The sequence below is a fragment of the Myxococcus sp. AM009 genome, from assembly GCF_013372605.1.
Taxonomy (GTDB): domain Bacteria; phylum Myxococcota; class Myxococcia; order Myxococcales; family Myxococcaceae; genus Myxococcus; species Myxococcus vastator.
Genome location: NZ_JABXEP010000071.1, coordinates 1 through 41,152 on the forward strand (window position 1 = coordinate 1; position 41,152 = coordinate 41,152).

A 41,152-nucleotide genomic window follows, 5' to 3' on the forward strand; every position below is an offset into this window, starting at 1 on the left:
GCGCAGGCCCGCGTCCGCCCCCTGCGCCTCCAACGAGGCCTGGAGCGCGAGCAGCTCCGGGTAGGCACGGCGGACCTCCAGCAGCCGCACCAGGGCCCTTCCCCGCGCCAGCCGCGCGTCCAGGGTCAGCGCGTCGCCGGGGAGCGCATCCAGCCACGCCAGCAGCTCCCCCGCCGCCCCATGGCGCACCAGCAGCTCCGCGCTGGCCACGATGAAGGCCACGCGCTCCGCGGGCCTCCCCAGGGCCTGGAGGTGACGGCTCATCGCGCGGACCCGGACCACCACGGGCACCTCCTCGCGCGGCAGCAGCTCCAGCAGGGCCACGTGCGCGGCGCGCACCTCCTCCGTGTCGAGCAGCGACACCAGGGCGTCCCGCACCAGGTCGTGCATGCCGTGGCGTCCGCGGGCGTCCAGCTCCACCAGCAGCCTGGCCCCCAGCCGCCGCAGCAGCTCGCCGTGGTGCCCTCCCGGGAAGAGGCCCGACAGGACCTCCGCCGACAGGGGCGCCTCGCTCAGCGCCAGCACGGAGGCGAGCCGCCGCTCATCCGCGCTCAACTGAAGCAGCGCCTTGAGCACCGGCTCCTCTCCCTCCACGTCACCCGCGTGGGCCCGCCGCAGGTGGAACGGCAGCCCCCGGGAGCGGCGCCAGGCGTGCTCGAACCCCTCATGCGCGCCATACAGCGCGTCGAGCTGACGCCAGAGCGTGCGCGCCGCCGCCTCTGTCAGGCCATCCAGCCGCAGCTCGAAGCGGTCCGGGCTGGTGGCGCGCCGGGGAACGGCCTCGCGCGACGTGGCCAACAGCGCCCCCCGCGTCAGCCGCCCGCCGAGCTCCTCCAGCAGCGCGGCGCGCTCCTCGGGCCGCAGCACCTGGAGGTCGTCGACCACGCACAGCGCCTCGCTCGCGTCGGCCTGCCGTGCCAGGTCATCGAGGCGGGCTTCATCCGACAGCGCCTGCTGCACGGGGGCATCCCGCAGCAGCCGCCGCAGGTCGTCCACCACCGTGCCCAGCGAGTCGCCTGGACGCAGGCGCCGGTGGACCACCGTCCCCGGGTGCCGCGCCGCCACCGCGGCGGCCAGCGCGGACTTCCCTGCCCCCGGCAGGCCATAGACGACACTCGTCCGCACCCGCCGCAGCATCTCCCCCAGACGCCGGAGCTCGTGCGCACGCCCCACGAAGAGAGGAGGAGACACAGTCCCTTGGCGCAATGACGTGTGCATGTCGCTCCCATTCTATGTTTGCTCGTACTCCGCGCATGCCACGCGAAGCCGTGTCACCCATCAGGTCCTCTGCCGGTTGCCTGACCTGACGCCCCCCCTCAAGGCGGCTCCTGACGTCAAGTAGGCATGCTCCCGGAGATTCTTGATTCCAGAATCAACGCACGTTATGTCCGAAATCTCCGAAAGAGTCGCACCTGGGGGAGGGGCGCTGCCTCGTGACAGTCATGGCACCTGATTCCACTTCAGACACAACGTCCGTCTCCGCCAGCCAGGCCTGGCGGCCCAGCCCCTGGCGGAGCGGGGTCCAGCTCGTGGGATGCGTGGGCGCCTATGTCCTGCTCGCGGGGGCCAGCTATGTCGTCCTCGCCCAATCCCTGGCGGGCGGCGTGGCGCTGGCGGTGCTCGCGGGCGTCGTGCTGGTCCGGGTCTTCATCCTCCAGCACGACTGTGCCCACCGCTCGCTGTTCCAGCGTCCGGTGACGAATGACCGGGTGGGCGTGGTGCTGGGCATGCTGACGCTGGCGCCGCACGCGTACTGGCGGGCCATGCACCTGGTCCACCACGGCACCAGCGGCGACCTGGACCGGCGCGGCGTGGGCGACATCGTGACGATGACGACCCAGGAGTACCTGGCGCTCAAGCCCGCCCAGCGCCTGCGCTACCGGCTGTACCGGCACCCCGCCATCCTCCTGGGCGTGGGGCCCATCTTCCAGTTCCTGCTGCGCTTCCGCATGCCGGGCATCGTCCCCAAGGAGCGCGGGCCCGAGCGCCGCTCCATCCTGGTGACGAACCTGGCGCTGGTGGCCGTCCACCTCGCGTTCCTCGCGCTGGGTGACTGGCCCCGGTGGCTGGGGGTGCACCTCATCATCACCCAGGTGGCCGCGGGCCTGGGCATCTGGCTCTTCTTCGTGCAGCACCAGGTGGAGCGGCCCTATTGGGTTCCCCGGGCGCGGTGGTCCCTGAAGGGCTCGGCGCTCCAGGGCAGCAGTCACCTGGTGCTGCCACGCGCCTTCGAGTGGCTCTTCGGCGCCATCAACCTGCACCACGTCCATCACCTGAAGCCCCAGCTCCCCAACTACCTGCTGCGCGGCTACATGGAGCAGCACGGCCTGGTCGAAGAGGGCGTGCGGCTTGGCCTGCGCGAGTCGGTGCTCGCCTTCCGCCTCAAGGTGTACGACGAGGCCACCGGCAGGATGACGGGCTTCCCCCCTGTCCACGCGGGCCAGGCCAGGACACCGCTGGCCGCCCCGCCCTCCATCGAGCCGCCAGGTCAGCTGGGCCGACTGCTGACCTTCCCCGGCGAGGAACGCTGAACATGCCTGATTACGTCCATGTCCTCCTTGGACTCGCGCTGGGGTACGTCATCTCCTCATACGTCGAGTCCTTCATGCACGAGTACGTGTCCGACGCGCGCCCGAAGGCGGTGCGCTTCTGGAACCGCGCGCCGCGGCTGTTCCGGCCGATGATCAACACGCACTTCTCCCACCACACCATTCACCACGTGAGGACCTTCCGGAGCAGCCATGTGACGCAGTTCCGGAGCGAGGAGGAGAAGCAGAAGCTCACCGAGGAGCTGCTCCAGCGGGGCAAGCACGGCCGGACCATCATCAACGGCGCCTTCGCCACCCGGCTGCACGGCGAGGGCGCCTTCGTCTTCGTGGCCCCGCTGGTCATCTTCTTCCCGGTGTTCTACTTCACGCTCAAGCCCATTGCCTTCCTGGCCGGCTGCGTGACGCTGCTGCTGCCGCCCTTCATGAGCCACTTCGTCCACCCGTACCTGCACCTGCCCTTCGAGGAAGGACAGCGCACCGCGCCCCGGTGGCTGGCGTGGCTGCTGCGGACCCGCTACATGCGCGCCGTCTACCGCAACCACTTCCTGCACCACCGCTATGGCGGCGTGTCCAACTTCAACCTGGTGCTGGGGGCGGACATCGTGCGGCGGCGCACCCGCGCGCTGACGGAGAAGGACCTGGCCGTCATGGCCGAGGTGGGCATGCCGCTGCCCGAAGAGGCCCCCGCGCGGACCGTCCATGGCTGAGCCCGCGAACGCCTTCCACGTCCCCTGGTGGCTGCGCTTCTCCCATGTGCAGACCGTCGTCCCGCACCTGGACCGGCGCCGTCACGCCGTGCTCACCGAGCACCTCCGCCACGAGCTGGCGGACGGTGACTTCGTGGACGTGTACTGGCTGAACCGGACGCGGCCAGGGCCCTTGTTCATCCTGCTGCCCGGCATGCAGGGCACGCAGGAGTCCACCTACGTCCGCAGCCTGCTGTCGGAGCTGTCCCTGCGCGGCCTGCGCGCGGCGGTGTTGTGCCACCGGGGCGGCGCCGTGCCCAACCGGCGGGCCCCCTTCTATCACGCGGGCTTCACCGACCACCTGGCCTGGCTGGTGGGCTTCATCCGTGAGCAGGAGCCCCACACGCCGCTCCATGGCGTGGGCTTCTCCCTGGGCGGCAGCATGTTGATTCGCTACCTGGCGGAGACGGGCCACGCCAGCCACCTGTCCGCCGCGGCGGCCGTGTCCCTGACGTTCTCCTTGGCCAGCACGGCCCGGCGGGCCTGCGAGGGCATCAACCAGCTCTACCAGCTCCGCGTGTTGAACTCGTACAAGCGCGTCGCGCGGCTCAAGGCCCACCTGCCGGAGTTCGCCTCACGCGTTGGGACGCTGAGCGGGATGCGCAGCATCCAGGCCTTCGACGAGGTCTTCACCGCGCCCCTCCACGGCTTCAGGGACGCGCATGACTACTACGCGCGGTGCAGCAGCCAGCAGTTCCTGTCGGGCATCGAGGTCCCCTTCCTCATCCTCAACGCCGAGGACGACCCGCTCGTCGCCCGGGACACGCTCCCCGACGCGCGCGCGCTGCGGGAGCACGTGCGGCTGGAGCTGACGCCGCATGGCGGGCACCTGGGTTTCATGTATCAGCGTTCCTCCGGGCTGGGGTACTACCCGCCGGCCCGGCTCATCTCGTTCTTCCTGCAGGAGCCGTCCGAAGCACATGAATCTCTATCTCAGGATGTTGTGGGTCATGCTCTCCTCGCTCTGGAAGCCGGAGATGCGCGTGGACGCGCTGACGAGCACGCTGGAGCAGCGCGTCCTGCCCAATGACCTGGACCTGAACCTGCACATGAACAACGGACGGTTCCTCACCGTCTGTGACTTGAGCCGGGTCGACCTGTTCATCCGCACGGGCCTGCTGGCCCTCATGCTCAAGCAGAAGTGGGCGCCCATCATCGTGCGCCACACCATGGACTACAAAAAGCCGCTTCGCCCGTTCCAGAAGTACACGGTGTCCATGTCGATTACCCGCTGGGACGAGAAGTACTTCTATGCCACCCACCAGTTCCTCTCGCGGGGGAAGGTGGTGGCGGAGGGCGAGTCCACCGCGGTGCTGCTCGGGCGCGAGGGCGTCGTCCCTCCGGCGACGGTGCTCGAGGCCGTGACGGCCCGACAGAACCGGACGGTGGCGGAGAGCCGCTGAGCGCCCCGGGCCTGGGCCCGCCTCATGCCCAGGCCTTGCGGACCTCCGCGTAGTAGTTGCGGAAGAAGGGCACCATGGCCGCGCGATTGCTGTCGACGATGGCCAGGAGCTCCGGAGGCATGACGAACTCCTCCTCCCCCAGCGCGTCGTAGAGCGAGTCCAGCATCTGCTGGTAGAAGCGCGGGAAGGCGCGGTGCCAGCCCACCTTGGGCAGCCGGATGCCGTGCTCCCACCCCATGGCCAGGTAGTGCTTGAGCGCCTCCGCGCGCGCCTCCTTCAGCGTGTAGAGGGAGATGGGCTTGCGCTCCGGCGGGAAGTCCTCGGCCACCAGGCCGCTCTGCCCGCACACCCGCCGCGCCATGTGCTGCCCCAGCAGCGGGGAGAGGAACAGCCCGTCGCGGTACGTGCCCGTGAGCAGCCACAGTCCCTCCACGGACGTCGGTCCGATGAGCGGACACGTGTCCACGGTGACGGGCCGGTTCCCCGCCTGCCAGGCGACGAGCTGCGCGCCGCAGAGGTCCTGGTCAATCTGCTCCAGGACGCACTCCAGCAGGAAGTACATGTCGGCCGGCGTGGTGCGCAGCATCGGCCGCGCCATCAGGATGTTCGTCGCGCCGAAGTAGAGCTGGCCCTCCCCGCGGGGCATGCCATGAAGGCCACAGGCGAAGGCCCGGTTCGGCGTGCGCACCACGTGCTGGAGCGACGTCCGGGGCACCTGGAGCAGCAGTGACGTCCCGCCGCCGCTGAAGATGCGGGGGATGCGCCGCGCCAGCTCCGGCAGCTCGTCGAGCACCGCCTGCGTCCCCACGCCCATGGCGAGCACCACCTGCGCGGCGCTCAGCGCGCGGCCATCCTCCAGCCGCACGCCCGTCACGCGGCCCCCCTGGATGTCCAGCGTCTTGACCGCGCCATCCACGACGGACACCCGCGGCGACTGCTCCAGGGACAAGGTGAGCGCCCGCAGCAGGCGGCTCGCATCCACCGAGCCCTCGCGGGGCAGGAACAGCGCCTGCTTGGGCCGGCAGTCCTCCGCGGGGTTCAGGCCCGGCACCTGGTTGGGGTCCAGCAGCTCGTGGGGCGCGTCCTCGTCCTTCACCGCCTGCTGGATGGCGATGAAGTTCTCGTCCTCAATCGTCCCGGACTTGGCGTTGCTGAAGACGATGGTGCCAGGGCGGACCTGGACGTGCGCGTCCTCGGGCAGCTCGCCATTGAGCTGCTCCAGCCACGAAGGCCAGAGGCGCGCGGCGAGCACGCCCTTGGCATGCTTCGCGCGGCCCGGCGCGGTGCGCAGCAAGGGCGCCGTCACTTCGCCGTAGCAACCCAGCATCGCCCCAGCGGCGGGAGAGGCGCCCGCGGGACGGCTGACAGGGCCGACCACGGCGATGCGCAGCCGGGGGTCCACCCGCGTCAAGGCGTGCGCGGTCGCCAGGCCCAGCGCGCCGTTGCCCGCCACCACGATGTCATAGGTGTCCATTCGCTCGCTGCCCTCGGCGGCATGGGGATACGGCACAGCGCCCGCCGCATCCGGCTCGAGGGGAGCGCGGACACGGCGGGCAGATCCTCAGGACTTCAGACTGACCCTACGGAGGGTCAGTCCTCCTTCTTGGACGTGTCGTTGACGATGTAGGGCGGCCACCACTGGCGCTCCGCGCTGGACCCACACGTCACGCTCGGCTCCTGGAGCAGGTCCTTCTCGGCCACCAGGTTCTTCACGGTCTCCAGCCACTGCGATCCGTTGTTCATGCCACGTCTCCTTGCTGCCGTGTTGGCTCTATGAGGGTACTGCGTACTAGTGAGTCGAGCCCCGAACGCAACTGTCGGCGCGCTTCGTCCGGGGCCACTCTCGCGCCGACGACCTCGAGGTAGGCCCGCTCCATGTCGGAGTACGTCCTGCCGTCACTGAGCTCGAAAATCAGCCACGCATTCAGGTCCAGCCAGTGAATGCGCGGCGCGGCCGGTGAGAACACCATCAAGCACTCGCCCTGCTTCGACGGGCGGACCCGCAGCCCGTCCACCTTGCGGTACGCGGCCCGCGCCGGCTCAGGGGCTTGGGGTCTGGCGTCCTGGAGGAAGAGCGCGCGGTCCACGGGCGCCAGGGACTCGCGCTGCCACCGGACGAAGTCGCGTCCCTGAGGCGTGAGCAGGTGCGCCCACTCCGTCAGCAACATCTCTCCCAGGAAGCGGGCCCGGTCCACCGAGCGGCCATAGGGCGAAGCGCCGTCGTTGTTCACCACCGACGTCGCGTGCGGACGCGAGACGTACGACGACGGGTCTCCGAAGCGCTCCGTCAGGGCGCGGTCCGCCGTGAGCGCGGCCGCCTTGAAGAGCGCCAGGTGGACGTACACGTGATAGGAGAACACCGCGCGCACGCTGGTCCAGCGGATGTCACGCCAGGGGACCTGGACCGTCTCCTCCGGCTTCGCGATGAGCGCCACCGAGCGCGTCGCGTCGAAGAGCTTCATGTGAAGCCCCTCGTGCAGCAGACACCCGGCGATGTCCCAGGGGTTCCCGAGCTCCTCCAACGCCAGGAAGATGGTGGAAGGCGTCAAATCGCCCCCCGCGGCGGACAGGACGGTGCCGCCTTCGAGCTTCGCGCTGAGCAGCGCGATGGCCTCGACGTGCGTCAGGGCGCTCGCGCCCGAGTGCGGCAGCAGCAGGGAGAGCAGCTCGATGGAGTCATTGAGCGTCCGCTGCGCCTTGGCCTGCGGACTCAGGAGCGTCCCGCCGCTCTTGGATTTCGCGCCGAAGACACCGTCGAACGCCGCATGCAGCGCCCGCGAGTACGCATCCGTGGGCTGGGCCACGTCCCACAGCCACTTGGGAACCGCCGAGCCCACCTGCCAGCGCGACGGCATGCGCGACTCGCACAGGCCCAGCGGCAGCGCCTCCAGCGCCCCCGGCAGCATCTCCTCCACCGGGTGGGGCGACGTCAGCCGCCCTGCCTCCAGGTCGGAGAAGGCCTGCTCCAGCGTCAGGCGCACGAGCGGGTCGAAGAAGACGCGGCGCGCCTCGGCGTCACTGAGCGCCTCCACCGCGGCCACCGCGCGCGGCAGGGCGGGCAGCCGCTCCGCGAAGAGCTCCACGCCGAAGCGATAGCGGGTCAGCACCTTCGCCAGGATGCGCGGCGAGTCCCCGAACGAAGGGTGGCTCGACAACGCCCGGTCCGCCGCCTGGACGACGCCCAGGACGTTCGTCACGGCGCACCTCCCTCGGCGACCTGCTCAATCATCCCGCTGGACTCCAGGCCCCTGAGCGTGGGCGCCAGCTGCGCCCAGGCGCGCTCGGCCCCCAGCCCCAGCGACGAGGTGTACGAGGAGAGCACCTCCTCCTCCGTCTTGCCGTCGCACAGCTCGAAGGCGAGCCAGGCCGACAGGTTCAGGGTGACGATCTTCCGCGACGCCGGGTCCAGCGCGAACAGGACCTCCGAGGCCGGGGAGCGGCGCAGCGAGAGGTCGCGCCCCTGCCGGTAGCGCACCGACGACGGCGCCCGGCTGGCGCGGGGCGGCGCTGGCGTGGAGGCCGCGGCGCGCGGCGCGACGTCGTCGCCAGTGACGCCGTCCACCAGGGGACGCACCGTGTCCCAGAGCCACGCGACGAGCTCGCGCCCGTAGGGCGTCACCCGGGGCGACAGCGGGCCGGAGAGCTGCGAGTGCAGGTACGCCAGCCGCTCCTCGGCCCGGGAGTAGGGCTTGACGTCGTTCTTCACCACCGACATCGCGTGGGCCGGAGCGTCGTAGTCACGGGGCGCGCCGAACTCCGCGTAGCAGTCTGGCCCCAGGTGCGTCACCGCCTCGCGGAACACCTGCATGTGCGCGTACGCGTGGTAGGCGAAGACGCTGTTGGACAGGGCCGTCCACCGTCCCCAGGGCAGCTCCACCGGGTCGTCATCCGTCACGATGGCGCCCGTGCGAATCAGGTCGGAGAGCTTGAGGTGGATGGCCTCATGCAGGATGTGGCCCGCCGTGTCCCACGGGTTCTCCAGCTCGTCCGGGTCGATGAAAATCATGCACGGCGTGCCGTCGCCCCCGGAGCCGGTGAGCATCCGGCCGCGTGGGCCCCGGATGTTCGCCACGGCGATGCAGTGCAGGTGCAGGAAGACGCTCTGCGCCATCTCCGGCACCAGCCGCCGTAGCAACTCACAGGCCCGCTCCAGGCCTTCCACCATGCGCGGCGTCGGGCGGATGATTTCGACGCTGCTCTGGGCCCCGGGCATGAACCCGGTGCGGATGCTGTCGCGCAGCAGGTCCCCGACCCGCGACGGCGTCTCCGGGAGGTCCCAGACCCACGTGCGGCCCGAAGGTCCCACCGCGAAGTCACGCCCCATCGCCTTGCGTGCGACGGACACGCCGCGGCCCTCCTCCAGCGAATCCAGCGCCTCGCCGAGCAGCGCCGGGAAGGTGTCACGCACCGCCCCCACCGGCCCCGTCGTCTCCAGCTTGCTGATGGCCGTCTCCAGCGCGGCGCGCACGAGCAGATCACCGAACAAGACATTCACGGACGCGGTGTCCAGCGCCTCGACGCGCTCCGTCAGCGCCCGCAGCCGCGCGTCCTGGCGCGACAACACCTCCAGGACGAACTTGTAGCGTTCGATGACACGCAACACGATTTTCGACGAATCTCCAAACGGCACCTGATGCTGGAACCGATGGTCGAGCTGCCGGATGACCTCAATCTGTCGCACGCTGCTCTCTCCTCGGATGACAGACCCATCATAAATCTGCCATCCCGGCATAAACAGCATTTCGGAACTTCAAGGTATCAACCCACGTCGCCTGTCACAAGCACAAGACGCCAAAACAGCGCGCCGCCTTCACTTTTCCCGCGCGCCAATTAGACGGCTCATTCTGGAAATTAACTATCTCAGTGCATCAATGAAGACGCGTCGCGTTGGCTGGCTCGGCGACGGACCCACCTCTCAGTCATGCATGACCCGACAGCCCATGACGTGGGGGTGACAGTGACTCTGGTCCATTATCAGACGGATGCTTGAGTCACCGGTGTCGTCGGTGCCTCCTGAACTAGACTGCGGTCACGTCCCGATGGACGGGACCGAACGCTGGAGACAACAATGCCAACCTGGATGCGGAGCGCGGGACTCGCGGTGGTGCTGTCGTGTGGGCTGTGGGGCTGTGGCGGCGTGCAAGCGCCGGAAGCGGAGGCCGCGCTCGGCGAGACGAGCCAGGAGCTCATCATCCCTTGTAGCGTCGAAGATGACTCGGCCTGCCGCAACCGACGGGACATGATTTGTGACTACAACCAGAGCTACTGCGTCTTCGTCTGTAGCGACGGCAGCGTGTGCCCCACCCACCGGTACTGCTGCAACTGAGGCCAGCCGGTGGCCGGCCACCCACTGGGGGCCGGCCACCGCTTCCGCCTGACGGACAGGTGGTAACTCCTGTCACCAGCCGAGGACGGCTGTCACCACCTGTCCGTCAGAAAATTGCGAGAGGGGCATACGCCATCACCTCCTTCGCCCTGGAAGTCTTTGCACGCCCGCTGGCATGCCGCATGCTCATGCGGACTCCACATCACGCCAGGGAATCCCTCTCACTCCCACGCGCAGGCACTGTCCCCTGCCCTGGCGTTCGCGCTGCCGCGGGAACACCCCATCTACCTCCATGAATCGAATGTCTGATTGGCTTTCCACCGCGGCGATGTTCGCTGGCCTTGCCACCCTGACGGGCCTGCCGATGGCCGCCGAGGCCTCTGACGATGTGTCGCCGGAGATCGTCTCCGCGATGCGCCGGGACCTCGGCCTCACCGAGCAGCAGGTGCACCAGCGCCTGTCCTTCGAGGCGAAGGCGCCCGGGCTGGAGCAGACGATGCGTGAACACCTGGGCGACGCCTTCGGTGGCGCCTGGCTCGACGCGGAGGGCGGCCAGCTCATCGTCGGCGTCACCGACGAGTCCCGCCTCACCAAGGCCCGGGTCGCCGGCGTGCGGACCGTGCGCGTGGCGCGCAGCCTGGCGCGGCTGGAGCAGGTGAAGGCGGAGCTGGACCAGAACGTCCAGGCGCTCTCGCCCGCCATCCACTCCTGGTACGTCGACCTGCCGACGAACAGCGTCGTCGTCTACGTGGACGCCTCCAGCCAGACGAAGCTGCGCGCGGATGCCTTCATCGCGCGGAGCTCGGGCCTGAAGGACGGCAGCCTCCGCGTGGTGGCCTCCAGCCACGCCCCCGAGCCCGCCTACGATTTGCGCGGCGGTGACCCGTACTACTTCAGCAACTACCGCTGTTCGGTGGGCTTCCCCGTCAACGGGGGCTTCGTCACCGCCGGTCACTGCGGCGGCGCGGGCACGCCCACCACGGGGCACAACGGCGTGGCCCTGGGCACCATCCGTGGCTCCGTCTGGCCCGGCGCCGACTACGGCTGGGTGGCCACCAATGGCTCGTGGACGCCGCAGCCGTGGGTCAACAACTACAGCGGCGGCAACGTCACCGTGGCGGGCTCCCAGGAGGCGCCGGTGAATGCCTCCATCTGCCGCTCCGGCTACACCACCGGCTGGCGGTGCGGCGTGCTCCAGGCGAAGAACATCACCGTCAACTACTCCGTCGGGCCCGTGTACGGCCTCCACAGGACGAACGCCTGCGCGGCCGGCGGTGACTCCGGCGGCTCCGTCATCTCCGGCAACCAGGCCCAGGGCGTGACGTCCGGCGTGGCGGGCACCTGCTCCGACAGCAACCCGCAGACGTTCTACCAGCCCGTCAACCCCATCCTGGGCGCCTACGGCCTGACGCTCCGCACGACGGGCGGTGGCGGCGGCGGTGGACGGGCCTTCGTGTCGCGCCTCAACGGCAAGTGCATCGACGTGCCCAACTCCAACTTCTCCGACGGCGTGCAGCTCCAGATGTGGAACTGCAATGGCACGAACGCGCAGCGGTGGACGTTCGTCAACGGCACCGTGCAGGCGGGCGGCAAGTGCATGGACGTGGCCTGGGCCTCCACGGCCAACGGCGCGGCCATCCAGTTGGCCAACTGCAGCGGCAACCCGGCGCAGCAGTTCGTGCTGAGCGGCGCGGGTGACCTGGTCAGCGTGCTCGCCAACAAGTGCGTAGACATCGTGAACCACAACACGGCCAACGGCGCCCGGCTCATCATCTACGAGTGCACGGGCAACCCGAACCAGAAGTGGGAGCACCGCTAAACCCTCTGTCGCCTGAACGAGCGACCGCGGTGCCTGGAGGCGATTCAGGCACCGCGGGCCGCTCGGGCGTGACACGCTGAGGGCCTCCAGCGCGCCTGGGCCGGCCAGCCCAGGCGCGCCCTCTCACCGGAGGACATCCCCATGGCCCCCTCCCTGCTCCGCACGCCCCCCCTGCTCGTGCTCGTCCCGCTGCTCCTGGCGGCGGCGCCCGCGCCCAAGGCCCCGACGCCGCCTCGGCTGGAGGACGCGGTCCCCGACACCTTCACCGGCGTGGCGCGCGTGGTGGCCGTGGGCGACGTCCACGGCGACGTGGACGCCCTGAAGGAGGTGCTGCGGCTCGCCGGCCTCATCGACGCGAAGGACCGGTGGATTGGCGGCAAGACACACCTGGTCCAGACGGGCGACGTGCCGGACCGGGGCGACCAGACGCGAGCGGCGTTCGAGCTGCTCATGCGGCTAGAGCAGGAGGCGCTCGCCGCGGGCGGACGGGTCCACGCCCTGCTCGGCAACCACGAGGCCATGAACATGCTGGGCGACGTGCGCTACGTCAGCCCCGGGGAGATGGCGTCGTTCGCGGACCTGAGCCCCGAGCAGGACAGCGTCGGCGCCCCGCCCGGCCTCAACGGGCACCGCGTCGCGTACAGCCTCCAGGGCCGCTACGGCCAGTGGCTGCGCAAGCACGCCGCCGTGGTGCGCATCAACGACACGCTCTTCGTGCACGGCGGCGTCGCGCCCGGCGTTCCCGGCCGCAACCTGGCCGAGCTCAACCGCTGGGTGCGCCAGGACTTCTTCCCCGACCATCCGCCCGGCGGCGCGCGGGACTCCCAAGGACCCTTGTGGTTCCGAGGCTACGCGCTGGGCGAGCCGCGGGACGCCGAGTCCGCGCTGGACGCGGTGCTGAAGCGTTATGGCGCCAGGCGCATGGTCATGGGGCACACCACGAACCGCGACGGCAAGGTGAAGGTGCGGTTCAACGGAAAGGCGCTGCTCATCGACACCGGGCTGAGCACCGGGTACGGACGGAACCTCGCGGCCCTGGAGCTTCGCGGCGGCAAGGTCAACGCCCTGTACCGCGAGGGCCCCGTCGCGCTGGGCACCGTGGAGCCCCCCGCCGCGCCGGCTCGTCCCAAGTCGCGGAAGAAATAAGCGCCTGCGCAGGTGCGGGCGCACGACGCGCGGGAGGCCACCTGCGCGTCGCCACTGCGCAACGCCACACACCACGAAGCCGGACGAAACCCATCCCAGGCAAGACTACACTGAATCGAGCTCCTCAAAGACAATCCCCCAGCCGTCTTCTGGGCGATTTTCCTTGAGGGCCGACTTCACTGACTCATCGACGACCAGCACATCCGGGGACTCCGCCAGCCTGAACATGTGCAATCCACGCGACTTCGTGCCATCCAAGACGATGTTGTTGAATGACACGAGCGGAACATCAACACCCTCCGCGTCTGCCTCCATCAACGTCTCAAAGGAGGAGCGCCGCATGTCGACAGCCTTTATCAGGCCGAGCACGTTGAATAGAAAGTACCCCGAGCGCTGCTTCTGCGTCTCTGGATTGATGAGCAGGGCAGGGAAGCATTGGAAGTTGTTGACGCCAGCGCCGCGCAGCACCTGGATGAAGCGCTCACTGGCAAGAACAGCTCCGCCGCTCATGAAATGCTGGCAGGGTTCGTCATCAGGCGTATCCACTTCATAAATCAGCTCCGGCAAGGCGTCAGCCTCAACCCACTTTCCCGCCATGATGCTCTCGTCTGGCAACGTCGGGCCGGAGGTAATGCCGTGGTCGAGGTAGTCGTCCTCGGACAACTGGTAGTACTTCATGCTCGTTCCCTCCTGCGGGTGTGCGCGCGTGGGATGGAAAATCAATGTTGACTACTTCGCGGACGAGTTGAGCGAACTTCTACATGAGGGGGTAGAGCAACTCCTTTCGCATGCCGGCGAGGGTGCCCTGAGATATCCCCTCGTTCCATGCACGACTACGAGTTGATTGGCTCACCGGGATGTGGCTCCGCCATCGTGGAGATGGCGCTGCAAATCACCGGCATTCCGCACCGGCTCACGGACCTGCCCTACCTGGAGCCGGGCCCCGGACGCGACCGGCTGTTGAAGCTCAATCCCCTGGGGCAGGTGCCCACCCTGGTCCTCCCCGATGGCACGGTGATGACGGAGAGCGCGGCCATCATCCTGCACCTGCACGACGCCTCACCCCAGAGCGGCCTGGCGCCAGCGCCCACGGCCCCCGAGCGCGTGCGCTTCCTCAATCTCCTGTTCCGCCTGGTGGGCGCGGTGTACCCGACATTCACATACGCAGACGACCCGCCCAAGTGGACCCTGGCCGGCCCCGCCGCGGACCGGCTGCACGACACCGTCATGGAGCGCCGCGCCACCCTCTGGCGCGAAATCGAGGCGCAGGTAGGCAAGCCCCACGTGCTCGGCGAGCGCTTCAGCGCGCTGGACCTCTACGTCACCGTGATGACGCGCTGGCGGCCGGGCAAGGACTGGTTCGCCCAGCACTGCCCCAACCTGACAGCGACCGCCAGGCGGGCCGAGGAGCATCCGCACGTCGCCGCGGTGCTGGGGCGTCACTTCAGCTGACGCCTTCCGCCCGCTCCTGGCATCAGGTGGGCTCCGCATCAGCCCACCCGATGCCCCCCGGCGCTGTTAACGTCGCGCGGCCATGTTTCTCGCGCGCCTGCCTCGGAGCCCCACGCTGGCTCCTCTCGTGGAGTCCCTCTGGACGTACGACGGGCAGCTCGCCCACGGCTTCGAACGCGTGCTGCCCTCGGGCCGGATGCAGCTCCTCGTCAACCTTCATGAAGACGTGTTCCGGGACTACAGGCTCGACGGCCGCCTGACGCACAAGACTCGCGGTGTAGTGATTCAGGGCGCCCACACCGCACCAAGAGTCGTCGACACGGCCTGCCAGCGCTCCATCTGCGGGGTGAGCTTCGCTCCCGCGAGTGCATCGCCGTTTCTGGGCATCCCGGCCTCGGCGCTTACCGGGAAGGTCGTCGACCTCTCCGAAATCTGGGGGCGTGACAGCCCCCTCCTTCGTGAGCGCCTGCTGCAGGCCCCCACCTCCGCGGCCCGACTCGACGTGCTCGAGGCGGCGCTGCTCGCGCGGGGGCGCGCGTCCGAGCCTCGCGACGCAGCCGTGGCAATCGCATGCTCCCTGTTGATGGGTGGCGCGAGCGTCCGTGCGGTAGGCGTTCGACTCGGCCTGTCGCCGCGCCGGCTCATTGAGCGGTTTCAAGCCCATGTCGGCGTCAAGCCCAAGCTCTTCGCGCGCATCGCCAGGTTCCAGCGCGTGCTCGCATCAGCCCGGGGGGAGATGACCTGGGCCAGCCTGGCCGGTGAGTACGGGTTTTCGGACCAGGCACATCTGGTCCGCGAGTTCAGGGCCTTTTCGGGAGCCACTCCCGCCGCGTATCGCCCCCGGTCGGATGAGGACCGCAACCACGTACCGCTCGACGAGCGGCATTTTTCTTCAATACGAGGTGGGCCCCCCCGGGCACATTGCGCCAATGACTCCAAATGAAGCCCTGACCGAAGTCCAAGCCCGCCGGGTCGCCGAGCGCACAGCCGACGCAATCAACATCACCCGCTCGGACTCCGGCGCTGCCTGGAGGAGGTCGTCGTGAAGGTCATGCGAATTGTCGCCAACGTGGGCGTGTCGGCGCCAGCCGCCGCCAGCCGCTTCTATCGGGACGTCCTCGGGCTCGACGTTTTGATGGATATGGGTTGGATTACCACCTACGGGTCGAGCGAAACGATGACTGTGCAGGTCAGCTTCATGTCGCAAGGGGGCTCAGGCGCGCCAGTGCCAGACCTGTCCATCGAGGTCGACGACCTCGATGCGGCCATCGCCCGGGTGAAGAAGGCGGGAATTCCAATCGAGTATGGACCGGCTGACGAGCCTTGGGGCGTGCGCAGGTTCTTCGTGCGCGACCCCTTCGGACGGCTGGTGAACCTGCTCGCTCACACCCCCTGAGCGCCACCGTGCCGCCAGAAGGGCGCGAAGCCCTGTACCGACCTCGTCCACGGGCAGGTCAGCCCTCCCGGCGGCCCGGGGTTCAGCCCTCTGCCTGCCCCGGCGTGTGGTCCGGGTCCGGGTAGGGGTGAGCACGGTGCGGCGCGTCCTCGTCGTCGCCCTCCGCGCTCCCCGGCGTGTGGCCCGGCTCTTCCTCCATGTAGCGACCCTGTCGCTCCCGCGCGTCGTCTGGCGGCTCGGACAGCGGCCGCGGTGCTTCCACATCTGGCATGACGATGTCCTCCTCTTGGAGAACATAGTCAGTCGCCAGTCCCTGGCGGCCTCAAGACAAGCAGCCAGGGGCACGGAGGTGGACGCCACAGCCCCTGCCCCGGTGGGGCGGCCAGCAGGCAGGGGCTGGGGTGGGCTACGGCTGGGACATGGCCTGGATGGCGGACCGCGCCTGGCCTTCGTCGGCGGTGATGGAGACGACGAGCCGCTGATAGCAGCCTTCGAACTCCTTCCGCAGGGACTCGGCCGTCACCGCCTGGAGCAGCGCGGGTCGGCCCGTCACCGTGTCCGGCTCGAAGCCACGGACGCGCGCGGTCAGCAGCGCGTTCACCCAGGCCTCCGAGCTGATGAAGGAGACCGCCTGCGCCGCCAGCATGCCTCTGCGGGCCCGCTCCAGCGAGGGCTCGGGCACTTCCTTCGCGAAGGACGCGAGAATCTGGCGGACGGTGCTGAGGCCTTCACCCATTCGCTGCGCATCCACCGCGCCCTCCAGCACCAGGTGGGCCGCGCCGCCGCGCCCCAGCCAGGGCCGCGCGAAGAACCCGTACGTCGCGCCCCGGCGCGAGCGCATCTCCCCCGAGGCGTGGCCGTGAATCAGCTCCGCCATCAGGGCGTAGCGCGCCTCTGCCTCGGGCGTGGCCGTGGGCAGCCGGCAGGCCAGCTGCACCTGGGCCTGGCTCGCGCCGGGGCGCGGCGTGAGCAGGGCCTTCGCGTTCGCCGAGGCGGCAGGCAGCGCAGGCGCGGGCGGCGTGGCGACGGGCTTCGCCTTCCCCCGGCTCCAGCCGCCGAGGTACTTGCGCGCCAGCCCCTCCACTTCCTTCACGTCGAACTCGCCTGCGATGACGACCACCGTGTTGGCCGGGCGGTACACGTCCTTCAGCCACGCCTCGGCTTCCGTCCAGGACACCTGGGCCAGCTCCTCCCCGGTGACCTCGCGCGCATAGGGATGCGTACCGTACAGCGCCTTCTGGAGGTGACGCTCGGCCAGGAGCTCCGGATTCGAGTCCACCGCCCGGCGCCAGGGCAGCACCTGCTCGCGGTAGTAGCGCACCACGTCCTCGGAGGTCCGCGTGGAGTCGAGCTGCTCGGCCAGCATCGCCAGCATGTTGCCGACGTTGCCCGCCGTGCCGGAGATGCCGACGCGCAGGTGGTCGCGCTGGAACGATGAGGTCGAATGCAGACCCCAGTCACTGGGGCGCCCCTCGAACCAGGACTCCCGGAAGGCGCCCCAGTTGGCCAGGTCCGCCACGCCCGGCTTCTCGCCGTAGGACGAACCACCGCGCAGCGCCGCGCCGATGCGGACCACCGGGAGGCCCGGCCGCGGAGCGAGCAGCACCTCCATGCCATTGTCCAGCTTGAGCACCTGCACGGGCGAATCGAGCGCCGCCGTCATGGACGGCGTCACCTGCTCGGCGGGCGAAGCCCAAGGCTCCTCGTCCGCGGACAGCGTGGCGGCCACCGTCGCCGCGCCGGGCACCTCACCGGGACGGACGACAATCATTCGCACCCGGTCCCGCTGCAGCCACTGGTAGGAGAAGTCCGTCACCTTGCCGCCGACGAGCCCCATCAGCGCCACCTGCGAGCGGGTGTAGGAGCGAACGTCCTGCGTGAAGTGGGTGAGCAGCGCCCGGCGCTCGGTGCGGGACATAAGGTCCTCCGACTCAAGCACCATGCCCGTCACCACCTTCCGGCGCATCGCCTGGAAGTCGAACTCGCGGCCCAGCACGGAGCCGGGCTGAATCTCCTGCACCCACGCGTTCTGCACCTGGTCCAACACCTTCCCCGCCGAGCGCGCCGGGTCGTCACCCCGGCTGAGCCGCACCCGCACCACCAGCAGCGAGGCGCGCGTCCCCGGAATCAGGTTGGTGGAGATGTCCGCGATGTCGGCGTCATTGCGCACCGCGCCCCAGAGGTTCTGGCTGAAGCTGGCGCGAACGAAGTCCTGGACCGCGCTGGCCTCGTCGAAGCCGCGCGGCAGCACCCAGGACAGGTACACCTCCGGCGTGGGCACGGAGGCAGTGAAGACGGGCACCGACTTCTGGGCGGGCGTGGTGGCCGGGGCCGCGGGCTGCGCGGGCAGCCGGGCCTCCAGCGCCAGGGGCGCGCCCGTGCCCACCCAGGCCTCGGGCAGGTTGGCGCGGAGCGTGGCCTCCACGGCCGCCAGATCCACGTCACCGGCGATGACCAGCGTGACGTTGTCGGGGCGGTAGTGCGCCCGGGCGAAGCGCTGCGCGTCGGACAGGCTGAGCGCGGACAACGACTCGTGCGTCCCCGCGAGCGGGCGCGCGTAGGCGTGGCCACCAGGGAAGGCCGCGGCGTTCATCCAACTGAAGACCTGCCCCACGTAGCCCGTCTCGTTGCGCTGGCGGAGCTCATTGCGGACCACCTCGCGCTCCACCGCGAAGACCTCTGGGCTCACGCCCGCGAGCGGCGCTGACAGGCGCTGCCCCTCCATCTTCAGGAGCGTGGGCAGGGCCTCCTTGGGCCCCAGCGTCTCGTAGGACGTGTAGTCCAGGCTGGTGGAGGCGTTGTAGGAGCCCGCGCCCGACGCCTCCAGGCGCCGCCACACCGAGGGCCCACCCGCGTGACGGGAACGGAAGGCCAGGTGCTCCACGACGTGCGCCAGGCCCTCCTTGCCACCCGGGTCACTGGAGCCCCCTGCTCCCACCACCGCGACCACCGCCACCACGGGGGAGCGGGCATCCTGCTCCACCACCACGCGGAGCCCCGAGGGGAAGCGGAAGTCGCGCAGCGGGAAGGCCACGTCGCGCATGACGATCTGCCCACGCTGCGGCAGCGTGGCGCACGCGCTCAGCAGCAGCGCCAGGGCAATGACGGCGGCACGGGGCCGCCAGGCGGAGGGGAGGGAAACACGCTGGGGCAACATCCAGACAGACTCCAAGGACGAACCCGGGAGCAGCACGCAGGGACACGCCCCACCGCCTCCCCCGAGCGGAAGTGATTCCTGACAGCGACGAGGCGAAGGCAATGCGCGAACCGCGCGGGCCCTGGACTCAAGGCCAGACGGACGGAGTGCTCATACCATCCACGAGAAGACAGGCCAAGGGCCGGGACTCACAGGCGCGTTCGCGAAGTCCAGACACCTCCGCAATCCTGGCCCACAAAGACCCGGAGGCTCAGCGGACCTGCGCTGGCGTATTCACAGACGCGGGCTTCGGCAGGTCCGCGTCCTTCAGGAGCTTGCCTCGCGGCTGGCGCTCCGTCGCGTCCGTGTAGCCCCGGTCCACCAGCCCGCTCAAATCGAACGGCACGCCCCGGGTGCGCTCCAGCTTCTCCGCGCGCGCCTCCAGCGTCCTGGCGGCCACCTTCGCCTCGTACCCCACGCCCACCAGGATGCGGTTCGAGCTCTGCGGCACGATGAACTCATACAGTTGCGTGAAGGCCACCTGCCACGTATGCACCATGGCGTCGTAGTGACGGTTGGGCGGAAAGGCCCACACGTTGCCCACCACCGCGCCCTGGGGGCTAAGCTTCGCCCGCACGGCCTTCAGGAACTCCTGCGTGGCCAGGTGCTCGGGGATGCTGTCCGGGCCATAGGCATCCAGGAAGATGAGGTCATACGCGGGCCGCTCGGCTTCAATGAAGCGCCGGCCGTCTCCCACGTGCGCGCGCAGGAGTGAATCCTCCCGGAAGCCGAAGTAGCGCCTGGCCACCGCCACCACGTCCGGGTCGATGTCCACCACGTCGATGTGCGCCCGCGGCACCACCTTGCGCAGGAACATGGGCATGGCCCCACCGCCCAGGCCCACGATGAGGATGCGCTTGGGCGCGGGCACGTAGGCCAACCCCACCATGGAGACCTGCGTGTACGGCAGCACCAGGTCCAGCGGCTTGCCCCGCTGGACCACGCTCTGCAACGCGCCCGAGGCATCGAAGCCCAGATAACGGCGCCCCTCCTCGTCCTCCGTCACCGAGATGAGGGTGTAGGGCGATTGCTTCTCGTACAGGACCTTGCGGGACGCGGAGGCCGTACACGCCAGGACCACCAGCCCCACCAGCAGCAGCCGCTGGCTCACACCGCGCATGTCCATCCCTCTCTGGTACAGAATACCAAAAAGACAGCATTTCTCTCAGGAAAAACAACCGGTTGACGCACACGGTGCCGAGGTTCACCTTGCCGCGCATGAGCCACGTCGAGGCGTCGCTGCCGGACCATGCCCGCGCCATCATCGCCGAGGAAGAGGCCTTGCTGGCCCGTGTTCAGTCCACGCTGGAAGCCGCGCGGCGCAAGTCCGCGCGCGGACAGGACGCTCAAGGACTTGTCGCCCAGTTGCAGGTGCTGCGGGACGAGGCCTCCACCGCGGCCGTGGCGGACCTGCCACACCTCTTCGCGCAGATGAACCAGATGCGCTCCCTCATGGAGCGCCAGGAGGGCGTGAAGCTTCCGGACCCACAGGCCCCCTACTTCGCGCACCTGCGCCTCAATGGCGAAGGCGGCCCGCGCGACTATTTGCTGGGCCGCACCACCTTCGCGGACGTGGGCGCCGGGGTGCGAGTCATTGACTGGCGCTTCGCGCCCGTGGCCCGGGTCTTCTATTGCTACGAGGAAGGCGACGACTACGAGGAGTATTTCGGTGAGCGGCTCGCCGAGGGCTCCGTGGAGACGCGCCGGCTGGTCATCATCGAGCGCGGCGTGCTGACGCGCATCATCTCCGGCGCGCTGGTGCTGGAGCGCTCCGCTGACGGCGCGTGGCGCGGCGTGAGCCGCGACTTCTCCACGCTCCAGTCGGGCGGCGCGGGGACGGCGGCGCGGCCGGAGTTCCTGGGCACCGGCAAGGGCGCGCGGCGCCTGGAGGATGCCTTTGGCGTCACCGCCATGCTGGACGCCGAGCAGTACGAGGCCGTCAGCACCGGCCCCGACCGACCGCTGCTGGTGCTGGGCAGCGCGGGCAGCGGAAAGACGACGGTGGCGCTGCACCGGCTGGCGAAGCTGGCCTTCGACGACCCGCGGACGTTCCCCCAGGCCCGCATGAAGCTCATCGTCCCGGAAGAGGGGCTGGCGCGGCTGTCCCGCCGGCTGCTGGCGCCGCTGGGCCTGGGCAACGTGGCCGTGCAGACGCGGGATGCCTGGCTGCTGGCCACCGCGCGCTCCGCCTTCAACGTGCCCGGCATCAAGCTGTGGAATGACACGCCGCCGCTGGTGTCCCGCCTCAAGCGCCACCCCACCCTGCGGCGCGCGCTGGCCGCCCGCGTGGGCGTGCCAAAGACAGACGCGGGCACCACCCTGGAGCGGCTGCGCACGCGGATGGCGGACGCGTACATGGACCGGCGCTTCCTGGAGAGCGTCGTCACGGCCGCCAAGGGCGAGCTTCCTCGCACCGCCATTGACGAGACGCTGGAGCACACGCGCCTCCAGCTCGCCACGCCGCTGTCCAAGGCGCTCAAGGACATCACCGACGCGGAGCGGCTCATCACCGTGGACGGGCGCTCCATCGAGGATGACACCCCGGACGCCATGGCCGGCACGGTGGACCTGGACGACCTGGCCGTCCTGATGTTCCTCAAGGCCCAGCACACCTCGCTGGGCCTGGAGCGGCTGGCGCACGTGGTGCTGGACGAGGCCGAGGACTTCTCCCTCTTCGAGCTCTTCGCCGTCCGCCAGCTGCTGGGCAAGGGCAAGAGCTGCACGCTCGCGGGCGACGAGATGCAGCAGACGGACGCGGGCTTCGCGGGCTGGCCCGCCGTCCTCAACGAGCTCGACATCCGCGACGCCGCCACCTGCCGGCTCCAGGTCTCCTACCGGTGTCCCCGGCCCGTGGTGGAGCTGGCGCGACAGGTGCTGGGCGCGCAGGCCCCGGAGGCCACCGCCACCGGCCGCGCGGGCGCGCCCGTGGGCTTCCACCACTTCCCGGATGAGGCCCAGGCCCAGCTCTTCATCGGCGAGGCGCTCAGGGACCTCGTCGCCCGCGAGCCCCACGCCTCCGTGGGCGTCATCGCCAGCAGCCCGGAGTCCGCGCAGGCCATCTACCGCGTCGTCGCCGACCAGCCCTGGGCGCGGCTGGTGAGCGACGGCGAGTTCACCTTCGAGCCCGGCGTGGACGTCACCGACGTGGGCAGCGTGAAGGGCCTGGAGTTCGACTACGTCATCCTCCCGGACGCGACGGCGCGGGCCTATCCGGTGGACGACGAGTCACGCCGCCGCCTGCACGTGGCGGTGACGCGCACGTCCCATCAGCTCTGGGTGGTGTCCTCCGGCGTGCGCTCGCACCTCGTCACCCCGGCTGGCGCGGCAGCTCCACGGTGAACGTGGAGCCCTGGCCGGGCACGCTCTCCACGACGATGCGGCCCTCCATGGCGTCCACGATCTGCTTCACAATCCAGAGCCCCAGCCCCAGTCCGCCGTAGTGCCGCTCGCTGGCCAGCCGCTCGAAGCGCTGGAAGAGCCGCGCGCGCCCCTCCGGCGGAATGCCCACGCCCTGGTCCTTCACCGACAGCCAGGCGCGTGACACATCCGCCCCCACCCGCACTTCAATGGGGCGGCCCCGGCCGTACTTGATGGCGTTGGAGAGCAGGTTCTGCAGCACCTGCTCCAGCCGCAGCCTGTCCCAATGGCCGGTGGCGGCGCTCCCCGCGTCCAGCCTCAGCGCGCAGCCCGCGCGCGCCAGGTCCTCGGTGAAGCGGGGCACCACCTCGAGGGTGAGCGCGGCCAGGTCCAGGTCCTCGCGCTCCAGCCGCAGCCGCCCCGCGGTGATGCGGGACACGTCCAGCAGCTCGCGCACCAGGCTGGACAGGCGGGAGACCTGCCGCTGCACCGCCACCACCTTCGTGGAGAGCGCCTCCAGTGACGTGGCGCCGCTGCTGGCGCGCGGCTCCATGTCGCGCCGCAGCGCCTGGATGTTGAGCATGAGCGAGGTCAGCGGCGTGTTGAGCTCGTGAGACGCCACGGACAGGAACGAGTCCCGGGCGCGCACGGCCTCCTGCGCCTCCGTATAGAGCCGGCCGTTGTCCAGCGAGGTGGCGGCGCGGCGGGCCAGGTCCTCCGCCAGCCGCACGTCCGCCTCCGTGTACCTGCGCCGGGACTCCGAGGTGAGCAGCGTGAGCGCCCCCAGCACCCGGCCCCGGCTGACGAACGGGACGATGATGTACGCGCTGATGCCCAGCGCCTCCACGGCCTGCTGGTACGCCGCGTCGCCCCCTTGAGCGGCGGCGAGCATGGCGGGAAAGTCCGGGGTGAACTCGGTGACGCCGGTGCGCAGCACCTTGCCGATACCCGCCGCGTCCTCCAGGCGGATGGGATAGCGCTCCTGGAAGTCCTGCGCGGACGCCGCCAGCGCCTGCCTGGAGAAGGCCACGGCGGCGCGGCGCACCTGCCCGTCCGGCATGGGGAGGTCCACCGCGCAGGCGTCCGCCAGGATGGGAACGGCGAGGTGGGCCATGCGCTGCAGGATGAGGTCGTGCTCCAGGGACGACGCCAACACCTCGCTGGCCTGGGCCAGGAAGGCGGCGTGCCGCTGCGCCCGGCGCATCTCGTCGTAGAGGGCCCGGAGCGTCGCCTCCTGCTTCTTCTCCGCGGTGATGTCCCGCGAGAACAGGTAGACGCGCTCATGGACCCGAAACAGCCGCTTCACGAACCAGCGGTCCTGGGGCGCGGTGTGACATTCGAACTCCGCGGCTTCGCCCGTCCGGGCCACCTGGCGGAAGCGCTCCTGGAAGGAAGGCTCCGTCCACTCCGGGTGCAGCGCCCAGAGGCTCCGGCCGAGCAGCTCCTGACGCGGCTGCCCCAGGTGCCGCTCCAGGGAGGGATTCACATGGACACAGCGCGCGTCCAGCGAGCAGACGACGACCGCTTCCGGCATCTGGTCCAGCAGGGCGGTATCCAGCCCCGTGGCGTCCGACCCACCGTGGCTGGCGCCACCAGGGTCCTGTCCGGTCGAGAGTGCGTCCACGCGGTTGGTGTGAGAACGGGCCAAGGCGATGTACCAGCCGCTTAACATCTCCGCCGCGCCCACCCCACTGTCACGCGCCGGAAATCTGCACGGCAGCCAACATTCTCGCCGCCCGGGGGCAACGCCCTTCCCCACCCCCACCCCGCGGAGACACTGTCCGGAGGTGGACAGTCCCCCCGGCCGCCCGAAAGAGCGCTCAGGGTGACTGTTGGCCCTGGCGCCACGCCTCGCGGCGGCGCTCCTGGGCTTCCCGCCGGTCAAGCGCGTCCTGCTCCTGCCCCGGCAGCTCCGCCAGCCGCGTGCGGTGCATGTTGATGCTCAGCTCGTAGAGTCCCCGATCCCGCTCCGGCAGCACGTCACCGAACCGGGTCAGCACCTCGGTGGAGAAGGTGATGAAGTCCTCGGACACCTGCCGACGGTGGCCGTAGTACTCGCGAATCTGCTCCACCGTGGCATCGGCGGACAGCACCTTGCCATAGAGCTCGTTCCAGCGGCGGGACTCCCCTTCGCGGCGCTCCAGCTCGGCCGGGTCCTGGGTGGGCGCGCCCATCCGCCAGTAGAGGTTGTCGGGCAGCTTCGCGCGAATCACTTGCAGGTCCACCGGGTGCACCTTGGGCGCGTTGTCGTCCGGCACTTCCTCGGGCGGCCGCGTCAGGTCCAACGGCGGCGGCGTGGCCCGCGGCGGAGGCGGCGGCGTGCGCGCCACGGCCTGCGGCGCCACGGGCGTGGCGGCCGTCTGGACGACGGCGGGCACCTCCGGCGTCACCGGCTCCGCGTCCTGGCGAAGCGCGTACACCAGCGCCGCCACCACGAGGACCGTCGCCAAGACGAGGCCGGGCAGGCCCTTCCTCCATGCATTCACGGCCATGCTGCTCCGAATACCGCGCACGGCGTGGGCCCGGCAACCTCCCACCGCGAATGGCGCAATGCATTACTCCAATGCCGCAATGCGTTGTCTCTTTAGCGCAATGCGGCACCTACGTCCCGCTCGTCGGCGACATGAAACAACCACAAACCTCCTGACTCTGATGCAACGCCATTGTATACACGGCTTTTCCAACTAAACCCGGAGGTCCCCGAATGAAGAACCTGGTCCTTGCAGGACTCACGGCCGCCGCGCTCGTGCCCGCAGCCGCACGCGCGGAGGTGGTGATGTCCTCCATCGTCGACGTGCTGGTGGACGGTGGCAACAACTACAACTGGCAGAAGGTGGAGCTGCCGGGAACCAAGTGTGGCAATGGCTCCCAGTTCAAGTTCTGGGTGCACCGCACGGGTTCGCCCAACCTGATGTTCCTCTTCGAGGGTGGCGGCGCGTGCTGGGATTACGACACGTGTAGCGGCCGCGCGGGCCAGCTGGGCGCCGCCAACCCGAACGGCATCGCCGACGACTACATCACCCAGTTCACGGCCAAGTACGTGTCGCCGCTCGTCAACGGCGCGGACCCGGGCCTGCCGGGCCGCAGCAAGACGGACCTGGTGACGAAGAACTGGAACATCGTCTACGTGCCGTACTGCACCGGTGACGTGCACGTGGGCAACAACGCGGCCACCTACGTCGATTCGACGGGGCAGAACCCGCCGCTGACGTGGCACCACAACGGCTACGTCAACACGCTGGCGGTGGCGAACTACGCGAAGACGCAGTTCCCCAACGTCCAGAAGATGCTGATGACGGGCTACAGCGCGGGTGGCACGGCGACGGCGGCCGGCTACTACTTCGTGCGCAAGGCCATCAACCCGGCGCAGGGCTACCTGCTCAACGACTCCGGCCCCATCTTCCTGGCGCCCAACGCGAACTTCCGCTCGCGCGCGCTGCACGAGAAGATTCGCCAGTCGTGGAATCTGAACTCCGTCTTCTCGCTGCTGCCGGGCACGTTCAGCCAGGGCGACTTCGGCACCATCAACCGCATGGTGGCGCAGGAGTTCCCCAACGACCAGCTGGCCTACACGGGCTACTCGCGCGACTACAACTATTCGCGCTTCTCCTATGAGCGCTTCCACGCGCCCAACGACAAGGAGTCCGTGCTGGGCTACTGGAAGCAGGACCAGGACGCGCTGGTCACCGAGCTGAACAAGTACAACAACTTCAGCTACTTCATCCCGCACGAGCGCGCCATCAACTCCAGCCACTGCAGCACCATCATCACCTTCATCGGCGCGCACGCCTGCCAGCAGATGGAGAAGAAGCGCCACTGGTACGAGTACCTCGAGTTCCCGTGGAGCCAGACGTACAAGTGCTACAGCGAGTTCGTGGGCATGGACACGTTCCTGTCGCGGTGGATCAACGGCAACCAGCGCATCCGCATCTACGAGCCCGCCAACGGCTACAACGCCGAGGACCCGGGCATGCAGATTGTCGCGCCGCTCATCAACGGCGCGCTGGGCGGGTAGCCACCGTCTGACGCCGGGCCTGGCCCGGTGACGCCACACCTGGAGCGGGACGCCAGAGGATTCCTGGCGTCCCGCTTCGCCGTTTCAGGGGCCGGGCGGATGGCGCCTCCCCCGCCGCTGGCCACGCGGCCCGAGGGGCGGTAGACGAAGCCACGTCATGGACAACCTCACCCACGGACTGCTCGGGCTCGCCATTGGCGCCATGCGCGGGCCCGACGTGCGCCCCGGCGCCCCGGAGCGCGCCTCCCCCACGGACCGCGCGGTGCTGGTGGCGTCGGTGCTCGCCGCGGAGCTGCCAGATTTGGACACCCTGCTGGCGCGCGGCGACGCGGTGACGGTGGCGCTCCAGGCCCACCGGGGGCTGTCCCACGCGCTCATCGCCGCGCCGCTGGTGGCGCTCACCGCCACGCTGGCCGCCCGCGCCTGCTTCCGCGGCGCGCGGCTGGCGCCCGTGTTCCTCACCAGCCTGGCCTCCGTCGTCTTCGCGCACCTGCTGCCCGACTTGTGGACGGGCTGGGGGACGCGGGTGCTGCTGCCCTTCTCCGACAGCCGCCTGAGCCTGGACTGGACGATGGTGGTGGACCCCTGGGTGACGCTGCCCCTGCTCGCCGGCGCGGTCCTGGCCTGGCGCCGGCGCGCGGCCTGGCGACGGGCGCTGCTGTGGAGCGCGGCGTGCTCCGTCGTGTACGTGGGCTTCCGCGTGGCCACCTGGGCCGTGCTGACGCAGCGGGTGGAGGCGGCCTACCCCGCCGCGCAGGCCGTGCGCGTCTTTCCCCAGCCCTTCTCCGTGAGCACGTGGCGCTACGTGGCCACGCTGCCCGGCGACGTCTTCGCCGCCGGAGCTGTCTCTGTGCTGGGCCCGCCCGCCGAGGCCCGGCGCGCGGAGGCTTTCGGAAGCACGCTGCCGGAGGACGTGCGGGCCGTGCCGACGGTGCGCGAGGCGCTCGCCTGGGCCCGCTTCCCGCTCGTGCAGTGGGAGCCGCTCGAGGACGGTGGCCGGAGGGTGCGCATCGCCGACCTGCGCTACCACCTGCGCGGCGAGCCGACGCTGGCCTTCGTCATCCACCTGGACGCGTCCAACGCCGTGACTCACGCCCAGCTGGAACGCGGCGGCAGCGCCAGCGAGCTGCTGCGCCGCTGGCGGGGCGAGGCCCCCCCGCCCACCACCGCGGCGCCCTGAAGAAACACGAAGGCCCCGGCGGAAGCACACCGCTTCCACCGGGGCCCGGACTTCATGTCCGAGCGCCGCTCAGGTGAGGCCCGGCAGCTCCCCCGTGTAGTCGGGGTGGCCGAACGTATTCACATTCACGCCGAAGGCCCGGGCAATGGAGACCAGCAGCTTGTTGTGCGCCACTGCGCCCGTGAGCGGCGTGCCGGGGCCCGTCCAGCCGCCCAGCGGGTTGGAGCCCGCGGGGCGCACGCGCAGGAAGCGGCCCATGCGGAAGCGGCCTGCCGCCCCGCCCGCGAGCACGGTGGGGACGCGCACGTTCATGTGGCCGGACGCGTCACCCAGCTCGTTGCCCCAGTAGATGAGTGTGTTGTCCAGCGCGGTGCCGCTGCCCTCCGGGATGGCGGCCAGCTGGGTCATCAGGTAGGCGAGCTGCTCGGCGTACCACCGCTGCACCTGCACCATCTTCGCGCGGATGTCGGACCGGCGGGGCTCCTCCTGCACGTCCAGCAGGTGGGCCAGGTCGTTGTGCGTGTCCTCGTGGATGCCCAGCCAGGGCATGGACGGCCCCGGAATCGTCATGGTGACGACGCGCGTGAGGTCACACGCGAAGGCGCGCGCGATGAGGTCCAGGTGCAGCCGCGTCAGCGTCGGCATGTTGCCGAGGTTGCCCAGGCCGCCCAGGCCATAGGACGGCACCGAGAGGCCGGCGGCGCACGCGGCGTCTCCGGACTGCAGTTGGGGCGTGGGCGCCGGGTCCGTGCTCAGCGTGCCCAGGCGCCGCTCGATGTCGCGCAGCGCCTCCAGGTGCGTCTCCAGCTTCTGGCGCTCGGCGCCCGCCAGGCGGTTGCGCAGGCGCGTGGCGTCCTTCACCAGGAAGTCCAGCAGGCTCTTGCGGCGCGCCCGGTTGCCCTCCACCTGCGCCGGGTCGGCCGTAGGCGAGGGCGCGTTACCGAAGAGGCGCTGGTACACGTTGGCCGGGTCGCGCTCGAAGGGGACGCGCGAGCCGTTCGCCGTGAAGCTGATGCTGTTGTAGACGTGCTGGCCGCCGAACTGCTCCCAGGCGTTGAGCTGCAGGGAGCGGAAGCGCGTGCCACCGCCGATGTGGTTGCCCAGCACCTGGTCCAGCGAGGCGCTCTCCGGCAGGTGGTCACCGCTGCCGGTGTTCACCTTGCTGCCGGTGAGGAACGTCACCGGGCCGCCTTCATGGCCCGTCAAGCCCTGCTCGTAGAGGACCTGGTAGTCCAGGCCGTCCAGCACCAGGAGCTTGTCCCGGTGCGGCTGGAGCGGCGCGAGCATGGAGTTGGGGAAGTCGAGCGTGAAGTTCGACTCCGAGCCCTGGGGATTCCAGAACTCCGGAAGGCAGCCGTGAGAGGTGAACAGGGCCACGAAGCGCAGCGGCGGCGCGGTGCCCTGGGCGTAGGCGTCCGTGGTGCCGAGCAGGTTGGCCAAGGGGAGCGCCGCCGTCGAGCCGGCCAGCGCCTGGAGCAGGGAGCGTCGGGAAAGTTCGCGGAGCATGGGGCTACTCGGGGGAAGAGGTACGCCGGTGGACGAAATACGGGGAGCGCACGAGGCCGACGAGCGCGTCGCCCAGCCGCCACTCCGGGTTGGCCCGGAACATGGACCGCATGTCGGCCAGCATGTGCTCGTCGACGGGGGCCTCGTCACGTCCCATGGCGAAGCGGAAGAGCTGGAGCGGCACGCAGTCCCCCACGTCATCGCTGGTCGCCAGCACGCGGGCCAGCGCCGCGGCGCCCGTGAAGGGGACGGTGCCATGGGCGAGCTCCACGGCGCCGGAGGCATCCACCGCCAGGCCGTTCTCCTCCGTGCGGTGCTTGCCCAGGCCGTCGAAGTCCTCGAAGCCGAAGCCGATGGGGTCCAGGGTCCGGTGGCAGCTCGCGCACGTCGGGTTGTTGGTGTGGGCGGCGAAGCGCTCACGCGTGGTGCGGTCCAGCACCGGCTCCGGCGGGATGATGGAGATGGTGGCCGGCGGCGGCGGCACCTCGCGGCACAGCAGCCGGTGCAGGATGAACTTGCCGCGGCGGATGGGCGAGCTGGAGTCGAAGAGCGCGTAGGTGGCCAGCACGCTGGCGTGGGTGAGGATGCCCGCGCGCTCGGGCGGCAGCGGCAGCCGGCCCGGGGTGCCGTCCGGCGTGGTGGGCTGGGAGCCGTAGAAGTACGCCATGCGCGCGTCGGCGTAGGTGTAGTCGGCGTTGAGCAGCTCGCGGACGGAGCCGTTGCGCTCCTTCAGGATGTGGTTGATGAAGTCCCGCGTCTCCGCCTGGCTGGAGACCTTGAAGGCCGCGCTGAAGGCCGGGAACACCTGGTTGTTCTTGGTGAGGTTGGCCTGGCCGGTGAGGCCCATCCACTCCTCGATGAAGCGGTACAGGTGCTTCTGCGCCGCGGGCGTGGCCAGCAGCCGGCGGGCGTGCTTCTCACGCTCGTCCGGAGAGTCGAGCTGGCCCGCCTCCGCCGCGGCCAGCAGCGCCGCGTCAGCGGGGCCGGCGGTGATGGCGAAGGCCAGCGCGGTGGCGACCTCATGCGGCGTCAGCCGCACCACCTGGTTGGCGCCCGCGCCCTCCGCGCCCAGCTCGGTGCGATACAGGAAGGACGCCGAGGAGAAGATGCCCTGGAGCACGACGCGCGCAGAGGTGGCCGGGTCCGTCCCCTTGCGCGCCTCCCGCCACAGCACCAGGAAGTCGGCGACCTCGTCATCGGTGACGGGCCGGCGGTAGGCGCGCGAGGCGATGCCGCGGATGAACTTCTCCGCGCACTCCAGCTCCGGCACGTCCGCCGCGCACGTCCAGTCCGCGCGCAGCTGAACCTTGCCGTATTCGGCGAGGTTGTTGGCGGCCACGTCAATCTGGTCCGCCAGCAAGGACGTGACCTGCAGCCGGTCGTGGGTGGAGAACCCGAGGATGGTGTCCTCCGGCGCGAAGGCGTACGTCATCACCAGCGGCACCGTCGTGGGGAAGATGGCGTTGACGCTGTTGTCGTACTCCGCGCGCGTCATGCGCCGCACACGCGTCGCCGAGGCCTCGTCGACTTCAGGAGGCGCCCCTGGCGAGGGCTTGTCGGAAGAGCACGACGCCGCTGACAGCAGCAAGGCCGCGGAAACGGAGAAACGGAAGAGTCGCATACGCAAGGCACCCTCGGACCAGCTCCCCCCAGATGGGCCCCCTCTGAAGTGCTGGCTGGCGGACGACTCTAACCGCTTCACCGACACGCTCCGTCACGATTCTAGCGCGGCGCTTCAAAGCCCCTGGACGTCCAGGCAAGCTGCGGGATTGCGCTGGGATTGGCGCCGCGAAGCGGTGAATGCAAGGAATACATAAAATACTGGCCACACAGCCGCCTACGTTGACGCTGTTTGTCTTCTGGGTGCGGGAGGACTCCGGGTGTGCGGGCACACCGAGTTGACTTCACCGCGCGCGGTGCTCCACGCCGCGCGGCCCGGCCACCACCAGGTCCGTGGTGAGGTTGAGGAACAAACCGTGGCCCATGATTCCCGCGCGCGCGCCCAGGCTCGCGGCCAGCGACGCGGGCGCGTCCATGGGACCGAAGGCACAGTCGAGCACGAGGTTGCCCTGGTCCGTGAGGAAGGGCGCGCCGCCGGCGCCGTGCCGGACGGAGACGCGCGCGCCGAGCGACTCGAGGAACCGCGCCTGGGAGCGCCAACCGAACGCCAGCACCTCCACCGGCACCGGCCCGTGCGTGCCCAGCACGGGGGACAGCTTTCCCGTGTCCACCACGATGACGACGCGCTGGCTTGCTTGCGCGACGATCTTCTCGCGCAGCAGCGCGCCACCTCCGCCCTTGATGAGGGACAGGTCCGGCGCCACTTCGTCCGCGCCGTCGATGGTGACGTCCAGCACGGGGTGCACGTCCAGCGTCGTCACGGGCACGCCCCATGAGCGCGCCAGCGCCTCCGTGGCGCGGGAGGTGGGCACGCCCACCACGTCCAACAGCCGCCCCCGCGCGCGCAGCGCGGCCAACCGCTGGACGGCGAAGGCCGCGGTGCTGCCCGTGCCCAGCCCCACCACCATGCCCGGCTGGAGGAAGCCGTCCACCGCCCATTCAGCGGCCGCTTGTTTGTAGCGGGCCGTCGCCGCGCCGTCGCCCTGCTGGCTCATGGCGGAAGCGTAGCGCGGCGGCGCGCGCTGGCGGAGCGTCCCCGCGCGCGATGTCCCGTGCTGGACGGCGAACGACTCAGAGGCCCTTGGAGTCCCCTCGGGGTCCCCACGGCCCTGGCTCATCCGGCAACGTGGCGCCATCCAGGAAGCGGTACAGCACCGCGTCGTAGCCACCCGCGCTGGGGAAGCTGGACGCCTGCCCCAAGGTGGAGCCCACCAGATAGACGGCGCCGTCCTGCGCGGTGGCCACGCCCTGGCCACGGTCCGCCGCCGCGGAGCCCACCTGCCGGAAATCCAGCCACGTGCCGTGGCTGTCGTAGCTGGCCAGGAACATGTCGGTGCTCCCGAGCGACGGCTCGCCGCCCATGGCGCCGGAGGTGAACCCCGCCAGGTAGACACGGCCCTCCTTGCCCACCGCCACCGACTGCGCGTAGTCGGTGGTCGCCGTGCCCAGCTGCCGCGTCCAATGCCAGTTGCCTTCGGTGTCGTACTTCACCAGCACGGCGTCATAGGACCCCAGGCGGACGTCTCCCTCCAGCGCGCCCGACGTGTAGCCCGACACGTAGACGCCGCCATCGTCCGCCACCGCGACGCCGGTGCCGAACTCGTCATGCGAGGAGCCGAGCTGTCGAATCCACCGCGGCTCGCCCAGGACGCTGTACTTCGTCAGGAACAGGTCCACCGTGTTGCCCGGGTTCGTCACGCCGTCGAGGCTGCCGAAGGTGTAGCCGGTGACGTAGACGTCCTCGTCGCGGCTCACGGCCACGCCCAGCGCCACGTCACTGCGCGCGGAGCCGAACTGCCGCAGCCAATAGGGATTGCCGCCCGTGTCGAACTTGGCCACCACCACGTCGTAGTTGCCTTGCGGGGCCGAGCCATCGAAGCGCCCCAGCGAGTAGCCGCTGACGAAGACGGCGTCTTGTGACGCCAGCCGCGTGGCGGCGATGCCCGTGGCGTAGTCATCCGTGGCGGTGCCGAACTGCCGGACCCACTGGAAGACGCCCTTCGCGTCGTACTTCGCCATGAACAAGTCCGTGCCGCCGGCGTTCTCGTAGAAGCTGAAGCTGCCCCACGTGTAGCCCGCGACGTAGACGTTGCCGGCCTCATCCGCGGACACCGCGAGCGCACGGTCGTTCGCGGACGTTCCCAACTGCCGCGTCCACAGCAGCGCGCCCGCGGCGTCGTACTTCGAAACGTAGGCGTCCTGGCCCCCCGCCGAGGGGTCCGCGCCGAGCTGCCCGCTGGTGTAGCCCGCCGTATAGACGGCGTCGCCCGAGGTGGTGACCGCCTGTGCCAGCTCGTCCCGCGGGCTGCCGGACTGGTGCACCCAGCTGGTGACCTGCTGCAGCGGAGGCGCCTTCGCGAGCGCGGCCCCGGGAAGACTCAGCAGCGCCCACCCACCCAGGACTCCGCACGCGCTCCACCGCTGCCAACCACGAACCATGGGCGACTCCTCGGGATGAAAATCTCTGCCCGCACTCTACGCAGCCAGCAGACATTGAGAATCCCGAACGACGACGTCCCCGAGAGGGAAATACGTGACGCGGCGTGTTGGCACCGTGTCACTTGAGACTGCGCGTGAAACACAAACCCGGCTACTCCGGATTAGAGGCTCCAAGTCCCGCGAACCCCGGGCATGAGCAAGCCATGGGGGCCTTCCCCAAAGAAGTGCCTGGGCTTGTCTGAAAATTGCACAATGTCGGGCATGAACGTCACGTTGGAGCAGGCCCGCGCCCTGGACGCCCTCGCCCGCCACGGCACCTTCACCGCCGCGGCGGAGGCCCTGCGCAAGGGACACACGGCGGTGATGTACGCGCTGCGCACGCTCGAGACGCAGACGGAGCTGACGCTGCTCGACCGGCGCGGCTACCGCACCCGGCTGACGCCCGCCGGGGAACGGATCCTGGAGCACTGCCGCAAGCTGCTGGTCGCCGAGCGCGAGCTGGAGGCGGCGTGCGCGGAGATTCGCGCCGGCTGGGAGCCCGCGCTGCGCATCGTCTTCGACGGCATCTTCCCCGCCGAGCCCTTGCTTCGCGTGGTGAAGGAGCTGCGCGCCGAGGGCGCCAGCACCCGCTTCCACGTCTCCGCGGAGTTCCTCTCCGGCGTGGAGGCGGCCTTCGCGCGCGAGGAGGCGGACCTGATGGTGACGCTGCTGCCGCCCACCGTGCCGGGCCTGCGCACGTACCGCCTGCCGGAGCTCAAGGCCATCCTGGTGGCCCACCGGGGACATCCCCTGGCCCGGCGGAGGGGACCGTTGAAGGACGAGGATCTGGCCGAGCACCTGGTGCTCACGGTGCGCGGCTCGGACCCGCGGCTCCAGCTCAGCACCGGCGCGCTGGAGACGCGCTCCACGGTGCACCTCAATGACTTCGCGGCGAAGAAGGCCGCCATCATGGAGGGGCTGGGCTTCGGGTGGCTGCCCGAATACATGGCCGCCCGCGAGCTGCGCCGGGGCGAGCTGAAGGCCCTGAAGCTGGCGGGCGACGCCACCCACGCGTTCCATCCCCAGCTCCACCATCGCGCGGGCATCACCCTGGGGCGGGCCGCCCGCCGTGTCGTGGAAGCGCTCACGGAGACGGAATCCACCTCCTGAGTGCGCCTGGAATCAGCGCTGGGTGCGCGTGCTAGCTTCGCGTGCACCATGAAAGGCAGTGACCTCCGAGAAGGCGTCGTTCGCGTGTTGAGCAGGGATCGGCAGCACGTCCTCGGAACAGGGTTCTTCGTCACCGAGCGCCTGGTGGTGACGTGCTGGCACGTGCTCGACACGCTCGGCGACACCGAGCGAGACGCCATCTGCCTGGAGGTGCTTCAGAGCCACGAGAAGGCCTCGGCGCGGCTGCGGCTCGACGCATCGAGCCCGACCGAGGTGGCGGACCTCGCGGTGCTGGAGTTGACGCGCCCGCTCCGAGGGCCCTCCACCCCGCTCCCCCTGGGCAGCGCGGAGCGGAGCGCGGACCACCGCTTCGCCACGTTCGGATTTCCACGGGGCTTCGATGACACGGGCACCTGGGCCCGCGGCACCATCGGCTACGCGACGGGGGACGGCGACTTCCGCAAGCTGCTGCTGCACGGCTCGGACATCCGGGAGGGCTTCAGCGGCAGCCCCCTCTTCGATGAGCAGACGCGGCGCGTGGTGGGCGTGGTGCGCTTCAAGGCCGCGGCCTCGGAGGCGCGGGAGGCGTATGCGACGCCCACGGAGCAGCTGCTCGCGCGCTGTCCGGCGCTGCGCGCTTCCGAGGACTGCCCCTACCGGGACCTGGCGTCGTTCCGTGAATCGGACGCGCGGTTCTGGAAGGGACGCGGCCGGGTGCTGGACGAGCAACTGCTGCCGCTGCTGGCGAAGCTGCCCCGGTTCGTGGAGGTCTCCGGCCCTTCGGGCAGCGGCAAGTCGTCGTTGCTCCACGCGGGGCTGATTCCCGCGCTGCGGAGTGGAACGTCCATTCCGGGCAGCCAGCACTGGGACGTCCGGGCCCTGCGCCCGGGACTGGAGCCGTTCGCCGCGCTGGAGGGCGCGGGCCTGCCCGCTGGAGAGGAGCTGGTGGGGCGCGTCCAGGCGTGGCGGACCGCGAACCCGGAGCCAGGCAAGCGGCTGGTGCTGGTCATCGACCAGTTGGAGGACGTGCTCCTGCGCGGCAGCAGCTCGGAGCTGGCGCGGCATCAACGCTTCCTCCAGCAGCTCTCCGCGCTCGCGGACGCGTCGTTGCCAGTGACGTGCGTGGTGGCGCTGCGCGAGGGGTTCGACGCGGTGCTGTCCGAGCGCGCGCCGAGGCTGCGCTCCCTGCTCGGTGAGCACCGGGTGCAGGTGCCGTCGGTGCTGACGCCCTCGGAGCTTCGGGAAATCATCTCCGGCCCGGCCCGGGAGGTGGGCCTGCGCTTCGACCCGCCCGAGGTGGTGGACTCCATCGCCCTGGCCGCGCAGGAGGAGTTCCGCGTGGAGTCCGGCGCGGGCGCTCGCGTCACCGTGCTCCCGTTGCTGGAGGTCGCGCTGACGCAGCTGTGGCAGGCGTCGCGAGATGGCGCGATGACCCTGGAGTCCTTCAACGCCAGCGCGGGGCTGCTCGGCGCCCTGGCGCGCTGGGCGGACAGCGTCTACGAACCGCTGAAGCCCTCGGAGCGCCGGCTGGCGGACCGGCTGCTGCTGGAGTTGGTGCAGTTGGGTGAGGCGGACAGCGGCCTGGAGGACAAGGGACGCCGGGTGCCGCTGGAGGTGCTGCGCGGGCGTCTGGGTGAGCAGGCCGAGGTGGACGCGGTGCTCCAGGTGCTCGTCAACGGGCGGCTCCTGGTGACGTCCCAGGATGGCCATCAGCGGCGAGAGACGGTGGAGCTGATTCACGACGCGCTCCTCACGCACTGGCAACGCTTCGTGAAGCTGCGCACCGAGGACCGGGCCTTCCGGCGCTGGCACGAAGCCGTGCAGGCCGACGCGGAGCGGTGGTGGGAAGCGGAGCGCGCCCGGCAGCGCCAGGAAGCCGAGCACCGGCTGCCGCGAGGCGAGGCGCTCACCCGCGCGCAGGCGATGCTTGCCCTCCATGCGCACCAGACGAGCGCGCTGGCCCAACGGTACGTCCTGCGCGGCTAGGAAGCAGCGCGGCGGCGGCAAGGACGGGCACGACGAAACCTGTGGCTAGCCCTGGGCGCCTCCGTCAGTGCCCTGCTAGGCGTGAGCGGGTTCTACCTCCGGGCGGTGGCGTCAGAGAAACAGGCCGTGGAAGCGAAGGATGCCGCCGAGCTGGCAGTGGCCGCCGAGGCAGCGACCTCGAAACGGCTCTCCCAGCAACTGCGCATCTCCGAAGCCGACGCCGTGGTGAGCCTGTCGCGCAGCCCTGGGCGCGAGGTGGAGGCGCTCACCCGGGCCATCCAGCTCGCGGGAAGCCCCCAGGAAGGCCTGGACGCGGCCCAGGATGAAGTGACGGAAGCGCTGACCGAGTCCATCATCGCGTTCCTCTACTCCGCGCCCTTGTCCACGGAGCTCGAGGCGCGCACCGTCGGCGCGTTCTCCCCGGACTCACGGCATCTCGTCACTCGCGGCATCGTGCTGTCTCCGTCCATGCGGTTCGTCAGCCGGCTCTGGGACGTCCGCACCGCCCGCCTGCTGCGCGAGTTCGAGTCCGTCGACCTGTGCCCGGAAGGCGCGCCGATGGAGTGCATGCGTTCGCTGCACGCCGACGTTTCAGGCGTGGACACGCACGCCTTTGGCTTCTCACCTGGAGATGGAACGCTCTGGCTGGGGAGCCGCCAGGGTGCCCTGTTGCGGTGGAGCGCTTCGGGCTCCGTGCCCTCCCTCCCGGAAGCCCACCAGGACCAGGTCACCGCCATCTCGTTCTCGGAGCGCGGCGACCGCGTGTTGTCCGCCAGCCTCGACCGCACGGTGAAGCTCTGGGACGCGAACACCGGCCAGAAGCTGCGCGAGCTGACCTTCCAGGAGCCCTGTACCCAAGCCGTGTTGTCGGGCGACGCGCGTTACGCCTGGGTGGGCGGTGAAGAGACGACGTGCCTCTACGACCTGACCTCCGAGGCGCGCCGTATCCGGTGCATCACCACGCATGACCCGGGCCCTTCGGTCGCCTTCTCCCCTTCGAGCAAGCTGGCGGTGCTCGGCGATCGGCGCGGAGACGTGAGCCTCCATTTGATAGACGTGCCCTCGGGCAGGAACTTGCGCACCCTGACGAAACTCGAAGGGCACGCGCTCATGCCGTCCTTCGACGACGATTGCAGCCTCTGGGCCTTCGACGACGTCTTCTCCGCGGCGCTCGCCGTTCGCCTCTGTGACAAAGCCCCCGGCGCAGCCCAGGGCCGCGCGGAGTTCCCGCGGAGGCGACCACGCTGGACGCCCAACCCTCTCTTCGGACGCATCTTCGAAAATGGACGCCGCGTCGCCGAGTTCGCCGATGCGCTCTCCGGCGCGCATCCCTACATCCGGTTTCCCCAGGCCACCCAGCGCTGGATGTTCCGCAAGGGGCCCCTGGACTATCGGGCGGAGCGCGCCCTGGTCGCGCCGGATGGACGCTCGCTGCTCGTCCAGGCCGATCCCGGCCTGACGCGGATGAGCCTCGATATCACCACCTGGGACGAATACGTGCCGGGCGGCTTCGCCGTGTCCGGGGACCTGCGTTGGATGGTGGTGCGGGAGCCACAAAGCGGCCAGCTCTCGCTCGTCGACAGGCGGACGGCCACCACGACGGCGCTGGGAGACTGTGACGTCACCGGCATGCATCCGCCGCTGGAGGGCGCCTTTTCACGCGACGGCCAGTTCCTCGCCGTCCGCTGTGGCGTGAAGGTCCAGTTCTGGGATGTGAACCACGCGGCGCATGGACCGCGCTCTCAGCCGCCGCCCATCGAAGCAGGCATCCACCTGACCTCGCTTCCTGCCCATTGGAGCTGGCAGCGCGCCGTGGCCACGCCGCGCGCTCGCGCTCACCTCCGGCGGGAGGGGGCGACTGGCGAGGACGGATGCCAGACAACGACGACGTTCTCACCAAGCGCCCGCGTCGAGTTCTCCCCAGACGGCAAGCACTTCGCCATCGAGGATTACCGCGCCGTCTACCTGGGCTCCACCGAGGCCTGCCGGCTCACGCACGAAGCGCCCCTGGCCACATCGACGATGACGTCACACGGCGCCTCGTTCTCCCCAAACGGCGAGCGCTTCGTCACCATCTCCAACGTGCCCGAGTCCTCCGCCCTCTGGGAGAGCGCCACGGGGAAGCGGCTGGCACCGCTGCCTACGAGCCAGGGCACCGCCGTCACCGCGTTCTCACCGGACTCGAAGTACTTCGCGGTGGCCAACCACCCCGACGTCTACTGGATGGGGCAGGCCTACCTCTTCGACGCCACACACGGACGGCCGCAGCCCCTGGCGGCCATCGACGGGAAGGTCAAGGCGCTCTCCTTCTCGCCGGATACCTCCCGGCTCATCGCGGTGACGGACAACGCCATCCACCTCTTCGACCCGACGACGGGCGCGCTCGTGCGCAGAATCAACCTGAGCACGAATACCCAGGTGCGGGTCCATCACGCACAGGAGCGCTTCGGTATCTCGGACATGTCAGGCAGGCTCCATTTCTGGCGGACCGCCGATGGTCGACACGTGGCCGGGTTGCATCATGGCGGCCACTCCGGATTGGAGATGACGGCCGACGCGGCAGGCACGCGCGTCGCGTCCTTCGACTCGGACGGCGCCTATCTCTTCTCCCTCCGGATGGATGACCTGCTGCGACAGGCCTGCACGCTCATGCGCGGACGGCGAGAGTACGCACCGGTCCAGGCCATCTGCGACCCCTCCCTTCTCCCAGCGGCCCCCTTGGCGGGCCCTCCGAGGCCGTGAGGAATGACGTCTCCATGAGCGCCACCGCGAAAGGCCCCAAGCCGATGCACCGGGCACACCGCACCCTCCGCGACTTGTCGAAGGTCCGCGAGGCGCTACGCCCTGACGGCGTGGAGGCGCTCGTCGCCACGCACTTCCCACCGTCCTGGCGCGTGCACACGTCCGTCGTCGGCAAGGTGACCGCCGACGCACTGCGCGACGAACTGCGTGCCCTGCTGACGACGGGCGCTCAGGTCCTCGCGCGGCTGGAGCACTCAGGGGAGGACACACCGCTATCCGTCACCGAGCGGACGGCGCTGGAGACGGTCGTCGCCTTCTTCGGCCGCCCTGCCCTCGCCATCCGGAACGGCAGCTTCGGTGCGCCGCCCGTGGGGTGGGAGGTGCTGGAGCAGCACCGTGAGCCCATCGAGCGGACCATCGACGCCACCGGGCGCGTCGAGCTGGCCGGGAGCGGCATGCTCGGCACGGGCTTCCTGGTGACGGATGAGCTGGTGATGACCAACCGCCACGTCGCGCAGCACTTCTGCCGGCAGGCGAAGGACCAGTGGCTGTTGCGGCTCGGCGTGGTGCCCCGGGTGGACTGGCTGGGTGAACACCAGCGCGATGCCCAGGCCACCTTCCCCATCCAGGGCGTCGCGGCGATTCACACCGTGCATGACCTGGCGCTGCTGCGCCTGGGCGCGCCCACGGGCGCGGTGCTGCGTCCCGCCCCGCTGCGGCTCGCCACCCAGGCACCGGACACGGCGGACTCCCGCGCCTTGTACTGCGTGGGCTACCCGATGAAGGACCACGGCCGCACGCCGCCCGAGGTGCTGCTGCGCATCTTCGAGGACGCGTTCGGCGTGAAGCGGCTCCAGCCTGGGGAGCTGCTCTCTCTGGACGCGGCCCGGCAACAGCTCTCCCATGACTGCTCCACGCTGGGAGGCAGCTCCGGCTCCCCCATCGTGGACCTGGAGACGCACGCCGTGCTCGGCCTGCACTTCGGTGGCACCGGGCAGGAGAATCACGCGGTCGCGCTGTGGCAACTGGCGGACGACCCGCTGCTGAGCCGCGCGGGCGTCCGCTTCGCAAATCCGTGAGGAACCGCTACTGCGTCACCACGCCGCAGTCGCCCGTCATGTTCGTGGCCGGCTGCCCATTCACCGTGTTGCCGGTGAAGACGTTGTCGCGGGTGATGACCAGCTCGCCGGTGTTCGAGCCGCGGTTGCAGGTGATGACGCCTCCGGCCCCACCCCGGTTGTTCACGAAGCGGTTGCCTCGCATGATGACGGTCCGGGAGCCACCCATGTCCTCCAACTGGACGGCCGCGCCGGGCCCCAGGGGGATGAAGTTGCTTTCGAACACGTTGCCCTCCAGCAGGTCATTGTCCGGCTGGAAGTAGTGGATGGCGGCGCCACCGCCCAGGTCGAAGATGCCCCCCGGGTTGGGCCACGTGAGGATGGGCCGGTCCCAGAGGTCGCTCGTCAGCGAGCCACCGAAGGCCTCCACGAAGTTGCCCCGGAACGTGTTGCCACGCAGCACCGTGTTGCGCCCGTGGGTGATGCACACCGCCCCGCCCCCGGCCATCGACGAGGTGCCCGGCTGCGCGAAGCGGTCGATTTCGCGGATGCGGTTGTTCTCGAAGACGGTGTTCTCCACCCGCGAGCCGTCGGTGAACATCAGGTCCAACGCGCCGCAGTTGGCGGAGGACTCGTTGTCACGGAACACCGAGTCCGTAATCGTCACCGGTCCCGGGTAGTAGACCCACAGCGCGCCACGCGTCCAATCGCGGTCGCTGTTGTACTGATTCTTGCGCACCTTCTCGAAAATCATGTGCTCGAACACCGGGTCGCCCGAGCCCACCGAACTGGCGCCGTAGAAGTTCATCCCCCACCAGCCATGGGGATTGGTGGACGTCAGCAGCACGGGCGCCTCCGCCGTTCCCTGGACCTGGATGGCGCCGTACACGCGGACCTCCACGCGGCCCGCCTGGTGGTTCATCACGTTGTCGGGGGCGTCCGAGTCCACGTCCCGCTCCGTCACCTCCGGCTGGCCCCGGAAGTCCAGGATGACGCCCGGCCCTACCGTCAGCACCTGCCCCTGGGGGATGGTGACGACCCCGTTCGCATCGCCCACCACCCGGTAC

33 protein-coding genes are annotated in these 41,152 nt (G+C 69.9%); 17 read left to right on the forward strand and 16 right to left on the reverse strand.

All coding sequences use genetic code 11. The features are described 5' to 3' along the window. The coding region (locus tag HV824_RS18785; RefSeq protein ID WP_176423931.1) for an ATP-binding protein at positions 1-1,218 on the reverse strand (1,218 nt) is incomplete at its 3' end. A gap of 320 nt (positions 1,219-1,538) precedes the next feature. On the opposite strand from HV824_RS18785, the gene HV824_RS18790 reads away from it, so the two are divergent. The 4 genes from HV824_RS18790 to HV824_RS18805 are packed head-to-tail and all read left to right on the forward strand — an operon-like array spanning position 1,539 to position 4,698. After that, the gene (locus HV824_RS18790; protein WP_368671032.1) at positions 1,539-2,531 is read left to right on the forward strand and encodes a fatty acid desaturase; all 993 of its coding nucleotides are present in this window, start codon (positions 1,539-1,541) and stop codon (positions 2,529-2,531) included. Positions 2,532-2,533: 2 nt separating this feature from the next. Further along, complete coding sequence (locus HV824_RS18795; protein ID WP_176420724.1) at positions 2,534-3,256, forward strand: hypothetical protein; 723 nt, start codon at positions 2,534-2,536, stop codon at positions 3,254-3,256. After that, on the forward strand, positions 3,249-4,325 hold the full coding sequence (locus tag HV824_RS18800) for a YheT family hydrolase (protein WP_176423932.1): 1,077 nt from the start codon (positions 3,249-3,251) through the stop codon (positions 4,323-4,325). The genes HV824_RS18795 and HV824_RS18800 overlap by 8 nt, the downstream gene beginning before the upstream one ends. Beyond that, the gene (locus HV824_RS18805) at positions 4,246-4,698 is read left to right on the forward strand and encodes an acyl-CoA thioesterase (RefSeq protein ID WP_255208159.1); all 453 of its coding nucleotides are present in this window, start codon (positions 4,246-4,248) and stop codon (positions 4,696-4,698) included. The genes HV824_RS18800 and HV824_RS18805 overlap by 80 nt, the downstream gene beginning before the upstream one ends. A 22-nt stretch (positions 4,699-4,720) precedes the next feature. On the opposite strand, the gene HV824_RS18810 is transcribed toward HV824_RS18805, so the two are convergent. The 4 genes from HV824_RS18810 to HV824_RS18825 form a co-directional block, all read right to left on the reverse strand. Further along, complete coding sequence (locus HV824_RS18810) at positions 4,721-6,172, reverse strand: FAD-binding oxidoreductase (protein ID WP_176423933.1); 1,452 nt, start codon at positions 6,170-6,172, stop codon at positions 4,721-4,723. Between the two features lie 116 nt (positions 6,173-6,288). Continuing rightward, entirely contained in the window at positions 6,289-6,441 is a 153-nt protein-coding gene (locus HV824_RS18815; RefSeq protein WP_176410444.1) for a hypothetical protein, read from the reverse strand. Continuing rightward, positions 6,438-7,895 (reverse strand): HEXXH motif-containing putative peptide modification protein, encoded by a 1,458-nt coding sequence (locus tag HV824_RS18820; protein ID WP_176423934.1) that lies wholly within the window; start codon positions 7,893-7,895, stop codon positions 6,438-6,440. Before HV824_RS18820 ends, HV824_RS18815 begins: the two co-directional genes overlap by 4 nt. Next, entirely contained in the window at positions 7,892-9,379 is a 1,488-nt protein-coding gene (locus HV824_RS18825; protein WP_368738076.1) for an HEXXH motif-containing putative peptide modification protein, read from the reverse strand. The genes HV824_RS18820 and HV824_RS18825 overlap by 4 nt, the downstream gene beginning before the upstream one ends. Before the next feature lie 387 nt (positions 9,380-9,766). Here HV824_RS18825 and HV824_RS18830 point away from each other — a divergent pair, with 387 nt between their 5' ends. The 3 genes from HV824_RS18830 (at position 9,767) to HV824_RS18840 (ending at position 12,989) form a co-directional block, all read left to right on the forward strand. After that, the gene (locus tag HV824_RS18830; RefSeq protein WP_176420728.1) at positions 9,767-10,024 is read left to right on the forward strand and encodes a hypothetical protein; all 258 of its coding nucleotides are present in this window, start codon (positions 9,767-9,769) and stop codon (positions 10,022-10,024) included. A 301-nt stretch (positions 10,025-10,325) separates the two neighbouring features. Continuing rightward, entirely contained in the window at positions 10,326-11,843 is a 1,518-nt protein-coding gene (locus HV824_RS18835) for a ricin-type beta-trefoil lectin domain protein (RefSeq protein WP_255208160.1), read from the forward strand. Positions 11,844-11,984: 141 nt separating this feature from the next. Then, positions 11,985-12,989 carry a metallophosphoesterase gene (locus HV824_RS18840; RefSeq protein WP_176423935.1) on the forward strand — a complete coding sequence of 335 codons (1,005 nt, stop codon included), beginning with the start codon at positions 11,985-11,987 and terminating at the stop codon, positions 12,987-12,989. Between the two features lie 105 nt (positions 12,990-13,094). On the opposite strand, the gene HV824_RS18845 is transcribed toward HV824_RS18840, so the two are convergent. Beyond that, complete coding sequence (locus HV824_RS18845) at positions 13,095-13,667, reverse strand: DUF1629 domain-containing protein (protein ID WP_176423936.1); 573 nt, start codon at positions 13,665-13,667, stop codon at positions 13,095-13,097. A gap of 147 nt (positions 13,668-13,814) precedes the next feature. Between HV824_RS18845 and HV824_RS18850 the strand changes: the two genes are divergently transcribed. From HV824_RS18850 to HV824_RS18860, 3 genes are all read left to right on the forward strand, one after another. Beyond that, entirely contained in the window at positions 13,815-14,441 is a 627-nt protein-coding gene (locus tag HV824_RS18850; RefSeq protein WP_176423937.1) for a glutathione S-transferase family protein, read from the forward strand. A gap of 127 nt (positions 14,442-14,568) precedes the next feature. After that, positions 14,569-15,384: a helix-turn-helix domain-containing protein gene (locus tag HV824_RS18855; RefSeq protein ID WP_368738077.1), complete on the forward strand. Its 816-nt coding sequence runs from the start codon at positions 14,569-14,571 to the stop codon at positions 15,382-15,384. A 108-nt stretch (positions 15,385-15,492) separates the two neighbouring features. Further along, positions 15,493-15,837 (forward strand): VOC family protein, encoded by a 345-nt coding sequence (locus HV824_RS18860; protein WP_217917531.1) that lies wholly within the window; start codon positions 15,493-15,495, stop codon positions 15,835-15,837. A gap of 82 nt (positions 15,838-15,919) precedes the next feature. On the opposite strand, the gene HV824_RS18865 is transcribed toward HV824_RS18860, so the two are convergent. The 3 genes from HV824_RS18865 to HV824_RS18875 form a co-directional block, all read right to left on the reverse strand. Further along, the gene (locus tag HV824_RS18865) at positions 15,920-16,108 is read right to left on the reverse strand and encodes a hypothetical protein (RefSeq protein WP_176420735.1); all 189 of its coding nucleotides are present in this window, start codon (positions 16,106-16,108) and stop codon (positions 15,920-15,922) included. Positions 16,109-16,243: 135 nt separating this feature from the next. Continuing rightward, complete coding sequence (locus tag HV824_RS18870; RefSeq protein WP_176420736.1) at positions 16,244-18,994, reverse strand: pitrilysin family protein; 2,751 nt, start codon at positions 18,992-18,994, stop codon at positions 16,244-16,246. A 250-nt stretch (positions 18,995-19,244) separates the two neighbouring features. After that, complete coding sequence (locus tag HV824_RS18875) at positions 19,245-20,159, reverse strand: spermidine synthase (protein ID WP_176420737.1); 915 nt, start codon at positions 20,157-20,159, stop codon at positions 19,245-19,247. A gap of 92 nt (positions 20,160-20,251) precedes the next feature. Between HV824_RS18875 and HV824_RS18880 the strand changes: the two genes are divergently transcribed. After that, positions 20,252-22,372, forward strand: a complete 2,121-nt coding sequence (locus HV824_RS18880; protein ID WP_176420738.1) for an ATP-binding domain-containing protein — start codon at positions 20,252-20,254, stop codon at positions 22,370-22,372. Here HV824_RS18880 and HV824_RS18885 read toward each other — a convergent pair. Next, entirely contained in the window at positions 22,341-24,062 is a 1,722-nt protein-coding gene (locus HV824_RS18885; protein ID WP_306465617.1) for a PAS domain-containing sensor histidine kinase, read from the reverse strand. The genes HV824_RS18880 and HV824_RS18885 overlap by 32 nt on opposite strands. A 148-nt stretch (positions 24,063-24,210) precedes the next feature. After that, the gene (locus tag HV824_RS18890; RefSeq protein ID WP_176421094.1) at positions 24,211-24,882 is read right to left on the reverse strand and encodes a hypothetical protein; all 672 of its coding nucleotides are present in this window, start codon (positions 24,880-24,882) and stop codon (positions 24,211-24,213) included. Positions 24,883-25,094: 212 nt separating this feature from the next. On the opposite strand from HV824_RS18890, the gene HV824_RS18895 reads away from it, so the two are divergent. Both HV824_RS18895 and HV824_RS18900 read left to right on the forward strand, forming a co-directional pair. Beyond that, a complete protein-coding gene (locus HV824_RS18895; RefSeq protein ID WP_176421095.1) occupies positions 25,095-26,405 on the forward strand; it encodes a pectin acetylesterase-family hydrolase in 1,311 nt (436 codons plus the stop codon). A 157-nt stretch (positions 26,406-26,562) separates the two neighbouring features. Then, positions 26,563-27,585, forward strand: coding sequence for a metal-dependent hydrolase (locus tag HV824_RS18900; protein WP_176421096.1), 1,023 nt, complete (start codon positions 26,563-26,565; stop codon positions 27,583-27,585). A gap of 69 nt (positions 27,586-27,654) precedes the next feature. Here the strand turns inward: HV824_RS18900 and HV824_RS18905 are convergent, their stop codons facing one another. The 4 genes from HV824_RS18905 to HV824_RS18920 form a co-directional block, all read right to left on the reverse strand. Next, positions 27,655-29,091: a DUF1552 domain-containing protein gene (locus HV824_RS18905; RefSeq protein ID WP_176421097.1), complete on the reverse strand. Its 1,437-nt coding sequence runs from the start codon at positions 29,089-29,091 to the stop codon at positions 27,655-27,657. Positions 29,092-29,095: 4 nt separating this feature from the next. Beyond that, a complete protein-coding gene (locus tag HV824_RS18910) occupies positions 29,096-30,799 on the reverse strand; it encodes a DUF1592 domain-containing protein (RefSeq protein ID WP_176421098.1) in 1,704 nt (567 codons plus the stop codon). Positions 30,800-30,995: 196 nt separating this feature from the next. Beyond that, positions 30,996-31,706 (reverse strand): ribose-5-phosphate isomerase RpiA, encoded by a 711-nt coding sequence (gene rpiA / locus HV824_RS18915; protein WP_176423938.1) that lies wholly within the window; start codon positions 31,704-31,706, stop codon positions 30,996-30,998. A gap of 76 nt (positions 31,707-31,782) precedes the next feature. Then, positions 31,783-33,150, reverse strand: coding sequence for an SBBP repeat-containing protein (locus HV824_RS18920; protein ID WP_255208164.1), 1,368 nt, complete (start codon positions 33,148-33,150; stop codon positions 31,783-31,785). Positions 33,151-33,411: 261 nt separating this feature from the next. Between HV824_RS18920 and HV824_RS18925 the strand changes: the two genes are divergently transcribed. From HV824_RS18925 to HV824_RS18935, 4 genes are all read left to right on the forward strand, one after another. Continuing rightward, positions 33,412-34,299, forward strand: a complete 888-nt coding sequence (locus HV824_RS18925) for a LysR family transcriptional regulator (RefSeq protein WP_255208165.1) — start codon at positions 33,412-33,414, stop codon at positions 34,297-34,299. A gap of 84 nt (positions 34,300-34,383) precedes the next feature. Beyond that, a complete protein-coding gene (locus HV824_RS37495; protein ID WP_368738078.1) occupies positions 34,384-36,285 on the forward strand; it encodes a serine protease in 1,902 nt (633 codons plus the stop codon). Between the two features lie 126 nt (positions 36,286-36,411). Then, a complete protein-coding gene (locus HV824_RS37500) occupies positions 36,412-39,027 on the forward strand; it encodes a WD40 repeat domain-containing protein (RefSeq protein WP_368738079.1) in 2,616 nt (871 codons plus the stop codon). A gap of 14 nt (positions 39,028-39,041) precedes the next feature. After that, positions 39,042-40,106 carry a serine protease gene (locus HV824_RS18935; RefSeq protein ID WP_176421102.1) on the forward strand — a complete coding sequence of 355 codons (1,065 nt, stop codon included), beginning with the start codon at positions 39,042-39,044 and terminating at the stop codon, positions 40,104-40,106. Between the two features lie 7 nt (positions 40,107-40,113). On the opposite strand, the gene HV824_RS18940 is transcribed toward HV824_RS18935, so the two are convergent. After that, a partial coding sequence (locus tag HV824_RS18940; protein WP_176423939.1) for a right-handed parallel beta-helix repeat-containing protein occupies positions 40,114-41,152 on the reverse strand: 1,039 nt, incomplete at its 5' end.

Bases quoted from the DNA above. Each gene is read 5' to 3' on its own strand.
- HV824_RS18810 (WP_176423933.1), bottom strand. From the start codon at position 6,172: ATGGACACCTATGACATCGTGGTGGCGGGCAACGGCGCGCTGGGCCTG.
- HV824_RS18795 (WP_176420724.1), top strand. From the start codon at position 2,534: ATGCCTGATTACGTCCATGTCCTCCTTGGACTCGCGCTGGGGTACGTC.
- HV824_RS18865 (WP_176420735.1), bottom strand. From the start codon at position 16,108: ATGCCAGATGTGGAAGCACCGCGGCCGCTGTCCGAGCCGCCAGACGAC.
- HV824_RS18935 (WP_176421102.1), top strand. From the start codon at position 39,042: ATGAGCGCCACCGCGAAAGGCCCCAAGCCGATGCACCGGGCACACCGC.
- HV824_RS18850 (WP_176423937.1), top strand. From the start codon at position 13,815: ATGCACGACTACGAGTTGATTGGCTCACCGGGATGTGGCTCCGCCATC.
- HV824_RS18890 (WP_176421094.1), bottom strand. From the start codon at position 24,882: ATGGCCGTGAATGCATGGAGGAAGGGCCTGCCCGGCCTCGTCTTGGCG.
- HV824_RS18880 (WP_176420738.1), top strand. From the start codon at position 20,252: ATGAGCCACGTCGAGGCGTCGCTGCCGGACCATGCCCGCGCCATCATC.
- HV824_RS18895 (WP_176421095.1), top strand. From the start codon at position 25,095: ATGAAGAACCTGGTCCTTGCAGGACTCACGGCCGCCGCGCTCGTGCCC.
- HV824_RS18900 (WP_176421096.1), top strand. From the start codon at position 26,563: ATGGACAACCTCACCCACGGACTGCTCGGGCTCGCCATTGGCGCCATG.
- HV824_RS18925 (WP_255208165.1), top strand. From the start codon at position 33,412: ATGAACGTCACGTTGGAGCAGGCCCGCGCCCTGGACGCCCTCGCCCGC.
- HV824_RS18835 (WP_255208160.1), top strand. From the start codon at position 10,326: ATGTCTGATTGGCTTTCCACCGCGGCGATGTTCGCTGGCCTTGCCACC.
- HV824_RS18920 (WP_255208164.1), bottom strand. From the start codon at position 33,150: ATGGTTCGTGGTTGGCAGCGGTGGAGCGCGTGCGGAGTCCTGGGTGGG.
- HV824_RS18830 (WP_176420728.1), top strand. From the start codon at position 9,767: ATGCCAACCTGGATGCGGAGCGCGGGACTCGCGGTGGTGCTGTCGTGT.
- HV824_RS18860 (WP_217917531.1), top strand. From the start codon at position 15,493: ATGCGAATTGTCGCCAACGTGGGCGTGTCGGCGCCAGCCGCCGCCAGC.
- HV824_RS18885 (WP_306465617.1), bottom strand. From the start codon at position 24,062: ATGTTAAGCGGCTGGTACATCGCCTTGGCCCGTTCTCACACCAACCGC.
- HV824_RS18815 (WP_176410444.1), bottom strand. From the start codon at position 6,441: ATGAACAACGGATCGCAGTGGCTGGAGACCGTGAAGAACCTGGTGGCC.
- HV824_RS18800 (WP_176423932.1), top strand. From the start codon at position 3,249: ATGGCTGAGCCCGCGAACGCCTTCCACGTCCCCTGGTGGCTGCGCTTC.
- HV824_RS18805 (WP_255208159.1), top strand. From the start codon at position 4,246: ATGCTCTCCTCGCTCTGGAAGCCGGAGATGCGCGTGGACGCGCTGACG.
- HV824_RS18875 (WP_176420737.1), bottom strand. From the start codon at position 20,159: ATGGACATGCGCGGTGTGAGCCAGCGGCTGCTGCTGGTGGGGCTGGTG.
- HV824_RS18840 (WP_176423935.1), top strand. From the start codon at position 11,985: ATGGCCCCCTCCCTGCTCCGCACGCCCCCCCTGCTCGTGCTCGTCCCG.
- HV824_RS18870 (WP_176420736.1), bottom strand. From the start codon at position 18,994: ATGTTGCCCCAGCGTGTTTCCCTCCCCTCCGCCTGGCGGCCCCGTGCC.
- rpiA (WP_176423938.1), bottom strand. From the start codon at position 31,706: ATGAGCCAGCAGGGCGACGGCGCGGCGACGGCCCGCTACAAACAAGCG.
- HV824_RS18845 (WP_176423936.1), bottom strand. From the start codon at position 13,667: ATGAAGTACTACCAGTTGTCCGAGGACGACTACCTCGACCACGGCATT.
- HV824_RS18905 (WP_176421097.1), bottom strand. From the start codon at position 29,091: ATGCTCCGCGAACTTTCCCGACGCTCCCTGCTCCAGGCGCTGGCCGGC.